The sequence below is a fragment of the Nocardioides sp. F233 genome (genome assembly GCF_057813895.1).
On the sequence record NZ_JBVASH010000001.1, the window covers coordinates 859466 to 916240 of the forward strand.

The window sequence follows — 56775 nt, forward strand, 5'->3', positions numbered from 1 at the left end:
ATCGTCTTCTGCGCGTCCTGCAGGCCGTGGCCGAGCGCCAGGGCGGCGGCCGAGATGGTCTGCATGCCGCGGAAGCCGCGGTTGATCCGGTGCGGGTTGCCCTTGCGGAAGATCCAGAGGATCGCGGTCATCACCACGAAGGCGGCGCAAAAGCCGAAGAGCGGCGAGATCACCATCGGGATGAGCACCTTCTGCACGATGGTGTCCCACTTGACGCTGACGCCGCCGGCGACGGCCGCACCCACGAGGCCGCCGATGAGGGCGTGCGAGGAGGACGACGGCAGGCCGAAGTACCAGGTGATCAGGTTCCAGATGATCGCGCCGAGAAGGCCGGCCATCACGATGACCAGGCCGTGGTGCACCCCGACCTGGAGGTTGCCGTTGGCGTCCTCGATCGTGATGACGTCGGCGACGGTCTTCGCGACCTCCTGCCCGAGCAGGGCACCGATGAAGTTCATCAGTGCAGCGAGGGTGAGCGCGATCCGCGGCGTGAGCGCGCGGGTCGAGACGGAGGTCGCGATCGCGTTCGCCGCGTCGTGGAAGCCGTTGGTGTAGTCGAACGCCAGGGCGATGACGACCACGGCGATGACGATCGCCAGGGTGAGGGTCATGGGAGGACCGGTCAGCCTTCCTTGACGGCGATCTGCTCCACCGTGTTCGCGACCCGCTCGAACGCGTCGATGGCGCCCTCGAGGGACTCGACGATGTCCTTCAGCTTGAGCACCTCGAGGGTCGGGTACTCGCCGGAGAAGAGCTTGGCCAGCGTGCGCCGGTGGTTGCGGTCACCGGTGTTCTCGAGCCGGTTGATCTCGATCCAGTAGTCGTCGAGCGACTGCATCGACTGCAGGCGCGGCATCGCGGCCGCAGTCAGCTCGGCGCAGCGCTGGAGGACCTCGACCTGCTCGGAGAGCTCGGCGGGCAGCGCGACCTGGACCTCGTAGAGGAGGATCAGGTCGACCGCCTCGTCCATCATGTCCATGACGTCGTCGAGGCCCGAGCCGAGCGCGTAGATGTCCTCGCGGTCGAACGGCGTCACGAAGGTGCTGTTGACCTTCTTGACGATCTCGTGGGTGGTCTCGTCGGCGGCGTGCTCGGCGGCACGCATCCGCTCGGCGACACCCGCCTTGTCCGACGAGTCGGACAGCATCTCGGCGAGAAGCTCGGCGCCGCCCACGAGGTGCTGGGCGGACTGGGTGAAGAGGTCGTAGAAGGAGGTATCGACCGGACGCAGACGCAGACCCACATGGACTCCCGTTGAGGCGGAGGCGAACGCGCTCATGCTAGGGGACCACGCGTGCGTGAACGCAACTGCGGGCGTCCGTGCCTGCTGTGGCGCGGCGCACTGCGCCGCGTTGTCGCAGGTCAGAGCGGGATTCAGTCGGGGATGCGCCGCTTTCGCTGCTGGTCGATCAGGGTCTCCTGCAGGTGCACGGTGCCGGCGTTGCGCTTCCACTCGCCGTCGGCGCCCAGCTCCCACGCCTGGGTGGTGGGGGCGAACGCGAGGTCCAGCAGGCGTCGTACCGCGTCGCGACTGGCCTCCGGCAGGCGTACCAGCACCTCGACCCGGCGGTCCAGGTTGCGGTGCATGAGGTCGGCCGATCCGATCCAGGTCGCCGGCTCGCCGCCGCCCTCGAACGAGAAGACACGGCTGTGCTCGAGGAAGCGGCCCAGCACCGAGCGGACCTTGACGTTCTCACTGAGGCCCGCGACGCCGGGACGCAGCGCGCAGATGCCACGCACGAGCAGCTCGACGGGGACGCCCTCGCAGGAGGCGAGGTAGAGCGCGTCGATGGTCTCCTCGTCGACGACCGAGTTGGCCTTCAGCCGGATGCCGGCGGGCCGGCCCGCCTTCGCGTGGTCGATCTCGCGGTAGATCTGGTCGACCAGGCCGGTGCGCACCGAGTCGGGCGCGACCAGCAGCTGCTCGTAGGTCGCCTTGCGGGACCAGCCGGAGAGGTTATTGAACAGGTGGGCGACGTCCTCGCCGATCGCCTCGTTGGTCGTCAGCAGGCCGAGGTCCTCGTACATCCGCGAGGTCTTCGGGTTGTAGTTGCCGGTGCCGATGTGGGTGTAGCGGCGGATGCCCTCGGGCTCGTCGCGCACCACCATGGCCAGCTTGCAGTGGGTCTTGAGGCCGACCAGGCCGTAGACGACGTGGCAGCCGGCCTGCTCGAGCTTGCGCGCCCAGCGGATGTTCGCCTGCTCGTCGAAGCGGGCCTTGATCTCCACCAGGACCAGCACCTGCTTGCCGGCCTCGGCAGCGTCGATGAGGGCGTCGATGATGGGGGAGTCGCCGGACGTGCGGTAGAGCGTCTGCTTGATCGCCAGCACGTGCGGGTCGGCCGCCGCCTGCTCGATGAAGCGCTGCACCGAGGTCGCGAACGAGTCGTACGGGTGGTGGAGGAGCACGTCGCGGCGACGCAGTGCCTTGAACACGTCGACCGGCGCGGCCGACTCGAACTCGGCGAGCCGGGTGTGGGTGCTCGGCACGAAGGAGGGGTACTTGAGGTCCTCGCGCGGCAGGTCGGCGATCGAGTGCAGGCCGCGCAGGTCCAGCGGCCCGGGCAGCCGGAACACCTCGTTCTCGCTGATGCCGAGCTCGGAGACGAGCAGCTCGAGCACGGACGGCGCGATCGACTCCTCGACCTCGAGGCGGACCGGCGGGCCGAACTTGCGGCGCAGCAGCTCCTTCTCGAGCGCGGCGAGCAGGTTCTCGGCGTCGTCCTCCTCGACCTCCAGGTCCTCGTTGCGGGTGACCCGGAAGGTGTGCGCCTCGAGCACCTCCATGCCAGGGAACAGGCGGCGCAGGTGGGCGCCGATCACGTCCTCCAGCGGCACGAACCGGGCGTTGCCGAGCGAGACGAAGCGGTCGAAGTTCGACGGCACCTTCACGCGGGCGAACAGCTCCTTGCCCGACTTCGGGTTGCGCAGCACGACTGCGAGGTTGAGCGAGAGGCCGGAGATGTAGGGGAAGGGGTGGGCCGGGTCGACGGCCAGCGGCGTCAGGACCGGGAAGATCCGCTCCTTGAAGAGCCGCTTGACCTCCTTCTGCTCCTCGCGGTCCAGGGCGGCCCAGCGGACCAGCTCGATGCCCTCGGTGCTCAGCGCCGGCACGACGGCGTCGTGGAAGACCCGCGCGTGGCGCTGGCTCAGCTCGGCCGAGCGGCGCCAGATCGCCTCCAGCACCTCCAGCGGCATCAGGCCGCTCGCCGCCCGCACCGCGAGGCCGGTCGCGATCCGGCGCTTGAGGCCGGCCACGCGCACCATGAAGAACTCGTCGAGGTTGCTGGTGAAGATCGCCAGGAACCGGGCTCGCTCCAGCAGCGGCAGCGTCTCGTCCTCGGCCAGCTCCAGCACCCGCTCGTTGAAGCGCAGCCAGGACAGCTCGCGGTCGACGAACCGGTTGTCGACCGACTCGATCGCCTCGACCAGCGCCGGGTCGGGGACGTAGCCGGGGTCCTCGGCCGCCATGGCGTCGGACACTGCGACCAGGGTTCCGGTCTCGGCGTCGGGCAGGATGGACGTCGGCTGCTGCTCGGTCGACATGTTCGCGAGTGTGGCACCTTCGGGTGAACGCGAGGTGACGGCGGACGGGACGCCGAGGGACGTCGTACCCGAAGTATGTTGTGCCGCGTGAGCATCCGAAGTGCGGTCGAGGCCCGGGCCCTGTCGACCCTGATGGGACTGCCCGTGCGGGCGCAGCGACTCGTGACCGGGCCGGCGCTCGTCCTCGACGGGCAGACGCTGGCGCCCGACGTACACGTGATGCTGACCCTGCAGCGACTGGCGCGCAAGGGCGACCTCGCCGGGGCCGGTGTCGTCGAGGGCCGCGCCGCGATGCGGGAGAACGCCGCCCTCGTCGGCGGCCGCCAGCCGATCGGCAGCGTTCGTGACCTCGCGGTGGCCGACCTGCCGGGGCGTCTCTACGAGCCGTCACGCCGGGTCGGGTCGGGGCTGCTGCTCTTCTTCCACGGCGGCGGCTTCCTGTACGGCGACCTCGCCTCCCACGACGCGCCCTGTCGCCTGCTGGCGGAGGAGTCGGGCGTGCGGGTGCTGGCGGTGGAGTACCGGGTCGGCCCCGAGGCGGCCTTCCCCGCTGCCTTCGACGACGCCGAGGCCGCGCTGCGCTGGGTGCACGAGAACGCCGCCGGGCTCGACGTCGACCCCGAGCGGATCGGCGTCTCCGGGGACTCCGCCGGTGGCAACCTGGCCGCCTGGACCGCGATCGCCGCCGCCCGGGCCGGCCTGCCGCTGGCCTTCCAGCTGCTCGTCTACCCGTGCACCGACGCGGACCGGTCGACCGAGAGCCTGCGGCTGTTCGGCGAGGGGCTCTACCTCACCGCCGAGTCGATCCGGTCGTTCAACGACATCTACCTGCCGCGTCCCGAGGACCAGGTCGACGAGCGGATGAACCTGCTCGACATCGACCTCCCCGCCGGCCTCGCGCCCGCGTTCGTCGCCACCGCCGGGTTCGACCCGCTGCGCGACGAGGGCGAGGAGTACGCGCGGCGGATGGTGGACGCCGGCGCCGAGGTCGAGCTGAAGCGGTACGTCGACCAGATCCACGGGTTCTTGAACGTCCTCGGCGTCGGACGCACGAGCCGGGCCGCCGTACGCGAGATCGCGGGACGGGTGCGCCTGGCCCTCAGCTGACCCGGCCCGAAATGGCTCCGATTTCGCGCTGACCCGGCTCGAAATGGCTCCGATTTCGCGCTGACCCGGCTCGAAATGGCCTCAGAATTGCGTCGACCCGGCAGAAAGTGGCTCGAGGACGAGCCACTTTCTGCCGGGTCGACGTGATTTCCGGGCCACTTTCGGCCGGGTCGGCGGACGGTCAGAGCTCGGGGCGGTGCTCGCGCAGCTGGCGCAGGAACTCCTCGCCGTCGACCATCGAGCCGTCGATGACGAACGGCTCCATCGCCTTGCGCGGGAAGCGGACCAGGAAGCCCGGCTCGCCCGGGCGGCCGACCACCTCGACCTGGGTCTCCGGCTTGCGGATGTCGAAGCGGTGGGTGGACTCGCCCTGCTCGACGTACACGACACCGCGGACGACGCTCACCTCGATCGGCACGACCCGGGTCCGGGCTGCGGCCCAGCCGAGGCCGATCGCGACGAGCACGATGACGACGCCGAAGGGCGTGACCAGCTTGCCGTTGAGCAGGGTCAGCAGCGCCACCATGCCGGCGACGATCGCCGTGGCGCCGAGCACCATCGAGAGCACCCGCGGGTCGCTGCCGTCGCCGGTCAGCCGGTCGCCGGGCTGCGGTCCGCCGTCGAACAGCGACAGCGAGTCACCCGCCTCCAGCGCGGCGACCTCGGCGCGTGAGCTCTCCAGGGCGGCCGTCAGCCGCGAGACCTCGTCCTGGCTGGCGGCCAGGCGGCGGGCCAGGTCGTCGCGCTCGAACTGGAGCGCGACCACCGGGTCGACGTCGTGATCGCTCACAGGTCCGGTTGCCACTGGCGCAGCGCTTCCAGGAAGGTGTGGGCGTCGACCATCCGGGCGTCGATGACCACCGGCGCCATGCTGCGGCGCAGGATGAGGACCCGCCAGGCTCGGGAGCCCGGCGTACCGGTCTGCTCGATCTTGGTGTTCGGGCTGGTCAGGTCGAACGTGCTGTTGGTGTCGCCCTGGGTGACCTTGAGGACGCCGGTCTCGTCGATGCTGACGCTGCGCGAGGAGTTGCTCGCCTTGAGCGCGTAGCCGAGCAGGATCGCCGCCACCACGGTGAGGGTCGCGCTGAACGCGATGTCGTCCCACAGGGTGCCCCTGATCGCCCGCATGCCGACCACGGCGGCCAGGCCGAGCGCGACCAGGATCGCGAGCGGGGCCAGGCTGTCGGTGCCGCGCTTGGCGTGGAACGGGACGTGCTTGGCGGCGGCCGGCTTGGTCACGGGGACCTCGACGGCCACGGGCTCAGGCTCGATGACCGGGTCCGGCTCGACGATGAGCTCGGGCTCGGGCTCCACGATGAGCTCGGGCTCGGGCTCCACGATGAGCTCCGGCTCGGGCTCCACGATGAGCTCCGGCTCGGGCTCCACGATGGGCTCGGGCTCCGGCTCGGGCTCCGGCTCGACGAGGAGCTCCGGCTCGGGCTCGGTGTCCTCGGCGGCCACGTCGAGGGTCTCGACGTCGTCGAGGAACTCCTCGGTCTCGTCGGTGTCGTCCGGGGTGCTCGCGGTCGCGCGCCACTGGTCCATCAGGGACGGGCCGCGCTCCGCGTGGCGGCCGAGGGCGCCGGTCACAGCGGGTGCCTCGGGCTGCGCGTCGATCACGTCCTCGGGCTCGTCGTCGGGCTCCGGCTCGTCGGCCGGGCCCTCCTCCTCGGCCAGACGGGCGCGGATCTGCGCCATCTGGGCGGCGAGGTCGCTGACGGGGGGTACGTCGGTCGCCGGCTCCGCGTCGACCAGGTCCGCCACGTCGGGCTCGGGCTCGGGTTCAGGCTCGACGAGCAGCTCCGGTTCGGGCTCGGGTTCCGGCTCGACGAGCAGCTCGGGCTCGGGCTCGACCACCAGCTCGGGCTCGGGCTCGACGACCGGCTCGCTCGCGGGAGCCTCGGGGACCTCCGCGACGAGGTTGGCCCGGATCTGGGCGACCTGCTGGGCGAGGGCGGCGGCGTCGGCGAGGGCGCGCTCGCGTTCCTGGGCGAGCTCGGCGGCGCGGGCCTCCGCCTCGGCGCGGGCACGCGCGTGCTCGAGGGCGCGCTCCTCGGCCTCGACCAGCTCGGAGCGCAGGCTCTCGACGGCGGTGGTGTGGGCCGTGGCGGACTGCTCGAGCTCGGCGAGGGCGGCGGCGGCGCGCTCCTCGGCCTCGGTCCGGGCCCGGGTGGCCTCGGTAGCGACCTCGGAGGCGAGGGCGAGGGCCTCGGTGGCGGCCTTCTTCTCCTCGGCGAGGGCGGCGGCCGAGGTGTGGGCGGCTGCGGCGGCGGCCTGGGCCTCGGCGGCGAGCTCCAGCTGCTGGCGGGCGGCCTGCTCGGCGAGAAGGCGGGCCTCGTGGGCCTCCTCGGCACGACGGGCCTGCTGGGTGGCGGACTCGTCGGCGGCCACGCGTGCGGCGGACTGCTCCTCGGCGCGTGCGGCGGCGTCGCCGGCGCGGCGCTCGGCGGCCTCGGCGGTCTCGAGGGCGAGGCGGGCCAGCTCGGCCTGCTCGAGAGCGGCCTCCTCGGCGAGGCGGCGGGAGGCCTGGGCCTCCTGGGCGAGGCGCGCGTGCTCGGCGGCAGCGTGCTCGGCGACCGCCCGCTCCTCGACGGCCTGGCGGGCGAGGGCGCCGTGCTCCTCGGCACTGGCGGCGGCCTGGTCGGCCAGGATCCGGGCCCGCTCCTCGGCGGCCTCGGCAGCGCGGTGGGCGTCCTGGGCGAGCGCGGCCTGCTGGCGTGCGGCGTCCTCGGCGAGGGCGCGAGCCTGGGCGATCTCGGCGGAGGTCCGCTCGGCGGCCTCCCGCTCCTCGAGCATCCGGCGGGCGAACTCGGCGTGCTCGGCGGCACTCACCGCCGCCGCCTCGGCCATCACCCGGGCGCGGGCCTCGGCGGCCTCGCGGGCTTCGTGCGCCTCGGCCGCGCGCCGGGCCTGCTCGACCGCGCGCAGCTCGGCCTCCTCGCGCTGCGCGGACGCGGCATTGGCCAGCCGGTCGGCCTCGGCGCGGGCGTCGTGGGCGAGCCGGGCGGCCTCCTCGGCGGCGAGCCGCTCGGCAGCCTGCTCGGCCGCGGCCAGCTCGGCGTCGCGCCGCAGGCGGGCAGCCAGCGCGGCGACCACCTCGGCGTTGTCGGGTACGGCGACCTCGGTCGCCTCCGCGCCGTCGGCGGTCTCGGCCGGGGCGACCAGCTCGGCCTCGATCTCGGCCCGCGCGTGGGCGAGGACCTCCTCCGGTCGACGCGGTACGTCGTCCGTCCGGTCGATGTTGGGGATCGGCTCCTCGAGCAGCGGCGGCTCGACGACCTCCTGCAGCGGGCGGGCCTGCGGCCGCGGCCCGGCTCCCGCGCCCTGGCGACGACGCAGGCGAGCCAGTCCCTTGGGCTGGGGGACCGGCGTCGGCTCCGCGAAGCCACCGTCGACGGCGGCCGCGATCACCCGCTGGCCGGCCTCCTCGTCGGTGAGGCGGCGATCGGGGATCGCCTGCTCGGCCACCGGCGCGGTCCCGACGACGGGCTCCGGCTCGGGCTCGATCTCGGGCTCGACCACGGGCTCGACCACTGCCTGGGGCTCGACCTCGGCGACCGGCTGCGGCTCGGGCTCCGGCTCCGGCTCCGCGGCGGCCTCGTCGATCCAGACGTCGGCGGTCAACGGGTCCACCGGCTCCGGCTCGGCGATGCCGTGCGCATCGCCGAACGGACGCTCCGTGGCGCGCGCGATGATCGCCGACCAGTCGCCGGCCCCGAGCTGCTCCTCCGGCTCAGCGGCAGCCTCGACCTCAGTCTCGACCTCAGTCTCGACCTCGGCCTCGGGCTCGGGCTCCTCGGTCGCGACGTCCTCGACGGCAGGCTCCTCGACCACCGTCTCGACCTCCGCCTCGACCTCCGTTTCCGGCGCAGGCTCCTCGACCGTCTCGGAGCGCATCCGCTCCAGCCGGTCGGTGAGCGTGCCGCGCAGGGACGGGTCGTCGGAGGCGGCGGTGGAGCCGGCCTCGAACTCGTGCGGCTCGATCTCGGTCAGCGGCCGCCCGAGGGAGCGGTCGATGACACTGGCCCAGTCGGTCGACGGACCCGGGCCGAAGCGGTCGCCGGCCGAGGCGTCGTCGCGGTCGTCGCGGTCAGCAGGCGTGTGCGGCTCGACCATCGAGTCCCAGTCGACGTCGTCGACGTCACCGGCATCGGGGAGCGCGCCGGTGCGGCTGCCGACGCGCGACGCGATGTCGTCGTACGGCGCCTTCTCGGCGACGACAGTCGGCTCGTCGACCTCGACCTCCGGCGGAACCGAGGTGTTGCTGCGGCGCAGCAGCTCCTGGACGTCGTCGGCGTCGAGCTCGCCGACGGCGGGGACGTCCTCGTCGTGGCGCCGCCAGAGCATGCCTCTGCGCCCCCGACCGCGCCCAGCGCGCGACTCGGCGAGCCGGGAGTCCTCGGGACCCGGCTCGCCATCGGTGACAGAGCTCATGGTGGGTAAATCTACTCATCAGTGTTGGGGTTACGGGGAATCTTCCGTCAGTCCGCCCGCTGGTACTGCACGTGCGTGTCGGCCGCGGTGTGCTGGAAGCCGAGATCCTCGTACAACCGCCGTGCGGGCGTGTTGTCCGACTCGACGTACAGCAGCACCTCGGCCACGCCGCGCGCCGCGAGGTGCTGGAGCCCGGCGATGGTGAGCACCCGGCCGAGGCCCCGGCCCTGCGCGGCGGGGGAGACGCCGACGACGTACACCTCGCCGAGCGACGCGTCGTGCTGCTTGGTCCAGTGGAAGCCCAGCAGTGCGCCGTCGTCGTCGACCGCGAGCAGCAGCCCCGCCGGGTCGAACCACGGCTCGGCCATCCGCTCCGCCAGCCCGTCGGCGTCGAGCGAGCCCTGCTCGGGGTGGTGCGCGAAGGCGGCGGCGTTGACCGCGAGGACCGCGTCGGCGTCCGAGGCGCCGAAGTCGCGGATCCGTACGCCGGCGGGCGGCTCCGCAGCCGGCAGCGGTACGGCGGCCGGCCGGCGCATCACCCACAGCTCGCGCGTGCGGGCGAACCCCCAGCGACGGGCGAGCGCAGCCGCGGCCGGGTGGTCGCCGTGCGACCAGGCGGTCAGCGGACCCGGTTCGGCGAGCGCCAGTGCACCCAGCGCACCGCCCACCCCCTGCCCCCGGGACGACGGATCCACCGCGATGTCGAGCGACCCCTCGTGCCGCAGCGCGAAGCCCTCGCCGGTCACCCACGCGCCCGTGCCGCTCAGCCCGTGGTGCTTGAGCCGGAGGGTCACCGCCTCGTCGACCGGGTCGGTCCCGTCGGACTCCCGGCTGGCGTCGCGCACCCGTCCGATCGCGTCGAGGGCCGGCACGTCGGTCAGCAGGGGGAGATCCGAGGTCACCTCTCCCACGCTATCCGGCGGCTCACGGGCCGTTTACATGTGACAGCGCGACGCGGTAGGACTGCCTCCATGAAGCTCAGCCACGCCGTGGGTGGGGCCGCCGTGGCGCTCGGGGCCCTCGCCGCTCGCGACCTTGTCCAGAAGAAGCATGCGCTGCAGCGCAACTTCCCCGTCATCGGGCACGCGCGGTACTGGCTGGAGACGATCGGGCCCGAGCTGCGGCAGTACATCGTGACCAGCAACGAAGAGGAGCGGCCGTTCAGCCGCGACCAGCGGACCTGGATCTACGCCTCCAGCAAGGAGGAGAACAGCTACTTCGGTTTCGGTACCGACGTCGACGTCGAGCACGTCCAGGGCCACGCCTACATCAAGCAGCGCACCTTCGCCGACAAGCTGCCGAGCGACCAGGACGCCAACTGGACGCTGCCGGCGGCGAAGGTCCTCGGCGGGCCGCGCGGGCGGGCGAAGGCGTTCCGGCCCGGCTCGGTCGTCAACGTGTCCGCGATGAGCTTCGGCTCGCTGTCCTCGAACGCGATCACCGCGATCAACAAGGGTGCCGCGGCCGCCGGGTGCCTGCACAACACGGGCGAGGGCGCGATCTCGCCGTACCACCGCAACGGGGCCGAGCTCGTCCTCCAGATCGGTACGGCGTACTTCGGCTGCCGTGACGAGAAGGGCGACTTCTCCCTGCCGCGGCTGAAGGAGATGGTCGCCTCGGCGCCGGTCCGGGCGCTGGAGATCAAGCTCAGCCAGGGCGCCAAGCCCGGCCTGGGTGGGCTGCTGCCGGCCGCGAAGGTGACCGCCGAGATCGCGCAGATCCGCGGCATCCCGGAGGGCAGGGACTGCTCGTCGCCCTCGCGGCACACCGCCTTCCACGACGTCGACTCGATGCTCGACTTCGTCGAGCTGCTGGCGGCCGAGACCGGCCTGCCGGTCGGCATCAAGTCCGCGGTCGGCGCGATGGACTTCTGGGAGGAGCTCGCGCGACTGATGTCGCCGCGCGACCGCGGCGTCGACTTCATCACGGTCGACGGCGGCGAGGGCGGCACCGGCGCGGCGCCGCTGATCTTCGCCGACTCGGTCGCGGTGCCGTACCGGATGGGCTTCTCGCGGGTCTACGGCACCTTCGCCGAGCTGGGCCTGACCGACGACATCGCGTTCATCGGCTCGGCGAAGCTCGGCCTGCCCGACAACGCGATCGTCGCGTTCGCGCTGGGCGCCGACATGATCAACGTCGCCCGCGAGGCGATGCTCTCGATCGGCTGCATCCAGGCGCAGAAGTGCCACACCGACCACTGCCCGACCGGCATCGCCACCCAGAACCCGTGGCTGGTCCACGGCCTCGACCCGGTGTCGAAGGCGGATCGGTGCGCGGTCTACCTGCGCACCCTGCGCAAGGAGCTGACCCGGGTCTCGGCGGCGGTCGGCGTACCGCACCCCTCGCTGATCACCTGCGCCGACGTCGACATCTTCAACGGCGACTACGACGCCCGCTCGCTGGCGTCGGTCTACGGCTACAAGGACGGCTGGGGTGAGCTCGGTCCCGAGCTGCGCGAGCACGTCATGCGGCTGATGCACACCGCCGACCACTTCGACGAGCAGGGACGGACGTCCTAGGCGTCCTGCTGGTCGTGCTCGGCGAGGGCAGCTGCGTCGGCCGACGCGGCGGCGTCCTTGGAGGGCAGCACGAACCGGTAGCCGACGTTGCGCACGGTGCCGATCAGGGTCTCGTTCTCGGGGCCGAGCTTGGCGCGCAGCCGCCGGACGTGGACGTCGACGGTCCGGGTACCGCCGAAGTAGTCGTAGCCCCAGACCTCCTGCAGCAGCTGCTGGCGGCTGAACACCCGGCCGGGGTGCTGGGCGAGGAACTTGAGGAGCTCGAACTCCTTGAAGGTCAGGTCGAGCGTGCGGCCACCGACCTTGGCGGTGTACGTCGCCTCGTCGACCACGACCTCGCCGGAGCGGATCAGGTGGGAGTCGGGGTCGGCGGCGTCGCGGGCCGCGGTGAGCCGGCCGATCGCCATCCGGATCCGGGCCTCGAGCTCGGCAGGCCCGCAGGTGTGCAGCACGACGTCGTCCATGCCCCAGTCGTGGTTGACGACGGCCAGGCCGCCCTCGGTGACGATCAGCAGGACGGGTACGTCGGTCCCGGTCGTGCGGATCAGCCGGCACAGGTCGCGGGCACCCGCGAGGTCCTGGCGGCCGTCGACGAGCAGCAGGTCCGCGTCGGGGGCGTCGAGCAGTGCACTGCCCTCGGACGGCAGGATCTTCACGTGGTGACCGAGCAGCGCGAGACCGGGCAACACCTCGGCAGAGGGTTGCAGGGCGCTGGTCAGCAGAAGGAGAGTGCTCATGCTGGCCTCCTCACCGGCATCTGCCTGTTTCGGGCGACACCGAGTCGAGACCGAAACGCAACGCTGGGCAACGGCCAGTTTTCTGGTGAGGGACGATACCGAAATACTTGGGCAACGGGGAAGGGTCGACGCAGTGAGTGAGACGCAGGTCATCCGGGTGCGGTACTGGGCAGCCGCCCGCGCGGCCGCCGGCATCGCGGAGGAGGAGGTGGCCGTCGCCGGCCCCGTGACCCTCGCCGAGCTCCGCGCCGAGGTGGTCGGGCGGCACCCGGGCACCCGGCTGCCCGAGGTCGTCGGCGTCTGCTCGGTGCTCGTCGGAGAGCGTCCGGTGTCCTCCACGGACCCGGCCGCGGTCGTCGTGCAGCCGGGGGAGACGGTCGAGTTCCTGCCTCCCTTCGCAGGCGGCTGATCGCTCGCGGATCGGCCACGCACGAGAAAGTCCGTCGCCTAGACTCCCTTCCGCCGTTGTCGGTACGACGACAGCGGACCCGACGAGGAGACCAGTGCCGAACCAGACCACCACGCGACCGCCCACGGCGGTCAGGGGCGACGGCAGCAACGGCGTGGTCCAGCGCCGTGTCGTGACCGCCTTCCTGGTGCTCCTGGCGGTGCTCCTCGCGGCGGCCTCGGCCCGTGGCCCGATCGCGGCCGCGATCGGGGTGGGCTTCGCGGGCTTCGTCGCCGCGCTCGCCGTGCTGGGGCGCGAGCGGATGGCGATGATCGCGATGATCGCGGCCTTCGCCACCGCCCCCATGTACAAGGGCCTGGCCCCGAGCGAGAACACGCCGGTCACGCCGACCGACCTGGTCTTCGGCCTCGCCGTGGTGCTGCTGCTGCCGACCATCACCGGCCGGCCGGTGCGGCTGCCGCTGGGCTACGTCATCGGCGTCCTCATCATCTTGACCGTCGGCATCCTGTCCACCGTCTTCTCGCCGTCACCGGTCATCAGTGCGCTGCAGTTCTTCCAGTGGCTGGTCGTCCTGGTGGGCCTGGTCGGGCTGCTGGCAATCTGGGCACCGGGCTGGCGCACCGTCGACGTACTGATCTGGAGCTACGTCGGCGGCCACACCCTCAGCGTCGCCTACTCGCCGATCGGCGGCTCGATCGCCGGGCGCAGCATCGGCCTGACCCACCACCCGAACGCCTTCGGCGAGGCGGGCGTGATGGCGTTCGCCGCCTGCATGTACCTGTGGCGGCGCAGCGAGCAGGTCTGGTACCGCGCGATCGTCGCGGCGTGCGCGGCGGCGGCGCTGCTCTCGGTCGTGACGAGCGGCAGCCGCGCGGCCGCGGCAGTGATCGCCGGCCTCGTCGTCATGGTCCCGTTCGTGGAGCGCTCCGCGGTCAAGGGCTTCGTGCTCGCCCTGCTCCTCGCGATCGGCATCGTCGCCCTGCCGCTGATCCTCCAGTCGTCGAGCGACGAGTCGGCGCTGAGCCGGCTCGCCGGCACCGGCGACGCGCTGGTCGCCGACCAGGCCCGGCTCAATGCGCAGAACTTCGGCATCGACATGTTCTTCGATCACCCGATCGTGGGCAACGGGTTCGCGCAGGCGATCTACGTCCACAACGTGGTGCTCGGCGTGGCCTCGAGCATCGGCCTGCTCGGCCTGCTCGGCTACCTGATGGTGCTGTTCGTGATGGCGCGGCCGATCATCGGCAACCACCCGAACCGCCGGCTGGCCTACCTCGCCTGGGCGTTCATCGCGATCACCCCGACGGTCCCCGCGCTCGAGGACCGCACGCTGTGGGTGCCGCTGGCGCCGGTGATCCTGCTGGCGATGAACATGCGCCACGAACGTGACGTCGGCTGGGACGTCGTCCCCGACGACGCCGCAGATGCTGACGACACCCCTGCTCCCCACCCCGCGACGACCGCCACGGAGACCTCTCGATGAGCAACGCCCCCGACCAGAGCCTGAAGAACCGCGTCCGGGAGCGAGCCAAGCTCGCCGTCCGGGGTGGCCTGCACCGCCTCGACCTCGACGTCAGCCGGGGGATCTTCACCCGCCAGGTCGCGCGCACCCTCGAGTCGCGCGGGATCGACACGGTCCTCGACGTCGGCGCCAACGTCGGCCAGTACGCCCTCGGCCTGCGCCGGTCCGGGTACGCCGGCCGGATCGTCAGCTGCGAGCCCCTCTCCGGTGCGTACGGCGAGCTGTCCCGTCGCGCCGCGAAGGACACGCACTGGCACACCGTCAACGCCGCCGTCGGGCGCGAGCCCGGCAAGACCGACATCAACGTCGCGGCGAACTCCTACTCCTCCTCGATCCTCGGCATGACCCAGGCCCACCTCGACGGGGCGCCCGACTCGGCGTACGTCGCGGTCGAGCGGGTCGAGGTCACCACCGTCGCGGCGCTGGTCGAGAAGTTCTCGGTCGACCCGGCGCGGACCCTGCTCAAGATCGACACGCAGGGTTACGAGGCCGAGGTGATGGCCGGCGCCGGCGACCTGCTCGGCGGCTTCGACGGGATGCAGCTCGAGGTCTCCTTCGTGGAGCTCTACGAGGGCCAGCAGCTCGCCGAGCAGACCATCGGCGTGCTCCGCGAGCACGGCTACCGCCTGCAGAGCCTCGAGACCGGCTTCTCGGACCCGACCGGACGCCTGCTGCAGTGCGACGTCCTCGTGGTCCGCGACCACTGACCCACCCCCGCTCCCTCCGAACCCCCCATCGACAGGAGACCACCCCCGTGGCACGTTCCCTCCAGGACGCCCTGGCCAGCTTCCGGATCAAGTCCAAGGTCGCGATCGCGAAGGTCGGGGTCGACAGTCGTCGCCTCGACACCCTGGTCAACCTCCCGAAGCTCGAGACCTGGCGGCGTGAGCACGTCCCGGCCGGCACCCCCGCCTTCGACGAGCGCACGGCGATGTACGACCACGTGCACGCCCAGCTGATCGGCGACGTCGCGATCGACTACCTCGAGTTCGGCGTCTTCCAGGGCGACTCGATCCGGCACTGGTCGAGCCTGAACAAGAACCCCGAGTCGCGCTTCTACGGCTTCGACTCCTTCGAGGGCCTTCCCGAGGACTGGAAGCGCTTCGACGGCCAGATGGTCAAGGCGCACTTCGACGTCGACGGCGTGCTGCCCGACATCGACGACGACCGGGTCGCGTTCGTGCCCGGCTGGTTCCAGCACACGGTCGACACCTTCCTGGAGAAGTTCGAGCCGCAGGGCCAGCTGGTCGTGCACGTCGACTCCGACCTCTACTCCTCCGCGCTCTACGTCCTCACCCGCCTCGACGCGCTGCTGGTGCCCGGCACGATCGTGGTGTTCGACGAGTTCTCCTCGGTCCTCAACGAGTTCCAGGCGCTCGACAACTACTGCTCGGCGTACATGCGGGAGTACGACGTGCTCGCCTCCGCCTGGCACTACTTCGGCCACCTGGCCATCAAGATGCGGTGAGCCGTGCCGCGCGAGGAACGAGCGCGGCACGACGGCGAACCGGGTTGAGCAAGCGTCGCGACCGAGGGACGAGGTCGCGACAGCAGGTCGAAACCCAGTCGATCACGAACAAGAAGACCCCGGCTCCATGTGTGGAGACCGGGGTCTTCTGGTTGCGGAATGGCTCGGGTTTCGACGCGCGCGGCTTCGCAGGCTCAGCCGCGGCGCTCGCTCAACCTTCGCTCACGACGCCGAGCCCACTCGTTCCTCGCGGGACCGGCTGTTCACTCAGGCGACGTCTGCCTCGGCGGTCGGGGCGACGTACCGCTGGTGCGCCAGGTCGGGGGCGTGCAGCCGGCGACGCGGCTCGGCCATCCGCATGGCCTTCTCGAAGGTCATCGGCTTGCGCAGGCCGAAGGTGATCAGCACCGTGTGGAGCAGGATCATGAAGTCCAGCCGGAGGCTGGGGGCGGTCGCCGAGCGCAGCGAGTACGCCGACTCGAGTGCCAGGCGCTGCTGGTCGTCGACGCCGTGGCGGCCGATCAGCTGGGGGAGGCCGGTGAGACCGGCCGGGGTCACCCAGCGGGAGTCGATGTCGCCGTGCTGCTCGCTCAGTGCGTCGCGGACGACGTCGGTGAGTGGCCGGGCGCCGACGATGCTCATCTCGCCGCGCAGCACGTGGACGAACTGCGGGATCTCGTTGAGCCCGAGTCGGTCCAGCACCCGCCCGATCGGCGTGTAGAGCGGCGAGTCAGCCGGCGTGTTCAGGAAACGGCCGGCCTCGACGGGCGCCGTCACCTTGTTGGCATTGGGCACCATGACCCGCAGCTTCATCATCTCGATGGCGGCGCCGGGTCCGACCCAGCGCCGCGACTTGTAGAAGATCGGTCGACCAGACAGCACCAGCACGGCGATCGCGGAGAGGGCCACGACAGGCACCCACACCACGGCAGCCAAGCAGATGACGACGACGTCGAACGCCCGCTTCTTCACCAGTGACCTCCACCAGAAAATGTGTCCCCGAATGCGGGTGAGGCGGTCCCGCGACCTCTCAACGACCGAGTGCTCGATGAGATACGTGTCTCATGACAACTTTGCGAGGGATTGCCGATCACCCGTCGGCGCACCGACCTGCGCAGCAAGCAAGCGCTCGAATTTCGTCGCGCAACCCGCCAGTGCGAACTCCTGCTCGGCCAGGTCCCGGGAGGCCTCGCCGAGCTCGCTGCGCAGCTCAGAGTCGGCGAGCACGCCGCTGACCCAGGTCGCGGCCTGGGCGAGCGAGCCGTCGGCCGGGGGCAGGACCAGGCCGCCGGCGCGGGTGACCAGCGACGAGGCGAGGTTCTCGCCCGGCATCAGGCCCAGCACCGGACGACCTGCGCACAGGTAGGACAGCGTCTTGGACGGCACCGAGAACGCGCCGGCCTCCTGCTCGAGGAGCACCACGAGCACGTCGCCGCTGCCGAGCACCTCGGGCAGCCGCTCGTAGGGCTGGAACGGCAGCAGCGTGACGGGTACGTCGAGCCGCCGCGCCTCGTCCTGCAGGACCTCGACCGCCGGGCCCTCGTTGACGACGACCAGCCGCACCTTCCTGCCCTCGTCGCGTACGGCGCGCGCGAGCCGGACCAGAAGGGCGGGGTTGTGCTTGAGGCCGAGGGTGCCGGAGTAGACGAGGGTCGCGACGTCGTCGAGCTCGTGCTCGATCGCCCAGTCGTTCTTGCGCTCGGTCGGCACGATCTCGTCGAGCGGGGCCCAGTTCGGGATGACGGTGACCTTGTCGGCCGTCCCCCACGCCTCGTGCACCGGCACGAAGGACGGCGCGATCACGACGATCGCGGCGGCCCGTCGCGAGCACCAGCGCTCGGCGACCTCGAACGCCCACGCCACGAACGCGAACCGCTTCGGCAGCTTGCTGCCGGTGAACGACTTCACCGCGACGGCGTACACGTCCTGGTGCCACAGCACCCACGGCCGCCGGAGCACGGCCATCACGAACGCGAAGATCACCAGGGTGGGGATCTGCACGTTGGACAGCATGACGATGTCCGGGTTCACCTTGCGGACGTGCTGCACCAGCTCGACACCGCGGCGGACCTCGCGCAGCAGGCGCTGCGCCATCCGCTGGTTGTCGACCTTCTTCGCGCCGCCGATCGCCTCGAAGGTGATCGACTCACCGGGGATCGCCTCGAGGCGACCCTTCCCGGAGACGTAGCCCTCGACGTACGAGTGCGTGACGTCGTGGCCGCGCCGGGCAAGCTCACGGCTGAGCTCGGCCTGGAAGGGGTGCCCGCTGTGGTCGTGGACGAGGATGCGCACCGTGCCGTTGCCGCTCAGCCGTGCGCGCGCTTGACCTGGTCGAAGACCCAGGCGTAGGTCTGCGCGAGGCCGTCGGCGAGGCTGATCGACGGCTCCCAGCCGAAGACCTCGTTGATCATCGTGTTGTCGGAGTTGCGGCCGCGCACGCCCTGCGGGGCGGAGAGGTCGTACTTCCGCTCGCACTTGATGCCGGCGATCTCCTCGACGATCGAGTAGAGCTGGTTGATCGAGACCAGCTCGGCGGAGCCCAGGTTGACCGGGTCCTCGAGGTCGCTGGCCAGGATCATCTGCGAGCCCTTGACGCAGTCGTCGATGTACATGAACGACCGGGTCTGCTCGCCGTCGCCCCAGATCTCGAGCTCGTGCTTGCCGGAGATGACCGCCTCGGCGATCTTGCGGCACACGGCGGCGGGGGCCTTCTCGCGGCCACCGGTCCAGGTGCCCTCGGGGCCGTAGACGTTGTGGTAGCGCGCCATCCGCGTGGTGAGGCCGAAGTCCTCACGGAAGTGGCGGGCCATCCGCTCGGTGAAGAGCTTCTCCCAGCCGTAGCCGTCCTCGGGCATGGCGGGGTAGGCGTCCGACTCCTTGAGCGCGGTGACGCCCGGGTCGGTCTGCTTGTCGGCGGCGTAGACACAGGCCGACGAGGAGTAGAAGTAGCGCTCGACGTCGTACTTCTGCGCGGCCTGGAGCATGTGGGTGCTGGTCAGCACCGTCAGCATGCACAGGGCCTTGTTGTTCTCGATGAAGCCCATGCCGCCCATGTCGGCAGCGAGCATGTAGACCTCGCGCGCACCCTTGGTCGCGGCCTCGGCCTGGTCGAGCAGCGACAGGTCGCCGACGGAGTTCTGCGCGTCGGGGTGGACCTGGTACCACTCGTCGATCGGCTTCACGTCGACCGAACGAACCGTCTTGCCCTGAGCGAGGAGGTCAGCGACGAGGTGACCTCCGATGAAACCGCCGCCACCGGCGACGAGAACATCAACTGGGCCCGAGTTCATGCGCACTCCTCATGTCGATTTGGATCCGCCCCCCAGCGTCGTGTGACCAACGAGGCGTTGCCGGGTGCGTCACGGCCTCTGTCCGCGAATCCGGGGACTGGTGCGAAGTCGGGACCAAGTACCTGATCGGTCCCCGCCCACTAGGGTGAGGGGCGTGCGTACCGCCCTCGTCACCGGCGTCGCGGGGCAGGACGGTGTCTACCTCGCGCGCTCCCTCCGCGCCGCCGGCACTGCCGTCGTCGGGACTGTCGCGCCCGGATTCGCCGCCACCGACCCGCGCCGGGTCTATCTCGCGGGCGTCGACCTGCGTGAGCTCGACATCCGCGACGGCGCGTCGCTCGAGGGGCTGGTCGCCGAGGTCGTGCCCGACGAGGTCTACAACCTCGCCGCGCTGAGCTCGGTCGGCCGCAGCTGGGAGGAGCCGGAGCTGACCGCAGCAACCAATGCTGCCCCGGTCGAGCGCTTGGTCGCCGCGCTGCTGAGGCTGCGCGCCGAGCGCGGGCACGACGCGCGGTTGTTCCAGGCCTCCTCCGCTGAGGTGCACGGCAGCGCCTCGGACAGCCCGTACGCCCGGGCCAAGGCCGCGGCCGACGAGGCGGTCCGCCGGGCGCGGGCCGACCACGACCTGTTCGCGGTCTGCGGCGTGCTCCACAACCACGAGAGCCCGCTGCGCTCGACACGCTTCGTCACCCGCAAGATCACGCTGAGCGCGGCCGAGATCGCGCTCGGCCGGCGCGACACGGTGAGCCTCGGCAACCTCGACGTGCGTCGCGACTGGGGCTTCGCCGGCGAGTACGTCGAGGCGATGCGGCTCCAGCTCGCCCACGACGAGCCCCTCGATCTGCCGCTGGGCACCGGGCGGGTCCACTCCCTCCAGGACCTGCTGGAGCAAGCGTTTGCTGCGGCGGGCCTCGGTGAGCCGGGCGACCGCGTCGTCCAGGACCCCGCACTGCTGCGGCCCTCCGACACCTCGGTCTTCGTCGCCGACCCCGAGCCGGCCGCGACCGCGCTCGGCTGGCGGGCACAGGTCGGCTTCGAGGCCCTGGTCGAGCACATGGTGGCCGTCGACCTCGAGCGACTGCGCAGCGGCGTGCCGGAGGCGGTCGACTACCTGCTGCCGGCGGGCATCCGGGCCTGAGGCCCGGCCGGGCTCAGCCCTTGCGGGCGCGCACGTCCAGCACGATCCGCGGCGCGAGTCGGCTGGCGACCGCCTTGTCGAGCAGCCACGACGCCGGACCGATGGTCCACTGCGGCGGGTTCATCGACGCGAAGTAGGCACGCGAGGTCAGCGTGTAGCGCAGCTTGGGCTCGGCGACGACGTCGACGAAACCGAGCCGGTTGAGCTGCGCCGTGATGCTGCGGCGGGTGTGCAGGATCCAGTGGTGCTGGGCGATCCGGCGGTCCGGGACCTTCGCCATGCGGCCGCGGGTGAGGTCCTTGACGCGCACGGCGGCCTCGTCGGCGGCGGTCCAGTGCGGCGTCTGCAGGAAGAGCACGCCACCCGGGCGCAACATGGTGCGGACCTCGGTCAGCAGCTGGTCGCCGTCGGGCACGTGGGCGAGCACGCACCACAGCGTGGCGGCGTCGACGTCCTCGACGTGGCCGAGGTCCTCGAGGATGCCGAGGTCGAGGTCGACGTCATACCGCTCCTTGGCGAGCTCGACCGCGCCCTTGGCGATCTCGTTGCCGGTCACGGCGAAGCCGCCCTCGTCACGCGCCATGCTGAGGAAGTGGCCGTCGCCCGCGCCGACGTCGTAGATCACCGGCGCACCGCCGCGGCCGGCGTCCTTCGGCAGGGCGTTGCGGATCCAGGTGATCGCGTCGCGCCACGCCTCGGGGCCGGCCTGCTCGCGCTTGATGTCGACCCAGTCGCTGTAGCCCTCGGCGGTCAGCTCGGTCTGGAGCTCGATCGCCTCCTGCCGCTCGGCCGCCTCGTGGTCGGCCCAGTAGTGGACCCCGCAGTCGCGGCACGCGGTGATCTGGCGTCCGGTGGCGCCGGAGGCCGGGCCGGTGCGGACGCGGGAACCGGCGCAGGCCGGGCAAACGGGCATCGAATCCTCCGAGGCTGGGGTGGGTCGGGGCAAGGGTAGGGCGTGTCTGTCGAATCCGCGGCGTAACGAGCGACGTTTCCGGCCGATCTGGCAAGGCGGCGGAGCGAAGTCGTGCTTGATTGCCCTTCGAGCGACGTCAACGTAGCCAGATCGAGTCGGAAACGTCGCGTAGTAGGCGTGGGTTCGACGGACACGCCCTTCGGGCTGCCGGCCCGTCGCGTGGGCCGTTCCGCCGGTCAGGAGAGACCGGTCCGGATGACCGCGGCGGTACGACGCCAGGTGAACGCCTCCGCGAACGCCCGGCCGGCCGCGAGCTGCTCGGGCGTGAGTGCGAGCGCGGTCTCGAACGCCGTGGCCAGGTCGGCCGGCGTGGTCGACGCGGCGGTGACGGCGTGCCCACCGGTCACCTCGGCGAGCGCCGGGTCGGTGGAGATCACGGCCGGGATGCCGAGCCGGATCGCCTCGGCAGCCGGCAGGCCGAAGCCCTCGAAGTCGGACGGGAACACCACGAGCCCGGCGCCGGCGAAGGTGCGGGCGAAGGCGTCGTCGTCGAGCCACGGCATCAGCTCGATCCGGTCGCCGACCCCGAGGCGTCGTACCTGCTCCTCGGCGGCGGCCCGGTCGCGGGCACCCATGCCGACCAGGCGCAGCCGCCAGCCGTCGGCCTCGGGGGAGTGCGCGGCGCAGAACTGCGCCCAACCGTCGATGACGGCGTTCGCGTTCTTGTTGCCGTAGTGGCCGAACGCGATGGCGTAGGGGTGCTCGGGGTCCGGCGCGTCGGGCTGCGGCCAGGCAAGTGCATGGTCGGACCCGAGCGCGGCGGTCTCGGCGCGGCCGGACAGCGACGGGTGCAGGTCGGCGAGGTCGTGCAGCGTGCGGTCGGAGATCGTGAAGATCCGGTCGGCCAGGCGCAGGCTCCACAGCCACGACACCTTGCGGGCGACCCGGGTCTTGCGGCTGAACTGCTCGGGGCGCAGTTCGAAGCGCAGGTCGTAGAGGATCACGCCGCGCGGACTGCGCGAGCCGAGCAGGCCGCTCGCGGGGACCGCCGCCAGGACGGCGTCCGCGCCCAGGCGGCGCGCGGCGCGTCGTACGGCCACCGAGCGCAGCCACAGACCGCCGAGCGGTCCACCCGGTTGGTCGAGGACCTCGGCGTGCGCGCCGTCGGGCAGCGGGAAGGTCTGGCCCTCGGGACCGAAGAGCACCGAGATCCGATCCTCCGGGAAGGCCTCGGCCCAGGCGCGGACGAGGTGCTCCATCACGATCGTCACGCTTCCGGTGCGAACGACTACGGAATCTACGACCAGATGCACGAGGCGCGACGATACTGTGCCCCCGTGACCAAGCGCGCACTCATCACCGGGATCACCGGCCAGGACGGCTCCTACCTCGCCGAGCTCCTTCTCGGGAAGGGCTACGAGGTGCACGGACTGGTCCGTCGGTCGTCGACCCTCAACCGCAGCCGGATCGACCACCTGCACGGCACCGCGGACCTCCACCTGCACTACGGCGACCTGACCGACGGCGTCAGCCTCAGCAACCAGCTCCGCGACATCGAGCCGCACGAGGTCTACAACCTCGGCGCACAGAGCCACGTCAAGGTGTCCTTCGAGCTGCCGGAGTACACCGCGTCGACCGACGCGGTCGGCACCCTGCGCCTGCTCGAGGCGATCCGGGCGGCCAAGCTGGACTGCCGGTTCTACCAGGCCTCCACGTCCGAGATGTTCGGCGCGACGCCGCCGCCGCAGAACGAGTCGACGGTCTTCTACCCGCGCTCGCCGTACGGCGCCGCGAAGCTCTACTCGCACTGGGTGACCGTCAACTACCGCGAGGCCTACGACCTGTTCGCCGTCTCCGGGATCCTGTTCAACCACGAGTCGCCGCGCCGCGGCGAGAGCTTCGTGACCCGCAAGATCACCCTCGGCGTGGCCTCGATCAAGCTCGGCATCACCGACCACCTCGACCTCGGCAACCTCGAGGCAGTCCGCGACTGGGGCTACGCGCCCGAGTACGTCGAGGGCATGTGGCGGATGCTGCAGCACGACGAGCCCCAGGACTACGTCCTCGCCACCGGCATCGGCACGACGGTCCGCGAGTTTTGCCAGTACGCCTTCGCGCGCGCCGGCCTGAACTGGGAGGACCACGTCCGCTACGACAAGAACTTCGAGCGCCCCACCGAGGTCGACGCCCTCATCGGCGACGCCTCGAAGGCGCACGACGTCCTCGGCTGGAAGGCCGGCACCGACGCCAAGGCGCTCGCCGAGCTGATGGTCGACTCGGACATCGAGCACCTCGGCCGGCTGGTCCGGCACAAGCGCGAGCTCGACTGACCCGGCCCGAACTGGCCCGAGAATCGCGCCGACCCGGCAGAAAGTAGCTCGGGAAAGACGCCGACCCGGCAGAAAGTGGCTTCTTCCGAGGCCACTTTCTGCCGGGTCGGTCTGTTTTGCGAGCCAGTTCGAGCCGGGTCGACGGGTTTTCGGAGCCAGTTCGAGCCGGGTCGGCGTCAGGCGGGCACCTTGCGGGCGAGCACCCGGTAGGCGTGGTAGCTGCGCAGCATCCGCGGCAGCACGACGTTGTCGACGAAGCGCGCGAGCGGGACGAACGGCGCCGCGACGACCTTGCCGACCAGGCGGCGGGCTCGGGCGAAGCGCGGCGGACGGCCGTCACGCCACGGGACCTCCTCGCCGGGCGCGATCCGGTTGAGGATCGTCGCCAGCACGATGAACGCCTCGAGCGGGATGTGCGCCTCGCGGTGCACGACCTCGACGACCTCGAAGCCGCGGTCTTCCAGCGCCTTCGTCAGGTTCGGCAGGGTGACCATGTGGAGGTGCTCGGGCTGGTTCCAGCCGGCCCACCAGGAGCCGAACAGCTTCGCCGAGCGGGCCTGCGGGTCGGGCTGCTCGATGAGCACCCAGCCGTCGTCAGCGAGCACGGTGGCGACCGCGTCGAGGTCGGCCAGCGGGTCGCGGGTGTGCTCCAGGTAGTGGAACATGCTCACCTGGTCGTACTGGCCCGCCAGCTGGGGCGCGAGCTCGGGGAGCTGGCCCTGGTACGCCGTCGCGATGCGTCCCGCCTCGTGCCCGGAGAGCACGCCGTCGGACATGTCGAGGCCGTCGAACACGGTCGCCGGGAACATCTCGGCCGCAGCGGCGGGGAAGTGCGCGGACGCCGTACCGACGTCGAGCCAGCGCTTCGGCTGGTCCGGGCGGTGGTCGCGCACCGTCGAGGCCCGCCGGCGGTAGATCTCGCCCATCGAGCCCAGGTTGGCCTCGGCGCGCTCGGCGTTGAGGCCGTCGTACGTGTCGCGGTAGTAGAACGTCAGGCCCTCGTTGCTCAGAGCGGGGTTCTGGAAGACGTGGCCGCAGCCGCGGCACTCGTCGATCCGGAACCGGCCCGGCTTGAACTGGCGCAGGTCGCGCGTCGTGGTGCGGTGCTTGAGGCGGTCGACGCCGCACCACGGGCAGGTGGTGCGGGTCTCGAGGAAGAACCGATCGACCCCCTGCTCCAGCTCGTGGGAGTAGTAGGCACGGGCCTCATCGAGGGCAGCCGTCGCGGTCGCATTGGGGGGAGAGCCCGACATGTGGCACATCCTAGGGCGATTCATGCCCTAGCATCCGGCGAGTGACCGGACTCGGAACCCTTGCTTCCACTGCCAAGCGACGCGTCGGATGGATCATCCGCGACCGCTTCCCGTTCCGGCCCGTCGTGCGCCACGTCCAGGGCGTCGAGCTCGTCCTGCCGTGGTCGCACCGGCTGCCGGACTACGCCGTCTGGCAGCCGACCTACGGGCAGAACCTCGTCGAGCTGGGCCGTCTGCTGGCCACCACCGGCCCGCTGACCGTCCTCGACGTCGGCGCCAACGTGGGCGACTCGGCGGTGCAGATCCTCAACGCCGCCGACGGCCAGGTGCTCTGCATCGAGGCCGACAAGGCGTACCTCGACTTCCTGCACCGCAACGTCGACCGCGATCCGCGGGTCACCGTCGTCGAGGCGCTGCTGACCGTCGACGGCGGCGACGGCGGTACGACGGCCGTCCGCTCCGGCGGCACCACCCGCTTCGTCGAGGGCGCCACCGGCGACGCGATGCCGACCGTCTCGCCCACCTCGCTGCGCACCGACCACCCGGCCTTCGACCAGTTGCGCCTGGTCAAGTCCGACACGGACGGGTACGACGTCGACCTGGTCCCCGCGGTCGCCGAGGCGTGGCAGGACGTCCACCCGGTGCTCTTCTTCGAGTACGACCCGTACCTCACCCGGCTCGCCGACCGCGACCCGGAGGCCGTCTGGGCCCGACTCGCCGACCTCGGCTACGAGCACGTCGCGGTCTGGGACAACGGCGGCTTCACCGTCGGCCGCACCACCACCGACAGGATCGCCCGGCAGGGCCGGGTCCTCGACGAGGTCCCCGGTGGCCGGGCGCGGTCGCGGATCTACTGGGACGTCGCGGTCGTGCACCGCGACGACGCCGACGGGCTGAAGGCGATCTCCGAGCTGGTCCCGGACGAGCTGGCCTGACGGTCCCCGCAGGTTGAGCCGGCGGCACCCGCTCCCGTCCACAGGGAGCGGAACCGTTTGTTCGGTGCACGCCGAGGCGAGGCACCGACAGCCATGCCGTGGACCTACATCGTTCGGTGCTCTGACGACTCCTACTACGTCGGGAGCACGTGGGACATCGATGCTCGCCTCTGGCAGCACAACCACAGCGATGAGCTCGGCGCCGCCTACACGCGCCAGCGACGGCCAGCCACGCTCGTCTGGAGCGGGTGGTTCGACCGCATCGAGGACGCCTACGTCTTCGAGAAGCGGGTCCAGGGGTGGAGCCGGAAGAAGCGGGAGGCGCTGATTCGCAACGACTTCGCCGCGCTCCCCGGGCTGTCACGTCGCGCGCCTCGCACCTCAACCACCGGCGGGCCTCAGGCCAGGAGCGCGGCGACCTCGCCGCGCACCACGGCGCGCCCTGCGGCGTTGGTGTGGCACCCGTCGTCGGTGAGCTCGTCGCGCATCAACCCGTCCGGACCGGCGAGGGCCTCGGTGAGGTCGAGCAGGCGCAGCGCCGGACGCGACGGCACGGCGCCGACGGCGACCGTGAGGGCCGAGCGGACGGCGCGGTGGGCAGCGAGGCGCTCCTCGGGGGAGCCGGCGACGGGGAAGGCTGCGTGGTCGTAGCTGTCCAGGCACGGCGGGACGGGTACGACGATCGTGCCGGCCGGGGTGGCGAGGCGGCCGACCAGGCCCTGCACGCGGTCGACGTACGTCGCGACGAAGCCGACGTCGCCGCCGGAGGCCAGGCGCGGGGCCAGGTGGCAGCGGATGTCGATCTCGCCGAACGAGAAGAACCACGCGGCGTCGCGGGCGCCGGGGACGCGGGCGATCAGGCGGGCGGTCCGCAGCAGGGTGGGCGGGAAGTCGTCGCGGGCGATGGAGTACATGACCCGTGGGCCGAGGTGCCAGGTCCAGCGGCGCTCGCCGGTGCGCAGGATGCCGGGCAGGGGGGAGTGCTCGGTGTTGAAGGTGACGGAGTGCGAGTCGCCGACCCACACCTCGTCGACCTGGCCGCGCAGGGCGGCGAGCAGCAGCCGGAACAGCGCGATCCAGCCGCGCAGCCGTGCCCGGCGGAGCCGGACGAACGCGCGGAGCCGAGCCAGGCTCACCGCGAGCGCACCGCGTCGGCGATCGCGTCGGCGACCTTGACCCGGCCCGGGTAGGCGAAGTGCTCGGTCGCGTTGAAGCTGTCCTCGAAGTCCTCGTCCTCGAGGTCGATGTCGAGCATCGGCCCGATCGAGGAGGAGCCGCGGGCGAGGGCGTCGTCCTGGAGCACCTTGTGGGAGCGGACGTGCTCCTCGAACTCGCCGGGGAAGTGCATCTCGCCGCGCTGCATGGGCGGGCGGGTCCACACGCCGACGGCGGGTACGCCGTACTCCTCGAGCCGGCGGGCCAGGGTGGTCAGCGCGCCGAGGCGCGGGTTGTCGGCGCGCAGCTGCTCGCCGTAGAAGTAGTCGAAGCGGAGCTTCTCGAGCTCGATCGGCCAGGGCGGCAGCCCGGTGCCGACCAGCTGCTCCCGGTACCAGCCGACGGTGCGCAGGCCGTTCCACCGGCTCTCGATCGGGTGGGCGAGGAAGACGTCGCGCTCCTCGTCGGTGGCGAACGTGCCCCCGCGGCCGACGAACCGGACCTTGCGATCGGCGCCGCGGACCTTCGCCATCGCCTCGAGCGAGCGGTGGTAGCCGGTGATCGGGTCGGCGACGATGTGGGTGGCGGTGGTGGTGCGCAGTGCGAGGGTGAACACGACCGCCTTCGGGCGGCGGTCCATCGCGGTCAGCAGGCGGGTCGCCTCGCCGTAGATGTTCGAGCCGAAGCCGGGGCCGGACATGGTCACCACGTTGCCGAGGCGTTGGCCGATCAGCTCGGGCAGCAGGGTGCGGTCGGTGTCGCGCAGCGACCAGCACAGCGTGGAGCTGTCGCCGAGGACGAGCACGTCGACGTCCTCGGTCTCGAGGCGGCGCCGGGCCTGCTCGACCTGACGCAGCGGCACGTTGGTGACGCGGCTGCGGAATCGGCGGATCTTGCTGAGCTGACGCTGCACCCGTACCGAGCCCTGTGCTCGGTGGAGTGCGGAACTGAGGGCCACGGTGGTCACGATGACACAACGGAACTGAGGGATTGTCGTTACCGGCACGACCGTGTCAGCTGCGTGCAATGATCTGCCCCGTGTCACACCACCTGAGGTGCGGATGACTGCCCAGGGGGGCTCCGCGAATCGTCGACTGAGTCTCGTCACGGTCGACCAGATCCTGTCGAGCCTGTCGAACATCGCGGCCCTGATCTGGGTCGCGCACGCCTTCGAGCCGATCGACTTCGGCCGGTTCAGCCTGGTCATCCTCGTCTACACCGTCGCCCAGGTGGTGTTCCGCAGCCTGATCTCGACGACCGCGATCGTGCACCCCGAGGACGCCGACACCCGCGCCGGCGACATCCTCGGCGCGACCATCGTGCTCGGCATCGGCGCGAGCATCCTGTGCTCCGCGGCCGGTCTCGCCCTGATCGCCGCCGACAGCGCGATGGGCGGGCCGATCCTCGTGTTCGGCCTGTCGCTGACCTTCCTCGTGCTGCACGACGTGGGCCGCTACCTCGCCATCGCGAAGCAGCAGCCGGCGGGCGCGGTCACGCTCGACTCGCTGTGGTTCGCGCTCCTCATCGTCGGCTTCGTCGGCACCAAGCAGCTCGGCCTCGACTCGCTCACCTGGCTGATCGCCGCGTGGACGGGTTCCGGTGTGATCGCGTCGCTGTGGGTGTTCGTGCAGTGCGGCGCCCCGACCGGCGGCGGTCTCGCCTGGCTGCGCTCGCGCTGGGACTTCTCCTGGCGCTCCATGGTCAGCGGCCTCTCCGCCAGCGGTACGGCGCTCGCGACCGCCTCGCTCATGACCCTGTTCAGCAGCCCGATCGCGGTGGCCGCCTTCCGCGCGGCGACCCTGCTGGGGGCGCCGAGCACGGCGGTCCAGATGGCCGTCGGTACGTCGGCCGCCGCCGACATCGCGCGCGAGCGCGATGACCCGAAGGCGGTCTGGCGCCACGTCCGGCGGGCGATCCTGATCGCCACCGTCATCGGCGTGCTCAACCTGGTCGTGCTTGTGTTCCTGCCGGACGTCGTCGGTCACGCCGTGCTGGGTGAGGCCTGGGACATCGTCGAGCCGCTGATGCTCGCGGTCAGCCTCAAGGTGCTGCTGATGGCGGCGCAGAGCGGACTGCGGGCCTCGCTCATCGGCACGCACCGGATCCAGGCCGCGATGGTGACCGACGTGGTCTCGATCATCCTGGTCGGCGTGTGCATGGTGATCGGCGCGGCCTGGGGCGATGCCGAGGGTGCGCTGTGGGCGATGGCCGTCGGCACCGGCGTCTCCACGGTGTGCTGGTGGATCGCGGTGATCTGGAAGGGCCGCGGCCCGCTCCCGGAGCTGCCTGCGAAGGCGGCGACGAGCGAGGACGACGACCGCGAGCCGGTGCCCGCGCGACCGGTCAGGGTCGCGCCGGGCAAGCACCGCGCCTGAAGGCCGGGCGGCCGGGGCTCAGCCCCGGACCATCTTCCCGCCCTTGGTGGCGGCGGCCAGCTCGGCCTCGTCGACGACCTTGACGCTGCGCGGCTGCCAGGCGCGGGGGAGGTCGGCGCATGCGCTGCGGACGGCGGACTTCACGGCGCTCTCGTCCGCGTCGTCCGCGAGCACGACCTCGACGGCGACGACCGCGCCGACCATCGGGTTGCTGCGGCCGTGGACCCGCGCCAGCCGGACACCGGGTACGGCGCCCACGCGTTCCTCGATCGGCAGCGGGTGCACCTTCACGCCACCGACGTTGATCACCTCCGAGGACCGGCCCCGGAACAGCACCCGGTCCTCGACGACCTCGACCACGTCGCCGGTCGAGACCCAGCCGTCGTGCTCCTCGGGCGCCCCCGCGGTGTCGCCGGCGTACCCGAGCATGCCGGTGCCGGCGCGTACCTGGAGCTCGCCGTCCTGCACCCGCAGCACGGCATCCGGGTTCTCCGGGCTCCACAGGCTCGACGTCGACAGGCCCGGTCGGCCGTCGCGGACCGACGCGATCGAACCGAACTCGGTCGACGCGTAGACCTGCGAGATCCGCGCGGTCGGGAACGCCGCCTCGATCTCGACGAGCAGGTCGGGGGAGCTGGCCTCGCCGCCGAGGGTGATCTGCTGCAGGGGCGGCAGCTCGACGCCGCTGCTGCGGGCCTCGGCGAGCAGGAAGCGCCAGTACGTCGGCGTCGCGCTCACGCAGGTCAGCTCGTCGCGCAGCAGTGCGGCCAGGCCGTCGCGCGGCTGGCGCGGGAACGGCGCGACCAGCGTGGCCCGGGCCGCCATCACGTGCAGCAGGACCTGGACACCGGCGAACTGCTGCGGTCCGTAGGCGAGCAGCCAGCGCTGTTCGGGCCGCGGCGTCGTGTCGGCGCCGCGTCGGGAGAGCACGGCCCAGTCGTGGCGGGCCGCCTTGGGCAGGCCCGTGGTGCCGGTCGTGCGGATCATCAACGGCTGCGGTCCGTCGTACGCCGGCAGCCCGGCCGGGTCGCCGTCGAGCTCGTCGGGACGCACGACGGTGAGCGTGGCGGGCAGGTCGGTGCGCCGGGTGACCACGACCTCGTGCCCCAGAGCGGCCGCTTGCTCGGCGAACTGGGTCGCGTCGAGGTCCGGCTGGTACTGGCACGGCTCGCTGCCGATCGCCGCTGCACCACCGAGCAGGCGCAGGATCCACGCGGCGTCGGGCTCGAGCACCGCGAACCGCTCGATGCCGCGCGCCCGCAGCCCGGCCGCGACGCGGCGGGCGCCGTCGTGCAGCTCGGCGTAGGTGAGCGTGACCTCGGGGGTCACGACGGCCACCTGCTCCGGCCGGTCGGCGGCGGCCTTCTCCAGCAACCCGATCATCGGTGTCGGCTCCTCTCGCGGCCCGTCGGGGGGAACAGGGCCGGGGCGAGTATGGCGCATGCGTCACCCGGAGCACGGTCGAAGCGTTGGCAGGGGGCAGGATCGTCCTGTGTCCCGAGAGGTTGGAGTGCGCGTGGGTGCCCATCGTCCGATGACGGTCGCGGAGAAGTACTACACCTTCCTCGACCTGGCCTGGCCGAGCACCGCGATGATCTCCGCCGACCTCGACCGGTGCTTCGAGCCCGACGAGGTGCACCGCGTCTGGCAGGAGTTCCGCGCCCGCCGGGTGCTGGCTCGCTCGGCCGCGACCGAGGACCTCACCATCGCCGACGTCGGCCTCGACCAGGACGTCTTCCGCAGCGACGTGCTCCCCACCGCCGCGTGGGACCGGGTCTTCGAGGAGGAGAGCGACACGCCCTGCGACCTCGGCGTCCCGCTGCGCTGCCACTACCTCACCAGCCCCGACGAGGGCCGGTCGCGGGTGATCTTCAACGGCCACCACGCGGTCATCGACGGCCGGATCGGCATCACCGAGCTGCAGTGGTTCGTCCGGCTGCTCGACGGCCAGGACGTCCCCGAGCAGCAGCTGCTCTCGGAGCCGGCCGTCCCGGCCCGGCCGCACGCCTGGCAGGACAGCCGGACGGCGATGATCGACCTGCTCCGCGAGCTCAAGACCCGCAATGCGTCGTACGGCGCACCGCAGCCGGCCGACTGGCCCGAGACCTCGGTCCCGCGCCGCTCCTGGCTGCGGCAGGTGGAGATCGGTCCCGAGACCTCGGCGCGGGTCGTCGCCGACGGCCGGGCGCACGGCGCCAACCCGTTCGCCAACGTGGTCTCCGCGCTGATGTCCAGCGCCGCGCGCGTGTTGTGCGACGGTGACGCGACCCTGCAGCTGGGGGCACCCGCCGACCTGGGCACCCCGCCGCGCAACCCCGACCAGGCACCGGCGATGGCGATCGCCGTGCTGTCGCGGCCGTTCCGGGTCGCGGTCGACGACCGGTGGTCGCTCGCGGGCGAGGTGAAGGCCGCCGTCGCCGAGGCGCTGGCCCGCGGCGAGGGCGACCTCTTCTTCCACCTTGCGCGGCTGGAGAACGTGACCGACCTCGCGACCGGACGCGACCGGATCGCTGCCGCGCTGAGTGCCGGCCCGCCGTCGGTGGTCATCAGCAACATCGGTGTGATCGATGCCGGCTCCGACCCGGAGTGGCTGCGCAACGTGCACGCCCAGCTGGGCGTCACGCCCAACCAGGTGGTGTTCCTGGCGCTGACCTCCTACCGGGGCCGGCTGACGCACACCTTCGCGACCGACGACAACCGGCTCGCGCCCGACCAGCGCGAGGCCCTCGTGCGGGAGTACCTCGCGCTGATCGGCGTGGACGAGGAGACCCTCAGGCGGTGAGGCCGCCGTCGATGACCAGCACCTGACCGGTGATCCAGTCGTTGGCCGGGTCGACCAGGAAGGACACCGCGCGGGCGATGTCCTCGGGGTCGCCGAGCCGGCCGGCCGGCGTACGACGGATGATCTGGTTGAGCTGCCCGTCGTCGAGACCGTGGCTCATCTCGGTCTTCAGGTAGCCCGAGGCGATGCTGTTGACCGTGATCTTGCGCGAGCCGACCTCGCGGGCGAGGCCGCGGGTGAAGCCGTCGAGCGCGGCCTTCGTGGCGCCGTAGACGCTCAGGCCGCGGTAGCCGGTGAGGCCGGTGATCGAGGAGATGTTGACGATCCGGCCGCCACCGTGGGCCAGCATGTTGCGGACCACCTGCTTGGTGAGGTGGATGGTGGCCTTCAGGTTGAGGTCGATCACCGTGTCGGAGTCCTCGTCGCTGAACAGCGCGAGGATGCCGTCGCGGGCGACGCCGGCGTTGTTGACGAGGACGTCGACCGACTTCCACTCCGCCATGACGTCCTTGAAGAAGGACGTGCACTGCTCGCGGTCGGCCATGTCGGCCTTGCGGAACAGGAACCGGTCGGCGTACGCCGGGTCCGACTGCCACGCGCGGACCGCGTCGGTCTCGCTGCGTGCGCAGGTGGCGACCCGGTCACCGCCGTCGAGGAAGTGCTGGACGATGCCCTCGCCGAGACCTCGACTGCCGCCGGTGATGATGACCGTGCGGGGTGTGGTCATGCGGACGCAGCGGTCGCGTCGGCGTAGAACGCCACGATGTCCGCGACGGTCTCCGGCAGCTGGCCGGCGCCGAACGGGTCGGTGCCGAACTCGTCCTCGAGGATCGCGGACAGCTCGGCGGTCTCCAGGGAGTCCAGCCCGAGGCCCTCGTCGCCGTGCAGCGTGGCGCCGAGCGCGACGGTCTTGTCCTCACGGTCGGAGCGCTCCAGCAGCTCGGCGACGATCGTGACGATCCGGGGTTCGATCTCGTTCATTGCGACCTCTACTCAGATGGGGGGTTCGCAGGGGCAACGACGCCACGGGGTCCTTGGTAACGGGCGCGGTCGTAGACGTGCCGCGGAATGTCGATCGGCGCGAGCCGGCGAGCGGGTACGCCGCCGTGCAGGTGGGCGCCCTTCGCCTCCTGCCCGGTCCAGGTGGTCGAGCCGGCCGCGATCAGTGCGCCCTCGCCGACGACGGTGCCGGGCAGCATCGTGCAGGACGTCGCGACGACGGCGCGGTCGCCGATGGTGACCGGGTCGAGGATGACGCCGCCGTTGGTCGGGTCGAAGGCGTGCGAGAGCAGCGTGGAGCGGATGCCGGTGACCCAGGTGTTGTCGCCGAGGATGATCCCGCCGCCGCAGTCGAGGTAGTGCTGGCTGATGATGTGCGAGTCGTCGCCCATCCGCAGGGTGCGCAGGTCGTCGGTCTGCGTGGCGCCGGGCTCGTAGCCGGAGTCGCCGACGACCTGGTTGAACAGCATGATCCGGCAACCGGTGCCGAGCTTCACCAGCCGCAGGTCGCGGAACATGTTGAAGTGGTGGATCAGCGCCCCTTCGCCCAGCTCGAACCGGTCGACGCGGCGCACCAGGTTGATCCCGACGACAGCAGTGTCCGGGACGACGTGGCCCAGCCGGCGCAGCAGCCGGTTCTTGAGCTTGCTCGGGGGCAGCAGGAAGACAAGGGTCGTCAGGGCCTGGCGCACGCGGCGCAGCCTACACACGCCGCCGGTTGGGCGGAGCCGATCATGGAGAGCGCGGACAACCCCTATTGTCTGCCGCGTGCTTCTCACCCCCCTGGCCCACGGCCGGCTCTCGATGCAGTGCGATCTCTGCGTCCCGCCCGTGCTGACCATCGCGACCCCGGCCTGGTTGCGGCGTACCGGCTGGACCCTCGCCGCCGACGGGAACGCGCTCGACGCGTGCCCGAACTGCACGGTCCGGGTCGCCCCCCGCCACCGGGTACGACGCGGCGACGCGACTCCGCAGCAGCCCGACCCCGCGCGGCTGCCGAACGTGGTCGTGGTGGGTGCGACGAAGGCGGGCACCACGAGCATGCACGCCTATCTCGCGGTGCACCCCGAGATCGCGGCGTCGGAGGAGAAGGAGATGCGCTTCTTCACCGACCCCGACTGCCGCGACTGGGTCGGCGCCTACCAGGAACGGTTCGCGCCCGGGACCCGGTACCGGCTGGAGTCGACGCCGTTCTACAGCAAGGCGCCCTGCTACCCGGGCGTCGTCGAGCGGATGGCCGCACTGGTGCCGGACGCCCGGATCATCTACCTGGTGCGCGACCCGATCGACCGGATCATCGCCGAGCACGTCGAGATGGTCGCCTGGAACTCCGCCGAGCGTCCGCTCGACGACGAGCTCGCCGACCCGGCTGAGCCGACCAGCCCGCTGGTCGCGTCCAGCCGCTACGCGACCCAGCTCGAGCCCTACCTCGAGGCCTTCGGGAAGGACCGGGTGCTCGTCGTCGATCTCGCCGACCTCGGCGCCGACGTCGACGGCACCATGGGCCGGGTCTTCGCCTTCCTCGGTCTCGAGAGCCCCGCGCTGTCGGCCGACGACTGGGGGCGCCACAACACCGCCGAGGAGAAGCGGGCGCTGCCGCCGTGGCTGATGGCGATCCGCCGCGGCCCGCTGGTGCGCGCGGTCCGCCGGCTGCCGGCCGCACGTCGGCTGGCGCACCTGGCGTGGCGTCGTACGGGGGAGAAGATCGAACGGCCGCAGCTCAGCCCCGCCACCGAGGCGGCGTTGCGGGCCGAGCTGCGGCCGGAGGTCGATCGTCTGCGCGAGCTGACCGGGCAGTCGTTCGCGACCTGGTCGCTCTGACGGCCCGGCCGGCCCGGCCGGGTCAGGCCAACTTGCGGAACAGGTAGAACCGGTCGTGCAGGTCGATGAGCTCGCGGAGCTCGTCGGACTGGTGGATCGGCCGGTCGTCGACCAGCTCGTAGCCGCGGTCCAGGACGTCCTGGCGGAACGGCTTCATCGAGCCGTCGAGCTCGGTGCTGCGCAGCTCGTCGGGCGTGTTCGGGACGATGAGCAGCCACGGGATGTCGCGCTCGGCGATCCGGTCCAGCCACCAGCACACCGCCTCGTGCGAGGCCTCCGAGAAGCTGTGGATGTTGACCGCGACGTCGTAGCGCTCGGCCAGCTTCTCGTGCTCGTGCAGCGGGACCACGCGCACGGTGTCGGGCAGGCCGCGGAACTTCGTGTAGTACTCGCACAGGAAGGTCGAGGTCGCGACGGCGTCGACGCAGTCGTAGGCGGCGAGGCCGGGGAACGCGGTCGACATCCGGTGCGCGAGACGGCCGTAGCCGGCGCCGATGTCGAGCACGCGCAGCCCGTCGATGGAGGCCAGGCCCATCTGGTCGTTGAGGTAGTTGATCTCGTTGATGCTGTCGAGCAGGTCGCGGCTGACCGACGGGCGCTTGCCGAACTCGAAGGTGAACGCGCCGAACAGGCCGTCCTCCTCGAGCTTCTCGAACAGGCCGAGCGAGTCGCGCTCCTTGACGTCGAGCATCGCGAGGTACATCCGGATCCGCGCGGCGTGGCCGAGCTGGCGGAACTGCCACACGTAGGCGTTGTCGCCGCGGAACCAGGCGAGGGAGAGGTTCTTCTTCAAGAAGCCCTGGCGCCACTGGGTGTGGACCGCGGAGGGCAGGTCGAGGGAGTCGTACGTCGCCTGCAGGTCGACCAGGCGCGGGTTGTCGCCGCGCAGCTCGGCCTCGGCACCGGCGGGCAGCGCGACGTCGTCGTTGTGGGTCACCGCGGTGTAGCGGCGACCCTCCTCGTCGATCCGGCTGACCATGAAACCGGCGCGCGCAGCGCCTGACTTGACCCGGCGACGGAGCCAGCTGGCGACCAGCTCGGGGTTGGCGCGGCGGGCCTTGGCGACGAGCTCGTCAGCAGAAATCTGGGGCACGGTGGGCAACTGTAACCGCATCAGTTGCGGGTCGTTCTGCATCTGGTGGAATGAGTTTCCACTGATGGCCAACCGCAGAATCCGCACCCCCCGAGGATCCGCTTGCTGACCACCCCCGTGACGCTGATCGCGTTCAACCGACCCGAGGTGACCTCGGGGACGCTGGCCGCGATCCGGGCTGCGCAGCCTGCGCAGCTGTTCCTCGTCGCCGACGGCCCGCGTCCGGGCAACGCCGACGACGTGGAGCGGTGCGCCGCCGTGCGCGCCGTGCTCGAGGACATCGACTGGCCGTGCGAGGTGCGCCGCCGGTACGCCGAGGAGAACCTCGGTCTCGAGGCCAACGTCGAGCTCGGCCTGGACTGGGTCTTCTCGCAGGTCGACGCGTCGATCGTGCTCGAGGACGACTGCCAGGCGGGTCCCACCTTCTTCCGGTACGCCGCCGACCTGCTCGAGCACCACCGCGCCGACGAGCGGGTCTGGCAGGTGTCGGGCAGCGGGCTCGGCGTGCCGCGGCGACTGTTCGGCGACGACAGCTACGCGTTCACCGCCTGGGCGAGCGTCTGGGGCTGGGCGACCTGGGCCGACCGCTGGCAGCGGCACCGGTCGGTGTTCCCGCGCGACCACGTGTCCGGGGACGCGCCGGTCCGAACCGTGCCGGCCGTCCAGCAGCCGGGACTGCTCGTGACCCGCTCGGGCCAGCAGCACTTCGCTGACGCCGCGGCGTCCGACGACACCGTGACCCACGGCTGGGACAAGCACTGGTGGCTGACGATGATGACCTTCGGTGGCCTGGCGATCTCGCCGGCCGTCAACCTGGTCGAGAACGTCGGCTGGGGGGCCGACGCGACCCACGGCGTCGCGCCCGGCAAGCGCGACAACGCTGCCGAGGAGATCACCTTCCCGCTGCACCACCCGGACCGGATCGCGCTGAACCCCGAGGTCGAGCGCGAGCTGGAGCTGGTGCTCAACCGGGTCGGGGGACGGGCGGCCACGATCGCGCGCCAGGTGCTCCGCTCGCCGCGGCTGCGCCACGCCGCCCGCACCGCCGTCAACAGCCGGGCCGCCACCGCTGCCCACCGCTTCGTCAGCCAGCTCGGAGAGAAGAGCCGTCGTGCCTGAGTCGTCCGCCGCCCTGCTCGGGACCCCGGTCGTCATTGTCGCGTTCAACCGGCCGGCCGTCGTACGCCGCACGGTGGAGGCGGTGATCGCGGCCGGACCCGCCGACGTCTTCCTCGTCGTCGACGGCCCGCGCGCCACGCACCCGGAGGACGCCGCGCGGTGCGCGGAGGTCCGCGAGCTGCTCACCTCGGCGCCGTGGCCGGGGCGGGTCCACACCCGGTTCGCCGAGCGCAACATCGGGCTCGAGGCCAACGTCGAGCTCGGCCTGGACTGGGTGTTCTCGCAGGTCGACCGGGCGATCGTGCTCGAGGACGACTGCATCCCGCACCCCACCTTCTTCGATTTCTGCGTCGAGCTGCTCGACCGGTACGCCGACGAGCCGCGGGTGTGGCAGGTCGCCGGCGACAACAAGGGCATCCCGCGGGGAATGTTCGGCTCCGAGAGCTACGCGTTCACGACGTGGGCGAGCGTGTGGGGCTGGGCGACCTGGGTCGACCGGTGGCACGCCCACCGGGAGGTCTTCCCCCGCGACCACGCCGGCGCCGAGGACCGGGTCGGCCACACGCCGCGGACCGCCGACGCCGTCCGCCCGGTCGAGGTGCTGCCGCACCCGGACTCCCTCGCGACGGAGGCTGCACTGCGGCACTTCACGCAGGTGGCGGGGGACCGCGACGGCGACTCCCGTGGCTGGGACCACCACTGGTGGGTGACGATCATGTCGCGGCGCGGCCTGTCGATCACGCCGTCGCTCAACCTCGTGGAGAACGACGGGTTCGGCCCCGACGCCACCCACACCCACACGGCGCGCGACCCGATGCCGGCGCAGGCGATGCCGTTCCCCCTGGTCCATCCGCCGGCCGTGGCGCTCAACGAGCAGGCCGAGGCCGAGCTCGAGCTGGTCCTGCTGCAGATCGACGGCCGCCTCTCGCGGGCGGTCAAGCGGATCATCAAGCCGCTGTGGATGCGGGTCATCATCGGCCGGATCGTGCGCTTCCGCCCCGTGTGGGCCGTGGTCCGACGGCTGGTGGCGCGATGAACCACCCCACAGAGTTCTGCACCTCCCCCGCTTCGCTCCTCCGGCACACAACTCTGCGGGGACCCCGATGAGCCTCCCGACCTGGCTACGCCCGTGGTGGCCGCTGTTCAAGCGCCTGCACCTGCTGGTGACCCGGCTGCTCGGGCACCTGTTCCGCGTGGTCTCGCCGCTGCTCGGAGCCCGCGGCGTCCCGCGGCGGGCGACGGCGTCCGCGACCGAGACCGCGCGGGAGCCCGGCGTCACCCTGCACCCGGGGAGCCCCGAGGAGAACTGGGTCCGTCCGGCCACGCTCGGCGAGCCCGCGGGGCACTGGCTGTTCGAGGCGATCCACGCCGCCACCGTCCCGACTCCGAAGGTCCCGGCCACCACCGTGCCGGCGACCTTCACCCTCGAGATCGCCGGCGGCCGGCTGAGCGGCGACTACGCCGCCGCCACCACGCCGACCAAGGTCCTCGACCACGAGACCAGCACCTACTTCGGCGTCTTCGACTGGCGCGAGCACCCGATCTTCCTGCGCCCGACGCTCGGCCCGACCGAGCACGTCGACGGCACGGTGCTCAGCCTGACTGCCCGCGGCACGTCCGAGAACTACTACCACTTCCTCTACGACGCCCTCGGCCGTCTGGCCGTGCTCGAGGAGACGATGGGAGAGCAGGCGCTCAAGGAGGCCGACGCGGTCGTCGTACCGCACAGGACGCGGTACCAGAAGCAGCTGCTCGAGCTCGCCGGCGTCACCACCCGGCTGATCCAGCCCGAGCGCGGCCGCACGGTCTCCGCCGACCGGCTGCTCGTGCCGAGCAACCCCAACTGGGCGCTGCAGGCCCCGCCCGCCACCGTCCGGTGGCTGCGCGACCGGCTGCCCGCATCGGGCGCGACCGACACCCCGCGCCGGCTCTACGTCACCCGCGGCACGACCCCCCGCACCCGGCGGTACGTCGAGGAGGCGGCCCTGTGGCCCGAGCTGGAGCGGCGCGGCTTCACCCGCATCGATCCCGGCCAGCACGGCGTCCAGGAGCAGATCGACCTGTTCCACGGCGCCGACGTCGTCGTCTCGCCGCACGGCGCGGCCCTGACCAACCTCACGTTCTCCCGTCCGGGAGTCCGGGTGCTCGAGATGTTCGCGTCGACGTACGTGCACCTCGGGCTGTGGGCGATCTGCCAGGCCGTCGGAGCCGACTACCGCTACCTCGTCGCCGAGCCCGCTGCCGGGCCGAACGGCCCGAACCAGGGCGTCCTCGACGACGTCACCATCCCCCCAGCGCGAGTGCTGGCGTCCGTGGACGCCCTGCTCGCGGACCTCTAGGAAATAAGGTGTGGCCGTGAACGACGGTAACAACGCAGATTCGACGTTCCGCCCGGGCGAGACGCTCTCCCGGCTCTACCCGGAGGTCCGCGCCGGCGGGTACACCCGCCACGACGGGTTCATCGAGTTCTACACGCGCGTCAACGCGCTGCTCGACCCCGACAGCCGGGTGCTCGACTTCGGCGCCGGCCGCGGCCTGTGGGCGATCGAGCCGTTCCCGGAGCTGCACCGCAAGCTGCGCGGCTTCCACGAGCGGGTCGCCGAGGTGCACGGCGTCGACGTCGACCCGGTCGTCCTCGACAACCCGACCCTGAAGTCCGCGCAGGTGATCGAGCCCGGGGCCACGATCCCCTTCGGCGACGCCGAGTTCGACCTCGTCGTCGCCGACCACGTCCTCGAGCACATCGCCGAGGAGGACGCCGTCCAGGTCTCCTCCGAGCTGCTGCGCGTGCTCAAGCCCGGCGGCTGGCTCGCCGCCCGCACCCCCAACAAGTGGGGGATCATCGGCGTCGGCGCCCGCACCGTCCCCAACGACCTGCACACCCGCGTGCTCAAGCGGCTCCAGCCGGACCGCAAGGCGGAGGACGTCTTCCCGGTCTGCTACAGCATGAACACCCGGCGGTCGCTGTCCGCGCTCTTCCCGCCGCCCAACGAGCTGGTCGTCTACGGTCACGCGTCGGAGCCGACGTACTTCGGCTCGAACGCCCCCGCCTGGCGGGTCGCGCAGCTGGTCGACCGGCTCACGCCGCCCGCGCTCGCGCCGACGCTGATGGTGTTCGTGCGCAAGGGCTGAACACCGCCTGAACGAACGAACGAGCCGCCGGGGACCAGGTCCCCGGCGGCTCGTTCGGTTCGTGCGGTGGTGGGCGTCAGGCCCGGCGGCGTCCGGAGCCGGATCCCGCCTTGGCCTCGGACTTGCCCGAGCGACCAGACGGGCTGGTCTCCTCGTAGTAGTAGTAGTAATACGAGCCGATGGCGCGCTTGGCGACCATGTTGACCACGACGCCGTAGAGGCGGGCGCCGACCTGGTTGAGGCGGTTGATGGCCTCGTTGACCTGGTCCTTGGTGGTCTTCGCGTGCCGTACGACGATGATCACGCCGTCCGCGAGCTTGGCCAGCACCGACGCGTCGGCGACGGGGAGCAGCGGCGGGGCGTCGATGATCACCATGTCGTACGACGACCGCAGGCGGCGGATCAGGTCGTGGGTGATCTTCGACTGCAGGATCTCGGTCGGGTTCGGCGGCTTGGCGCCGGAGGCGAGCACGTGCAGGCCGCTGGCCTCGTGAACCTGGATCGCGTCGTGGATCTCGGTCTTGCCGACGAGGGCCGTGGTGAGGCCGATCGCCGGGTCGAGGCCGAGGGTGCTGGCGACGCGCGGCCGGCGGAGGTCGGCGTCGATGATCAGCGTGTTGCGGCCGGTCTGGGCGAGGGCGACCGCGAGGTTGGTCGAGGTCATCGTCTTGCCCTCGCCGGGCACGGCGCTGCTGATCACCAGGCAGCGCGGCTGGTGGTCCAGGTCGATGAACTGGAGGTTCGTGCGCAGCAGGCGGAACGCCTCGGTGCGGGCCGCGAAGCCACCGAGGTCGGTGAGCAGCGGCGCCGAACGGATGTCGCCGTCGAAGCCGATGCTGGCGAGCACGGGCGACTCGGTGAGCTCGGCGACGTGGTCGGCCGTGCGGATGGTGCGGTCCAGGATCTCCCGGGCCACCGCGAGACCGATGCCGAGCAGGATGCCGATGAGGACGGCGACGACGAGGTTGAGGACCACGTTCGGGCTGACCTGGGTGGCGACCGATGCCTTGTCGGTGACCTGGGCGCGGATCTGGGAGTCCTCGGGGCTGCCGGAGCTGGTCCCGCCGCCGAGGGTCTCGCCGGGCGTCTCCAGGCCGGCGACGTACGTCGTGAACTTCTCGGTCGCGTAGTCGGCGATGGTCCGCGCGTCCTGCGGGTTCTCGTCCTTGTAGCTGATCTGGATGAGCGAGGTGCTCTCCACGACCTCCGCGTCGAACCGGGAAGCGAGCTCCTCGGCGGACATCTTCAGGTTGAGGTCCTTCTTGACCAGCTCCGCGAGCCCGGTGCTCTTCACGACGGTCGCGTACGACGCCGCACGGTTCGACGCGAACAGCAGGGCTGCATAGGCGTCGGTCGTGTCACGCACGTCGACGGTGAGGAAGATCTGCGTCTTCGACTCGTACATCGGCGTCCGCGTGAACGTGATCGCCGAGCTGACCCCGAGCGCGAGCAGGATGATCGCAACGATGCTCATCCAACGGCGCCCCAGCACCGTCAGAAATTGCTTGAAGTCCAAGTCCCGTCCCTTGCTTGTGACATGCGTCCCGACCCGGCCGATTGCCGATCCTAGGTCCCCGCCCCCGTACCCAACGTCCGGGGCGGTCGATGGTCACTGTGCCATGCTCACCAATTGCGCGCTGCTAGTCTCGCGGGCATGTCGCCCGAGATCCGGCGTCGGCGCCGGTCTCGCGGCTTCCGGCGGCTGCAGCGGCAGGTGCGCCGGTTCCGTCAGGACCATCCCCGCTGGACCATCGCGATCGGCGTCGGTGCCGTGGTGGCGATCGTCGTCGGCTGGTCGCTGTGGGTGGTGCTCGGAGCGACCCGGGACCTCCGGCAGGTCGACGAGCAGGCCCGCCTGATGCGCGATGCGCTGGTGCAGGGCGACGCCGCAGGGGCGCGGTCGGCGCTCGACGCCTACCAGGAGGCCGCCGACTCCGCCGACGACACGACGCACGGCGTGACCTGGTCGGTGTTCGGCGCGATCCCGCTGCTCGGCGACGACGCGGACGGGGTGGCGACGGTCGCCTCGGTGCTGGCCGACCTGGGCCGCGACGGCCTGACGCCGGTCGCCGACGCGGCCGACCAGGTGACCGCCGCCAGCTTCAAGCCGGTCGAGCACACCTTCCCCCTCGACACGATCGCCTCCCTCGAGAAGCCCGCCGCCCGCAGCGAGAAGGCGTTCGACGCCGCCAGCAGTCGGTTGGGCGAGGTCGACTCCGCCGACTTCGTCGGCCCGATCCGGACGGCGTTCGACAGCCTGCGCACGCTCGTCGACGACGCGCGGGGGACCCTGCAGTCGACGTACCGCGCCTCCCGGCTGATGCCCCGGATGCTGGGCCAGGACGGTCCCCGCAACTACCTGATGGTGTTCCAGAACAACGCCGAGTCGCGCAGCAGCGGCGGCCTCCCGGGCTCGCTGTCCCTCATCCATGCGCGCGACGGCAAGGTCGAGATCGTGAAGCAGGTCGACACGGCCGAGCTCGGCGCGACGCCCGGCGCCCCGGTCCTCCCGCTCAGCGCGGAGGAGGAGAAGCTGTTCGGCGAGATCCTCGGCACGACCGGTGTCGACGCCACCCTCACGCCCGACTTCCCGCGTGCGTCCGACCTGATCCGGGCCCGCTGGCAGCAGGTCGAGGGGCAGCGCCTCGACGGGGTCCTCTACGTCGACCCGGTGGTGGTGTCGTACCTGCTTCTCGTCGTCGGCCAGGTGCCCGTGGCCGGGTACCCACCCGTGAGCGCCGCGAACGTCGTCAGCCGGGTCGAGAACGAGATCTACGCCCTCACCCCGGGCACCGCCGCGCAGAGCGACTACCAGGAGGCGGTCGCGAAGGCGGTCTTCGACGTCTTCTCCGACGGCCACGGCGACTCGGTCGACGTGATCCGCGCGCTCGTGAAAGGCGTCGAGGAGGGCCGGGTGCGGATGCACTTCTTCGACGACGACGCCCAGGCCGAGATCACCGGCACGCGGATCGCGGGGGAGTTCGTCGACCGCACCGACGGCCCGCCGGTCGTCGGGATCTACGTCAACGACGCCGGCCCGACCAAGATGCAGTACTACCTGCGGCAGAAGGCCGAGCTCTTCTCCCGCTCCTGCTCGGGGGGGCGCCAGGAGCTCGGCGCCACCATCACGTTCACCAACGCGACGCCGGCGCTGGCCGACGAGCTGCCGGACGCGATCACCGGCGAGTTCTTCCCCGGCAACCGCACCGACCCCGGCCAGCAGCTGCTCGTCGTCTACGTCAGCGCGCCGGTCGGCGGCAGCGTCGACGAGGTGCGCATCGACGGGCAGTCCGCGGGAGACCCGACCGTGTCGACGTACGCCGGTCGCCAGGTCGCGACGGTCGGCGTGCTCCTCGACCCGGGCCAGACCCAGAAGGTCGACGTCGTGCTGCGCACGGGCAAGGGGCAGACCGGCGACGCGCGCCTCGAGATGTCGCCGGGGGCGGCACCGGGCAGCTCGAACGCGACGGCGCCCTCCGCCTGTCACACCCGCTGACTGCCACGCCCCGCCGAGAACTTGGTGAGGGGTTTCCGCTTCTCTTTACCTTCGGGACACCGCAGGGCCATCGTTCAACGCCGTTGACGTCACCGGGGTCGGTGACCATGACTGCCCGTGCCCTCCCTCGACGACCGCCTGGTCGACCTCGTCGGCGCGCCCGGCTTCGTGCCCGTGGCGTTCCTGCTCGCCTTCGCGGCCGGTGCCGCACACGCCTTCGGCCCCGGCCACGGCAAGAGCCTGGCGGCGGCGTACCTCGTCGGCGCGGACGGCAAGGTCCGCGACGCTGCCTGGCTCGGCGCCTCGGTCGCCGTCATGCACACCGTGTCGGTGCTCGTCGTCGCCGTCGCCTGGACCTTCCTGTCGCTCTCGGACCTGCTCTCGCTGCAGGAGCTGACCAGTGGGCTGCAGCTGGCGGCGGGGCTGATGGTCGTCGGCGTCGGGATCTGGTTGTTCCGGCGCCACCTGCGCGGCGGCAGTCACGGGCACGGCCACGGACATGGGCACGGACATGGCCATGGCCACGGCCACGGGCATGGCCACGGCCACGGTGAGGGCCCGAGTCGCCCCGGCCTGGTCCTGCTCGGCATGTCCGGCGGCCTGACGCCGTCGCCGGCGGCCTTCCTGGTCCTGGTGACCGGCATCTTCACCGGCCGCTCCGGGTTCGCCCTGCTGCTCGTCATCACCTTCGGCCTGGGCCTGGCCACGGTGCTGTTCGGGGTCGGACTGCTCGCCCTGGCCGGGCGCAGCGTCGTGATCCGCGCCGCGGAGTCGCGGGCCCTGGTCACGACTGCGACCCGGGTCGCGCCGATGCTCGCCGCGGCGAGCATCACGGTGATCGGCTGCGTGGTCACCACGGCCGCCGTCGGCCAGCTGGTGGCTGCGACATGAGCCCGGCCGCGCACCCGTTCGGCGACCCGCAGACCGTCGAGGTCGCTCCCGACGCCACCGACCCCGCCCTGGTCCACGTGACCTGGAAGGTCGGCGCCGCCGACGACCTCACCCTGCTCGGCATCCACCTCGGCGTGCTGCCGGAGGACCGGGTGATGCTCGACGGCGCCATCGAGTACGACGACGGCGACGCCGCGCTCGTCCAGCAGGCGCCGGAAGTGCACAGCTACCTGCTCGAGCACGTCGAGGTGGCCAGCGGAGGCCAGGACTGCCCCGGCAGCGTCGAGGCGTCCGGCGACCTGATCGCCGACGGTGCCGACCTCGTGTTCACCTGCCCGCAGCCGGCGGCGACCGCCACCGTCACGGTGAGCACGCTGACCGACCTGCACCCGGCGTACCGCACCCTCGCGACCGGGCCCCACGGCCAGCACCAGGTGTACGGCGCCGACGCGCCCACCCACGACTGGTCCCTCGGCGCCACGACCGGCAGCGACCCGATCAGCACGACCAGCAGCACCGGCAGCAGCGCTGCCCTCCAGATCGGCGGTGTTCTCGGCGCCGTGCTCCTCGTCGCCGTCGCCGGGACCCTCGTGTCCCGGCGCCGACGACGGGCAACCCCCACCCCCAACCCCTGAGGAGACCCGTCGTGCCCGCACGACCCATGCGCAGGCTCCGGTTGCTCGCGACCTCCGTGGTCGCCGTGACCGCCGCCTCGGGCGGCCTGCTGGCCGCCCCGAGCCAGGCTGCGCCTCCCGCAGCCCCGACGCTGTTGCCGGAGGCCGCGGCGACCGCCGAACCAGCACCGACCCCCGACGTCCTCGACGTCGCCTTCCCGGGCGGCGTACCCACGGACGCCGCCCAGTCGCTCGCCCCGATCACCTACGGCACCCCGACCTTCGGCAGCGACGCCAAGCAGGGCCCGGTCATGACGGTCGACGGCGTCGACGACGCGATCGGCTTCCCGTTCGAGGACCAGTGGAGCAAGCTCACGACCGGTGTCAGCGTCGAGTGCGTGTTCCGCATCGACACCGCGATGCCGGTGACCGGTGAGAAGGACCTGTGCTCCGACAAGGAGGCCGGCGGCATCTCGATGTACGTCAACGGCCCCAACCTCGGCTTCATGGCCCACATCGGCGGCGGCTACAAGAGCGCCCTGACGCCGATCGAGGGCAACCGCTGGTACCACGCTGTCGCGACCTGGGACGGCAGCCAGGTCAGGCTGTACGTCAACGGCCAGCTCGCCCAGACCACCGCCGCCACCGGTGCGCTGACCTTCCCGGCGGCCACGTCGCGGCGCTTCATCGTCGGTGCCGACGCCGGCCCCACCGGCATCGGGCAGCCCGCCCCGCCGAGCACCTTCGCCGCCTCCGGCATCTTCTCCCGCGCGGTCACCGCGGACGAGGTGAAGGCCCTCGCGGCGCAGTGGGACACCGCCGTACCCACGCCGCAGGCCGACGTCCTCGACGTCGACTTCGCCGACGGCACCGCCAAGGACCGGGTCCGCGACCTCGCGGTCAAGACCTTCGGCACGCCGACGATCGGGCACGACAACGCGCTGGACCGCGACGTCGTGACCCTGACCGGTGACGACGCCTACGGCTACGCGCTCACCCCGCACTGGGGCCAGATCAGCTCGGCGGTCAGCATCGAGTGCACGTTCCGCTACGACGGCCCGCTGCCGGCCAGCACCGAGGCGTCGGTCTGCTCCGGCAAGGAGGCCGGCGGGTACTCGATCTACGTCAACGAGGACAAGGTCGGCCTGATGGCCCACATCGGCGGTGGCTACAAGACCGCCCGTGCGGTGATCAGCCCCGGCCGCTGGTACCACGTCGTCGGCGTGTGGACCGGCACCGAGATCAAGCTGTACGTCGACGGCGTGCTCGCCGCGACCACGCCGGCCACCGGTGCGCTGACCCTGCCCAACGCCACCGCCCGGGCCTGGACCGTCGGCGGCGACTCCGGCACCAACGCCGGCGCGCAGTTCTACACCACCGGCAAGATCGCCAACGCCCGCATCTACGGCCGGGCGCTGAACGACACCGAGATCAAGGCGCTCGACATCGCCGCCTTCGGCGAGCACCCGGACGCCGGTGTCCGCCTCACCGGCTCGGTGCCCGCGGCCGGCGCCCACCTCTCCTCGCCCGTCGAGCTCGACCTCGACATCGCGCACGAGGACAACGCCACCGGCTGGACGTACCAGCTCGACGGCAAGCCCGTCGCCGAGGGCGATCACGTCGGCGCCGGCCTGCAGGCCGGTCCGCACAAGCTCACTGCCACCGCGGTCGACGTGTTCGGCAAGCCGGTCTCCTTCGAGATCCCCTTCGCGTCCGACACCATCCCCACCGGCGGCGGCACCGGCTCCGGTGAGGGCAAGGGCGTCGTCCAGCTCTCCGCGATCGCGACCAGCCCCGACAGCAGCGACGTCACGACGACCTTCCGCAGGGCCACCGCGACCGTCGCCGACGGTGGCGTCCAGGGCGTCGTGACGAAGGTCCCGACCACCCTCGAGTTCGACCACGAGCAGGAGCAGCCGATCACCGGCCGTCTCGTGCCCGACGACGGCGACGCGAAGTCCAGCGCCACGAGCGGCGACCTGCCGTTCCAGCGCTTCGACGTCGAGGTCGGTCCGGCCGTCGCCGGCCAGCAGGTCGTGTGGAAGGGCGTCGTCGACCCCGAGCGGTCGGTCACGCTGCGGGCCTGGAACACCCAGACCACCGCATGGGTGCAGCTCGCCACCGCGCGCGGCGTACGCGACGGCGACACCGTCCTCAACGCCGTGCTGCGCCCGGCGTTCGTCGACGACGGCACCGTGCACCTGCTGGTGCTCGGCACCGACCCGTTCGCCGACGACCTCGCCCCGCGCGACGGCACGGCCGCGGCGTCGAAGGACAGGTTCGAGGACCCGGCCGACTACGACTTCTCGCTCGCGCACTTCACCGACACGCAGTACCTCGCCGAGGGTGCGGCCGGTGGCACGTACGACGACTGGGACGGCGTCGCCGAGCCGGCCGACGTGATGAAGGCCGAGGAGCAGGCGATCTGGGCCAAGGCCTACCGCGCCACGACCGACTGGATCGCCCAGCAGGCCGGGCCGCGCAAGATCGCCTGGGCCGGGCACACCGGTGACGTCATCGAGAACGACTACAACAACCCGCTCGCGACCAACGGTTCCGGCCAGCTGCTCTACCCGGGCCTGGACGAGCAGGTCACCCGCGAGTTCGAGTTCACCTCCGGTGCCCAGGCCACGCTCGACAGCTCGGGCATCCCCAACCAGGTGATCGCGGGCAACCACGACAACCAGCTCGGCAACGAGACGGGTCCGACCTCGCGGTTCAACCGCTACTACGGGCCGAACCGCTACTACACGGCCGCGCAGACCTGGCCGAGCGGTGCGTCGTACCACGCCTGGGACGAGACGACCGACAGCCAGGGCGCCGTCAGCGCGCCGGGCCAGGACAACCAGAACAACTACGTCCTGTTCTCCGCCGGTGGCCTCGACTTCGTCGCGGTCGGGCTGTCGTACGGCGTCACGCAGGCCGAGGCGGACTGGGCCAGCTCGGTGTTCGAGCGCTACCCCGACCGCAACGGCATCCTGCTCACCCACGCCTACCTCGCGCCGTCGACGGCCAAGGACGGCCGTGGGGCGAGCTTCTCGGGTGACGGCTCGAAGCTGTACGACGAGGTGGTCAGCGCCAACCCGAACGTCTTCCTGATCCTCGCCGGCCACGAGCACGGCGTCGGGACCAACCTGAAGACGGGTGTCGGCGCGACGGTGCAGCACAACGTCGTCGAGCTGCTGGCGGACTACCAGTTCTACAAGGTGTCCGCGGGTGAGCTGTGGCCCGAGAAGGTCGACGGGGCCGGCAACATCGACCTCGACGGCGACGGTGCCACCGACCACAAGGCCGGGGACCTGCTGCAGTTCGGTGCCAGCTGGCTGCGGCTGCTGCAGTTCGACGTCGACCGGTCCGAGGTCAGCATCGACACCTACTCGCCGCACTTCAAGAACTTCGGTGCGACCGAGTACGACGACCGCAAGCGCTACAACAGCGCCGAGGACAACCTGACCCTCCCGGTCGACCTGTCCAGCCGGAGCACGACCTTCTCGACCGACGGGTTGACGGTGGTCACCCCGACCGACCAGGCGATCGGCGTACAGACGGCGAGGTCGGGCTGGCCGGCCACCGTCACGTGGGCGGGCCTGGCCGAGGGCGAGGTCTACGCGTGGACGGCCGAGAGCCGCACCGCTTCCGGGCAGCAGATCGGCTCGATCCGCCAGTTCGGCACGGTGTTCCGGGCGACGGCTGTCGGTACGGACGTGAAGCCGCCGACCATCTCGGTGCCGGAGGACACGACGGTCAAGCTCGGGGAGACCTTCGACAAGCTCGCCGGCGTGACCGCGACCGACGAGGCCGACGGCGACCTGACCGCCGAGGTCGACGTGGTCGGTGAGGTCGACACCGACACCGCCGGCAGCTACGCGCTGACCTACGTGGTGGGGGACAGGAACGGGAACCAGGCGATCGCCACCCGCGTCGTGCGCGTGGTCGAGGTCGCCGACACCCGCGCCGCCACGGCGATCACCGTGGGCAACGCGTCGGTGACCTTCGGCCAGCAGACCACGCTGACCGCGAAGGTCACCCCCGCCACGGCCACCGGCCTGGTCCGCTTCCTCAACGGGGAGGAGGTGCTGTGCGAGGCGACGGCCGCCAACGGCACGGCGTCGTGCACGGTTGCGACCCTGCCGCCGCCGGGCGACTACGTGGTCGTGGCGTCGTACGTCGGCGACCGGGCGCACCAGGAGTCGCAGCGCTCGTTCGTGCTGAAGGTCGCGGACGGTGCAGCGGCGGCCAAGGCCGACCCGAGGCTCAAGGCGAAGGTCGCCAAGGCGTCCCTCGTGCGCGGGGCGAAGGTCGTGCTCAAGGCGAAGGTCGCCCCGGGCGCCACCGGCCAGGTGGTGTTCCGCAGCGGCGGACGCACCCTGTGCGTGGCGACCATCGAGGACGGCGTCGCGACCTGCAAGGTACGGCTCGGGCCGGGTGCCTGGAAGGTGCGGGCGACGTACGCCGGAAGTGCGGGGTACGCGGCCGACAAGGCGGTGCTGAGCTTCCGCAAGCGCTGAGCGCACGCACCTCCTGACGACCGCCGTCCGGCGGGGCCTGTGGGTCCCGTCGGGCGGCGGTCTCATTATATGGATGTGCGTCTCAGTATTCGGGAAGCGGAGTTCGTGGATCCGGGAAAGCCGCCTAGGCTCTTCCCCATGTCGACGACCCTGCTGCTGACCAAGCGGCGCGCGGTGGACAACTGCCGCGTCAGCTCGGCGCTGTGTCGACCCTGCTGACGGGTCTCTGAGTCTCCCGGTTCTCTGCCGGCTCACCCGTCGCTTCTCGTGGCGCTGTCGCGCGCCCAGGCGTCGTCCTGTGCGTTCGTCGTGCTGCCACACCAGCACCGTCCGTCGTACCGCACCATCGCAACCACCACGCGAACACCAGTAAGGAATCAGCATGAGCCGCGAGAATTCGCTCGTCTCCACCCAGTGGGTCGAGGACAACCTCGGCACCGACAAGGTCGTCGTCATCGAGGTCGACGAGGACACCACGGCCTACGACAAGGGTCACATCAAGGGCGCCATCAAGCTCGACTGGACCACCGACCTCCAGGACCAGGTCCGTCGCGACTTCGTCAACAAGGAGCAGTTCGAGGCGCTCCTGTCCTCGCGTGGCGTCGCCAACGACGACACCGTGATCCTCTACGGCGGCAACAACAACTGGTTCGCGGCCTACGCCTACTGGTACTTCAAGCTGTACGGCCACCAGGACGTCAAGCTCATGGACGGCGGCCGCAAGAAGTGGGAGCTCGACAGCCGCGAGCTGACCGACGAGCTGCCGACCCGCGCCGCGACGTCGTACACCGCCCAGGAGCAGGACCGCTCCATCCGCGCCTTCCGTGACGACGCCGTCGCCGCCATCGGCGTGCAGAACCTGGTCGACGTGCGCAGCCCCGACGAGTACGCCGGTCGCCTCCTCGCCCCGGCCCACCTCCCGCAGGAGCAGTCGCAGCGCGCCGGCCACATCCCGACGTCGGTCAACGTCCCGTGGAGCAAGAACGCCAACGACGACGGCACCTTCAAGTCCGACGAGGACCTGCAGGCGCTGTACGCCGAGGTCGGCTTCGACGAGACCAAGGACACCATCGCGCTGTGCCGCATCGGTGAGCGCTCCTCGCTGACCTGGTTCGTGCTGCAGGAGCTGCTCGGCAAGAAGAACGTCAAGAACTACGACGGCTCGTGGACCGAGTACGGCTCCCTCGTCGGCGTTCCGATCGCGCTCGGCGACGAGCCCGGTGACGCCTGATGTGCGGCGCGAAGATCGGCGGCCTGTCGCTTGACGGCGTCAACGTCGCCAAGGAGGCCGTGATCCAGGGCCAGGTCGTGCGCGGCACGGGCGACGACGCCACCCCGGTGGCGAGCGCCTACGTGCGGCTGCTCGACAAGTCCGGTGAGTTCACCGCGGAGGTCCCGACCTCCGCGACCGGCCACTTCCGGTTCTTCGCCGGCGACGGCCAGTGGACCCTCCGCACCCTGGCCCCCAAGGCCGACCCGGTCGACCGCGTCGTGCAGGCGCAGACCGGCTCGGTCGCCGAGGTCCTCATCTCCATCTGAGGGCGTTCGATCGTCGAGTAGCCCGCGAGGGACGAGCGGGCGTATCGAGACGCGGCGGCGGCTCCCGGAATCCGGGGGCCGCCGTCGCCGTTGAAGGAGAATTGTGAACCCCGGACTCGCGTTGCTCCTGGTCGCCGTCGTCGTGGCGGTGGGCTTCGGGCTGTACCGCCGCCGTACCGACGGCACCTTCGCCTCCGCCGCGGTCGAGACGACCGCCTGGTCGAGCGTCGCCGCCTCCGTGCCCGACGCGGAGCTGGGGGAGCGGGCCACCCTGCTCCAGTTCTCCAGCGCCTTCTGCGCTCCCTGCCGCACGACCCGTGTGGTGCTCGCCGACGTCGCCGGCAAGGTCGACGGCGTCGCCCACGTCGAGATCGACGCCGAGGAGCACCTCGACCTGGTCCGCGCGCTCGACGTGCGTCGTACCCCGACCACGCTGGTGCTCGACCACCGTGGTCACGAGCTCACCCGCGCCGCCGGCGCCCCGCGCCGCGAGCAGGTGCTCGCCGCTCTCCCGACGCTCCAGGGATCCTGATGACCACCACTGCTCCCGTCACCGCCGGCATCGACCCGCGCGGCCCGCGCTTCACCGCGGCGATCACGCTGGTGGTCTTCGCCGTGGCCCTGCTGCTCTCCGACGCCGCGCCGAGCGTGGCCGCCGTGCTCACCGGCATCCAGGCCGTGTTCTTCGCGATCGGCGCCGGCCTCGGCGTGCATCGGACGCCGACGGGTGTGCTCTTCCGGCGCCTGGTCCGTCCGCGGCTCGCCGCCCCCGACCACCTCGAGGACCCCGCCCCGCCCCGCTTCGCCCAGGCCGTCGGGCTGGTGTTCGCCGTCGTCGCCACCCTCGGCTTCGCCACCGGCGCGGTGCTCCTCGGCCAGGTCTTCGCCGCGTTCGCCTTCGTCGCCGCCTTCCTCAACGCCGTCTTCGCGTTCTGCCTGGGCTGCGAGATGTACCTGCTCGGGCTGCGCCTGACCCGTCGCTCGGCCTGACCTAGCGGTCAGGGAGTCTCGAGCAGCACGGTGAACGGGCCGTCGTTGACCGAGCTGACCTTCATGTCCGCCCCGAACACGCCCTTCTGGACAGGGGTTCCGGCGGCGACCAGCGCATCGCACACCGCCTCGTAGAGCGGCTCGCTGACCGGGCCGGGGGCGGCGGCGATCCAGGTGGGACGGCGGCCCTTGCGGGCGTCGCCGTACAGCGTGAACTGGGAGACCACGAGCACGGATCCGCCGGTCTCACCCACCGACTGCTCGTCGGACAGGATGCGCAGGTCGCGGATCTTGCGGGCCATCCAGGCGACCTCGGCGTCGCCGTCGGAGTGCGTGACGCCGAGGTAGACCAGGAGGCCCGGCCCGTCGATGGAACCGACGACCGCGCCGTCGACGACGACGGAGGCGGAGCTGACCCGCTGGAGCACGGCGCGCACGACGTACCTCCTCAGACCAGGTCGGCGAGCAGGCCGGCGATCATGACCTGCTCCTCGGCGTACGGGTGCCAGGCGAGCCCGGGCCGCCCTGCGGCGGGGGCCGAGCCGGCGATCCACGGATCGTCGGCGCAGATGTCGTGGCCGCGGCTCGGCGTCGCGGTGTCGAGGTACGTCGCCCCGCGCTCGTCGGCCACCGACGCCATCGTCGCGTTGAGGCTGTCGACGACGTGCTGGACCAGGGGTACGTCGGCCGCCGCGATGCCGAGGTCGCTGCAGGTGCCCTCGGTCGGGAAGACCGTGGGGTAGCCCACCAGCACGACCTTCGCCTTCGGCGCCTTCGACAGGACCGCGTCGACGACCCCGCCGATCCGGTCCGACATCTGGTCGAGGGCCGCCTGGATGTCGTTGGTGCCCGCGGCCCGGTCGGCCTCGGTGCACGGCGCGCCGTCGGGGTCGCTCATGCCGAGCTGCACGCACTTGATGAACACCCGGACCGAGAGGCCGAGGTCGTTGAGGCCGAGCCCGATCGTCACCAGGTCCGTGGAGGACGTCACGGCGTCGAGCTGCGGCGCGATGGAGCGGTTGCGGATCTTCTGCTCGCCCTCGACGGCGTCGGTGGGGGCGGCCGAGCAGCTGACGTCGGTGAGGTCGAGCTCGGCCTTCTTCGCCAGCAGGTGCGGGTAGTTGTTGCGCGAGCGCACGCAGCCGTTGCGCCCGTCGGCACGCCCGATCAGGGGGCCGGCGGTGTAGGAGTCGCCGAGCGCGACGTACTCGCGCTTCGAGCCGGCGGACTTCTCACAGGCGCTGAGCGTGACCGCCAGGGCGGCCGCCAGGAGCAGGGCGGAGGCGCGACGCATGGGAGAACCCTCTCAGTAGACGAGGGCCTGGACGCCCTCACCCAGGATTTCCTCGACGAACACCGGTGCTCCCGCGATGCGTACGCCGGCCAGCAGGTCCGCCTCCGACAGTGAGCGCCGTGCCGCACACTGCGCGCACACGGTCACCGAGCCCACGGCGAGCACCGCTTCGATCAGGTCGGGCAGGGGCGTCGCGAGCGGCAGGTCGAGCTCGGCGGCGCGGCCCGGGACGGCCAGCCAGGCGGCTTCCCCGGTGAGCCACAGCGAGACCGGGACACCCGAGACGGCGGCCGCGGCGGCCACCGTGAAGGCCTGGTTGCAGCGCTCCGGGTCGTCGGCTCCGCAGGTGACCTTGACGACGAGGCTGCGCGACATGGGTCAGAGCCTACGCAGCGCCTAGAATCGCCTGTCGTGGCCTTCGAACTTCCCGACAACCTGCACCCCAACTGCGGACCGATCGCGTGGATGCTCGGCACGTGGCGTGGCAACGGCCACGGCGACTACCCGACGATCGACTCGTTCCAGTTCGGCCAGGAGCTGATCTTCACCCACGACGGGCGCCCGTTCTTCCACTACATGGCGCGGGCCTGGATCATCGACGAGAACAACGAGAAGGTCCGCGACGCCGCGATCGAGACCGGCTTCATCCGGGCCGTCGGCGAGGGCCGCTTCGAGATCCTGCTGACCCACAACACGGGCATCGCGGAGATCTGGGAGGGCGAGGCCGACAACGGCAAGTTCGAGTGGACGACCGATGCGGTGGCGCGGACCGAGACGGCCAAGGAGTACGTCGCCGGCAAGCGTCTCTACGGCAACGTCGAGGGCGACCTGCTCTACGCGTTCGACATGGCCGCGATGGGCCAGCCGCTCCAGCCGCACCTGTGGGCGAGGCTCAAGCGTGCCTGAGGAGGCCGACTGGCGCGCAGCCCTCCGCGAGAAGGGCTACCGCCTCACGCCCCAGCGCGAGCTGATCCTCGGCGCGGTCGACGCACTCGGCCACGCCACCCCCGACGAGGTGCTGGCCCACGTCCAGCAGACGGTGAGCACGATCAACGCCTCCACCGTCTACCGCACGCTCGAGGTGCTCGAGGAGCTGGGCCTGATCCGGCACGCGCACCTCACGGACCGCGCGCCGACGTACCACTCGACGCGCGGGCACGTGCACTTCCACCTCGTGTGCCGCGGCTGCGGCGACGTGATCTCCGTGGACGAGGCCGAGGCGGCGCCCTTCGTCGCCGCCCTCGCCGCCCGGGGATTCGTCGCGGACCTCGGCCACCTGACCGTCCACGGGCGCTGCGCCCGTTGCGAAGGAGCGACCCCGTGACCACCGTGCTGACCTACGGCACCTTCGACCTGTTCCACATCGGCCACCTGCGGCTGATCGAGCGCCTCGCCGGGATGGGCGACCGCCTGGTCGTGGGCGTCTCGACCGACGAGTTCAACGCGGGCAAGGGCAAGAAGTCGGTCGTGTCGTACGACGACCGTGCCGCCATCGTCGGTGCCATCAAGGGCGTCGACCTGGTGGTGCCGGAGCGTTCGTGGGACCAGAAGCGTGCCGACATCGTCGAGCACGGTGTCGACCTGTTCGTGATGGGCGACGACTGGGCCGGGAAGTTCGACGACCTCTCCGACGTTTGCGAGGTGAGGTACCTGCCGCGCACCTCGGGTGTGTCGAGCACCGAGATCAAGGAGATGCTCCGCACGCTCGACCCGGCGCACATCGAGGAGATGCAGGCAGCCCTCGGCACCCTCACCCGCCTCCTCGAGCACTACCGGGACCTCACATGACCTACGCCAGCCCCCTCCTCGACCTCCCCGGCGCCGTCGCCGGCGAGGGCATCGACGCCGGAGTCGCCGCCCACTACGGCAGCCTGTACGGCGAGCAGCGGGCCCTCGCGGCCGGCGAGGGCTTCGTCGACCTCTCCCACCGCGACGTCCTGCGCGTCGCCGGGCCGGACCGGCTGAGCTGGCTGCACTCGATCACCACGCAGTACTTCGAGGGCCTGCCGGCCGGGCAGTGGATCTCCGGGCTCGTCCTCTCGCCCCAGGGCCACGTCGAGCACGCCTTCACCGGCGTCGACGACGGCGAGGCGTTCACGGCCCACACCGAGCCCGGCCGTGCGGCCGCGCTGATCGCGTTCCTCGAGCGGATGAAGTTCATGATGCGCGTCGAGATCACCGATGTGACCGGCGACCTCGCCGTCGCGTGGCGCCCGGTCGGCGCGGGCCGCTACGACCTCGTCCCGCGCGACCAGCTGGCGTCGTACGCCGCCGCGGCGGGTCCGGCCGCCGGCTCGTGGGCCTTCGAGGCACTGCGCATCGAGCGCGGCGAGCCGCGCTTCGGCATCGACACCGACGAACGCACCATCCCCAACGAGGTCGGCTGGATCGCCGAGGTGCCGTGGAACGCCGTCCACCTCGACAAGGGCTGCTACCGCGGTCAGGAGACGGTCGCCCGGGTCCACAACCTCGGCAAGCCACCCCGCCGGCTGACCCTGCTCCACCTCGACGGCTCCGAGAACCGGCTCCCCGCCCCCGGCACCGAGGTGCTGCCCGAGGCCGGCGGCCGCGCGGCCGGCGTCGTCGGCTCCTCGGCCCGCCACCACGAGCTCGGCCCGATCGCGCTCGCGCTGCTCAAGCGCAACACCGACGTCGCCGCGCAGCTCGTCGTCGACGGGCTCCCCGCCGCCCAGGAGGTCGTCGTCGACCCCGAGGTCGGCCTGCACTTCCGCCCCCAGCGCTGACCCGGCACCAACTGGCTCTGAAATCGGGCCGACCCGGCAGAAACTGGCTCCGAAATCACGTCGACCCGGCAGAAGTTCTGCCGGGTCGACGTGTATTTCGGGCCTAGTTTCTGCCGGGTCAGCGGAAATCCGGAGCCAGTTTCTGCCGGGTCGGCGGAAATCCGGAGCCAGTTGGCGCCGGGTCAGCCGTTGATCATGCCGGCGCCGACGGTCACGCCGGTCGCCTCGTCGATCAGGATGAACGAGCCGGTGGTGCGGTTCTTCGAGTACGGGTCGCACAGCAGCGGCACCGTGGTGCGCAGCGTGACGCGGCCGATCTCGTTGACGCCGAGCTCGTTGGTCGCCTGGTCGCGGTGCAGCGTGTTGACGTCGAGGCGGTACTGGATGTCCTTGACCAGCGCGCGGCCCGTGCGGGTCGTGTGCTTGAGCGCCAGCTTCTGCCGCGGCTGCAGCGGGGTGGTGGTCATCCAGCAGATCATCGCGTCGATGTCCTGGCTCGGGACGGGGGCGTTCTTGACCCGCGCGATCATGTCGCCGCGCGAGACGTCGACGTCGTCCTCGAGGTGGACCGTCACGCTCATCGGCGGGAAGGCCTCGGTGATCTCCTTGTCGAACAGGTCGA

Annotated in this window: 54 protein-coding genes and 1 pseudogene (2 of these 55 only partly in view); 30 read left to right on the forward strand and 25 right to left on the reverse strand. The window is 71.5% G+C overall.

Annotated elements, in window-relative coordinates; translation table 11 throughout:
• The 3 genes from ACZYRU_RS04090 to ACZYRU_RS04100 form a co-directional block, all read right to left on the reverse strand.
• Positions 1-611: the 5' portion of an inorganic phosphate transporter gene (locus ACZYRU_RS04090; RefSeq protein ID WP_488955799.1), read on the reverse strand. The gene continues 418 nt to the left of window position 1, outside the view; the window shows 611 of its 1029 coding nt (coding positions 1-611); the start codon lies at positions 609-611; its stop codon lies off the left edge, out of view.
• Positions 612-622: 11 nt separating this feature from the next.
• Positions 623-1243, reverse strand: coding sequence for a DUF47 domain-containing protein (locus ACZYRU_RS04095; RefSeq protein ID WP_488955800.1), 621 nt, complete (start codon positions 1241-1243; stop codon positions 623-625).
• A gap of 131 nt (positions 1244-1374) precedes the next feature.
• Positions 1375-3471, reverse strand: a complete 2097-nt coding sequence (locus tag ACZYRU_RS04100) for an RNA degradosome polyphosphate kinase (protein ID WP_488956245.1) — start codon at positions 3469-3471, stop codon at positions 1375-1377.
• A 162-nt stretch (positions 3472-3633) separates the two neighbouring features.
• Between ACZYRU_RS04100 and ACZYRU_RS04105 the strand changes: the two genes are divergently transcribed.
• Entirely contained in the window at positions 3634-4653 is a 1020-nt protein-coding gene (locus tag ACZYRU_RS04105; protein ID WP_488955801.1) for an alpha/beta hydrolase, read from the forward strand.
• A 181-nt stretch (positions 4654-4834) separates the two neighbouring features.
• Here ACZYRU_RS04105 and ACZYRU_RS04110 read toward each other — a convergent pair whose 3' ends face one another.
• The 3 genes from ACZYRU_RS04110 to mshD are packed head-to-tail and all read right to left on the reverse strand — an operon-like array spanning position 4835 to position 9989.
• Positions 4835-5443 (reverse strand): hypothetical protein, encoded by a 609-nt coding sequence (locus tag ACZYRU_RS04110; protein ID WP_488955802.1) that lies wholly within the window; start codon positions 5441-5443, stop codon positions 4835-4837.
• Positions 5440-9087 carry a coiled-coil domain-containing protein gene (locus ACZYRU_RS04115; RefSeq protein WP_488955803.1) on the reverse strand — a complete coding sequence of 1216 codons (3648 nt, stop codon included), beginning with the start codon at positions 9085-9087 and terminating at the stop codon, positions 5440-5442. Before ACZYRU_RS04115 ends, ACZYRU_RS04110 begins: the two co-directional genes overlap by 4 nt.
• A 47-nt stretch (positions 9088-9134) precedes the next feature.
• Positions 9135-9989: a mycothiol synthase gene (gene mshD, locus ACZYRU_RS04120; RefSeq protein ID WP_488955804.1), complete on the reverse strand. Its 855-nt coding sequence runs from the start codon at positions 9987-9989 to the stop codon at positions 9135-9137.
• A 69-nt stretch (positions 9990-10058) separates the two neighbouring features.
• On the opposite strand from mshD, the gene ACZYRU_RS04125 reads away from it, so the two are divergent.
• Complete coding sequence (locus ACZYRU_RS04125; RefSeq protein WP_488955805.1) at positions 10059-11606, forward strand: glutamate synthase-related protein; 1548 nt, start codon at positions 10059-10061, stop codon at positions 11604-11606.
• Here the strand turns inward: ACZYRU_RS04125 and ACZYRU_RS04130 are convergent.
• Entirely contained in the window at positions 11603-12343 is a 741-nt protein-coding gene (locus ACZYRU_RS04130) for a winged helix-turn-helix transcriptional regulator (protein WP_488955806.1), read from the reverse strand. The genes ACZYRU_RS04125 and ACZYRU_RS04130 overlap by 4 nt on opposite strands.
• Before the next feature lie 133 nt (positions 12344-12476).
• Between ACZYRU_RS04130 and ACZYRU_RS04135 the strand changes: the two genes are divergently transcribed.
• The 4 genes from ACZYRU_RS04135 (at position 12477) to ACZYRU_RS04150 (ending at position 15742) form a co-directional block, all read left to right on the forward strand.
• On the forward strand, positions 12477-12752 hold the full coding sequence (locus tag ACZYRU_RS04135) for a MoaD/ThiS family protein (protein ID WP_488955807.1): 276 nt from the start codon (positions 12477-12479) through the stop codon (positions 12750-12752).
• A 94-nt stretch (positions 12753-12846) separates the two neighbouring features.
• A complete protein-coding gene (locus tag ACZYRU_RS04140) occupies positions 12847-14235 on the forward strand; it encodes an O-antigen ligase family protein (protein WP_488955808.1) in 1389 nt (462 codons plus the stop codon).
• Positions 14232-14981 carry an FkbM family methyltransferase gene (locus ACZYRU_RS04145; RefSeq protein ID WP_488955809.1) on the forward strand — a complete coding sequence of 250 codons (750 nt, stop codon included), beginning with the start codon at positions 14232-14234 and terminating at the stop codon, positions 14979-14981. The genes ACZYRU_RS04140 and ACZYRU_RS04145 overlap by 4 nt, the downstream gene beginning before the upstream one ends.
• A gap of 47 nt (positions 14982-15028) precedes the next feature.
• The gene (locus ACZYRU_RS04150; RefSeq protein ID WP_488955810.1) at positions 15029-15742 is read left to right on the forward strand and encodes a TylF/MycF/NovP-related O-methyltransferase; all 714 of its coding nucleotides are present in this window, start codon (positions 15029-15031) and stop codon (positions 15740-15742) included.
• Between the two features lie 267 nt (positions 15743-16009).
• On the opposite strand, the gene ACZYRU_RS04155 is transcribed toward ACZYRU_RS04150, so the two are convergent.
• The 3 genes from ACZYRU_RS04155 to ACZYRU_RS04165 all read right to left on the reverse strand — a co-directional run bounded on the left by ACZYRU_RS04155 (position 16010) and on the right by ACZYRU_RS04165 (position 19032).
• On the reverse strand, positions 16010-16714 hold the full coding sequence (locus tag ACZYRU_RS04155) for a sugar transferase (protein ID WP_488955811.1): 705 nt from the start codon (positions 16712-16714) through the stop codon (positions 16010-16012).
• A 90-nt stretch (positions 16715-16804) separates the two neighbouring features.
• Positions 16805-18034 (reverse strand): glycosyltransferase family 4 protein, encoded by a 1230-nt coding sequence (locus ACZYRU_RS04160; protein ID WP_488955812.1) that lies wholly within the window; start codon positions 18032-18034, stop codon positions 16805-16807.
• A gap of 14 nt (positions 18035-18048) precedes the next feature.
• Entirely contained in the window at positions 18049-19032 is a 984-nt protein-coding gene (locus ACZYRU_RS04165) for an NAD-dependent epimerase/dehydratase family protein (protein WP_488955813.1), read from the reverse strand.
• A gap of 154 nt (positions 19033-19186) precedes the next feature.
• Here ACZYRU_RS04165 and ACZYRU_RS04170 point away from each other — a divergent pair, with 154 nt between their 5' ends.
• Complete coding sequence (locus tag ACZYRU_RS04170; protein ID WP_488955814.1) at positions 19187-20170, forward strand: GDP-mannose 4,6-dehydratase; 984 nt, start codon at positions 19187-19189, stop codon at positions 20168-20170.
• A 13-nt stretch (positions 20171-20183) separates the two neighbouring features.
• On the opposite strand, the gene ACZYRU_RS04175 is transcribed toward ACZYRU_RS04170, so the two are convergent.
• Both ACZYRU_RS04175 and ACZYRU_RS04180 read right to left on the reverse strand, forming a co-directional pair.
• Positions 20184-21083, reverse strand: a complete 900-nt coding sequence (locus ACZYRU_RS04175; protein ID WP_488955815.1) for a class I SAM-dependent methyltransferase — start codon at positions 21081-21083, stop codon at positions 20184-20186.
• A 236-nt stretch (positions 21084-21319) separates the two neighbouring features.
• The gene (locus tag ACZYRU_RS04180) at positions 21320-22354 is read right to left on the reverse strand and encodes a glycosyltransferase (protein ID WP_488955816.1); all 1035 of its coding nucleotides are present in this window, start codon (positions 22352-22354) and stop codon (positions 21320-21322) included.
• 66 nt (positions 22355-22420) lie between these two features.
• On the opposite strand from ACZYRU_RS04180, the gene gmd reads away from it, so the two are divergent.
• Entirely contained in the window at positions 22421-23413 is a 993-nt protein-coding gene (gene gmd / locus ACZYRU_RS04185; RefSeq protein WP_488955817.1) for a GDP-mannose 4,6-dehydratase, read from the forward strand.
• Positions 23414-23589: 176 nt separating this feature from the next.
• Here the strand turns inward: gmd and ACZYRU_RS04190 are convergent, their stop codons facing one another.
• A complete protein-coding gene (locus tag ACZYRU_RS04190; RefSeq protein WP_488955818.1) occupies positions 23590-24666 on the reverse strand; it encodes a class I SAM-dependent methyltransferase in 1077 nt (358 codons plus the stop codon).
• Between the two features lie 41 nt (positions 24667-24707).
• On the opposite strand from ACZYRU_RS04190, the gene ACZYRU_RS04195 reads away from it, so the two are divergent.
• Together ACZYRU_RS04195 and ACZYRU_RS04200 are read left to right on the forward strand one after the other, a co-directional pair.
• Positions 24708-25601 (forward strand): FkbM family methyltransferase, encoded by an 894-nt coding sequence (locus ACZYRU_RS04195; RefSeq protein ID WP_488955819.1) that lies wholly within the window; start codon positions 24708-24710, stop codon positions 25599-25601.
• Between the two features lie 93 nt (positions 25602-25694).
• Positions 25695-25904, forward strand: a pseudogene (locus tag ACZYRU_RS04200) (GIY-YIG nuclease family protein); the annotation flags it as partial.
• 95 nt (positions 25905-25999) lie between these two features.
• Here the strand turns inward: ACZYRU_RS04200 and ACZYRU_RS04205 are convergent.
• Together ACZYRU_RS04205 and ACZYRU_RS04210 are read right to left on the reverse strand one after the other, a co-directional pair.
• Positions 26000-26737 carry an SGNH/GDSL hydrolase family protein gene (locus ACZYRU_RS04205; RefSeq protein ID WP_488955820.1) on the reverse strand — a complete coding sequence of 246 codons (738 nt, stop codon included), beginning with the start codon at positions 26735-26737 and terminating at the stop codon, positions 26000-26002.
• Positions 26734-27669: a hypothetical protein gene (locus ACZYRU_RS04210; protein ID WP_488955821.1), complete on the reverse strand. Its 936-nt coding sequence runs from the start codon at positions 27667-27669 to the stop codon at positions 26734-26736. Before ACZYRU_RS04210 ends, ACZYRU_RS04205 begins: the two co-directional genes overlap by 4 nt.
• Positions 27670-27817: 148 nt before the next feature.
• On the opposite strand from ACZYRU_RS04210, the gene ACZYRU_RS04215 reads away from it, so the two are divergent.
• Positions 27818-29131 (forward strand): MATE family efflux transporter, encoded by a 1314-nt coding sequence (locus ACZYRU_RS04215; RefSeq protein WP_488955822.1) that lies wholly within the window; start codon positions 27818-27820, stop codon positions 29129-29131.
• A gap of 18 nt (positions 29132-29149) precedes the next feature.
• Here the strand turns inward: ACZYRU_RS04215 and ACZYRU_RS04220 are convergent, their stop codons facing one another.
• On the reverse strand, positions 29150-30514 hold the full coding sequence (locus ACZYRU_RS04220) for a class I adenylate-forming enzyme family protein (protein ID WP_488955823.1): 1365 nt from the start codon (positions 30512-30514) through the stop codon (positions 29150-29152).
• A gap of 133 nt (positions 30515-30647) precedes the next feature.
• On the opposite strand from ACZYRU_RS04220, the gene ACZYRU_RS04225 reads away from it, so the two are divergent.
• Positions 30648-31913, forward strand: a complete 1266-nt coding sequence (locus tag ACZYRU_RS04225; RefSeq protein ID WP_488955824.1) for a phthiocerol/phthiodiolone dimycocerosyl transferase family protein — start codon at positions 30648-30650, stop codon at positions 31911-31913.
• Here the strand turns inward: ACZYRU_RS04225 and ACZYRU_RS04230 are convergent.
• The 3 genes from ACZYRU_RS04230 to ACZYRU_RS04240 are packed head-to-tail and all read right to left on the reverse strand — an operon-like array spanning position 31903 to position 33604.
• Positions 31903-32640, reverse strand: coding sequence for an SDR family NAD(P)-dependent oxidoreductase (locus ACZYRU_RS04230; protein WP_488955825.1), 738 nt, complete (start codon positions 32638-32640; stop codon positions 31903-31905). The genes ACZYRU_RS04225 and ACZYRU_RS04230 overlap by 11 nt on opposite strands.
• Complete coding sequence (locus ACZYRU_RS04235; protein WP_488955826.1) at positions 32637-32894, reverse strand: phosphopantetheine-binding protein; 258 nt, start codon at positions 32892-32894, stop codon at positions 32637-32639. Before ACZYRU_RS04235 ends, ACZYRU_RS04230 begins: the two co-directional genes overlap by 4 nt.
• Positions 32895-32902: 8 nt before the next feature.
• The gene (locus ACZYRU_RS04240) at positions 32903-33604 is read right to left on the reverse strand and encodes an acyltransferase (RefSeq protein ID WP_488955827.1); all 702 of its coding nucleotides are present in this window, start codon (positions 33602-33604) and stop codon (positions 32903-32905) included.
• Between the two features lie 76 nt (positions 33605-33680).
• On the opposite strand from ACZYRU_RS04240, the gene ACZYRU_RS04245 reads away from it, so the two are divergent.
• Complete coding sequence (locus tag ACZYRU_RS04245) at positions 33681-34733, forward strand: sulfotransferase family protein (protein ID WP_488955828.1); 1053 nt, start codon at positions 33681-33683, stop codon at positions 34731-34733.
• 22 nt (positions 34734-34755) lie between these two features.
• Here ACZYRU_RS04245 and ACZYRU_RS04250 read toward each other — a convergent pair whose 3' ends face one another.
• On the reverse strand, positions 34756-35826 hold the full coding sequence (locus tag ACZYRU_RS04250) for a class I SAM-dependent methyltransferase (RefSeq protein ID WP_488955829.1): 1071 nt from the start codon (positions 35824-35826) through the stop codon (positions 34756-34758).
• A gap of 102 nt (positions 35827-35928) precedes the next feature.
• On the opposite strand from ACZYRU_RS04250, the gene ACZYRU_RS04255 reads away from it, so the two are divergent.
• From ACZYRU_RS04255 to ACZYRU_RS04270, 4 genes are all read left to right on the forward strand, one after another.
• Entirely contained in the window at positions 35929-36945 is a 1017-nt protein-coding gene (locus ACZYRU_RS04255) for a hypothetical protein (protein WP_488955830.1), read from the forward strand.
• Positions 36938-37981, forward strand: coding sequence for a glycosyltransferase (locus tag ACZYRU_RS04260; RefSeq protein WP_488955831.1), 1044 nt, complete (start codon positions 36938-36940; stop codon positions 37979-37981). Before ACZYRU_RS04255 ends, ACZYRU_RS04260 begins: the two co-directional genes overlap by 8 nt.
• A gap of 67 nt (positions 37982-38048) precedes the next feature.
• Entirely contained in the window at positions 38049-39284 is a 1236-nt protein-coding gene (locus tag ACZYRU_RS04265; RefSeq protein ID WP_488955832.1) for a glycosyltransferase family 61 protein, read from the forward strand.
• Positions 39285-39300: 16 nt separating this feature from the next.
• On the forward strand, positions 39301-40077 hold the full coding sequence (locus ACZYRU_RS04270) for a class I SAM-dependent methyltransferase (RefSeq protein ID WP_488955833.1): 777 nt from the start codon (positions 39301-39303) through the stop codon (positions 40075-40077).
• 76 nt (positions 40078-40153) lie between these two features.
• Here ACZYRU_RS04270 and ACZYRU_RS04275 read toward each other — a convergent pair whose 3' ends face one another.
• Positions 40154-41593, reverse strand: coding sequence for a tyrosine-protein kinase domain-containing protein (locus tag ACZYRU_RS04275; protein ID WP_488955834.1), 1440 nt, complete (start codon positions 41591-41593; stop codon positions 40154-40156).
• A gap of 138 nt (positions 41594-41731) precedes the next feature.
• Between ACZYRU_RS04275 and ACZYRU_RS04280 the strand changes: the two genes are divergently transcribed.
• From ACZYRU_RS04280 to ACZYRU_RS04320, 9 genes are all read left to right on the forward strand, one after another.
• On the forward strand, positions 41732-43573 hold the full coding sequence (locus tag ACZYRU_RS04280; protein ID WP_488955835.1) for a DUF4012 domain-containing protein: 1842 nt from the start codon (positions 41732-41734) through the stop codon (positions 43571-43573).
• A 117-nt stretch (positions 43574-43690) separates the two neighbouring features.
• Positions 43691-44464: a HoxN/HupN/NixA family nickel/cobalt transporter gene (locus tag ACZYRU_RS04285; RefSeq protein WP_488955836.1), complete on the forward strand. Its 774-nt coding sequence runs from the start codon at positions 43691-43693 to the stop codon at positions 44462-44464.
• Positions 44461-45099 carry a hypothetical protein gene (locus ACZYRU_RS04290; protein WP_488955837.1) on the forward strand — a complete coding sequence of 213 codons (639 nt, stop codon included), beginning with the start codon at positions 44461-44463 and terminating at the stop codon, positions 45097-45099. The genes ACZYRU_RS04285 and ACZYRU_RS04290 overlap by 4 nt, the downstream gene beginning before the upstream one ends.
• Positions 45100-45110: 11 nt before the next feature.
• The gene (locus ACZYRU_RS04295; protein ID WP_488955838.1) at positions 45111-49586 is read left to right on the forward strand and encodes a LamG-like jellyroll fold domain-containing protein; all 4476 of its coding nucleotides are present in this window, start codon (positions 45111-45113) and stop codon (positions 49584-49586) included.
• Between the two features lie 138 nt (positions 49587-49724).
• A complete protein-coding gene (locus tag ACZYRU_RS04300; RefSeq protein WP_372449664.1) occupies positions 49725-49805 on the forward strand; it encodes a putative leader peptide in 81 nt (26 codons plus the stop codon).
• Between the two features lie 163 nt (positions 49806-49968).
• A complete protein-coding gene (locus ACZYRU_RS04305) occupies positions 49969-50817 on the forward strand; it encodes a sulfurtransferase (RefSeq protein WP_488955839.1) in 849 nt (282 codons plus the stop codon).
• Positions 50817-51125, forward strand: a complete 309-nt coding sequence (locus ACZYRU_RS04310) for a DUF1416 domain-containing protein (RefSeq protein WP_488955840.1) — start codon at positions 50817-50819, stop codon at positions 51123-51125. Before ACZYRU_RS04305 ends, ACZYRU_RS04310 begins: the two co-directional genes overlap by 1 nt.
• 103 nt (positions 51126-51228) lie before the next feature.
• Entirely contained in the window at positions 51229-51657 is a 429-nt protein-coding gene (locus ACZYRU_RS04315) for a TlpA family protein disulfide reductase (protein ID WP_488955841.1), read from the forward strand.
• Entirely contained in the window at positions 51657-52115 is a 459-nt protein-coding gene (locus tag ACZYRU_RS04320) for a DUF4395 domain-containing protein (RefSeq protein ID WP_488955842.1), read from the forward strand. The genes ACZYRU_RS04315 and ACZYRU_RS04320 overlap by 1 nt, the downstream gene beginning before the upstream one ends.
• A gap of 8 nt (positions 52116-52123) precedes the next feature.
• On the opposite strand, the gene dtd is transcribed toward ACZYRU_RS04320, so the two are convergent.
• Genes dtd through ACZYRU_RS04335 form a run of 3 tightly spaced genes read right to left on the reverse strand, consistent with a single transcriptional unit; the run spans position 52124 to position 53784 of the window.
• Positions 52124-52552 carry a D-aminoacyl-tRNA deacylase gene (gene dtd, locus ACZYRU_RS04325; protein ID WP_488955843.1) on the reverse strand — a complete coding sequence of 143 codons (429 nt, stop codon included), beginning with the start codon at positions 52550-52552 and terminating at the stop codon, positions 52124-52126.
• An 11-nt stretch (positions 52553-52563) separates the two neighbouring features.
• Complete coding sequence (locus tag ACZYRU_RS04330) at positions 52564-53409, reverse strand: SGNH/GDSL hydrolase family protein (protein WP_488955844.1); 846 nt, start codon at positions 53407-53409, stop codon at positions 52564-52566.
• Positions 53410-53421: 12 nt separating this feature from the next.
• Positions 53422-53784, reverse strand: coding sequence for a DsrE family protein (locus ACZYRU_RS04335; protein ID WP_488955845.1), 363 nt, complete (start codon positions 53782-53784; stop codon positions 53422-53424).
• A gap of 36 nt (positions 53785-53820) precedes the next feature.
• On the opposite strand from ACZYRU_RS04335, the gene ACZYRU_RS04340 reads away from it, so the two are divergent.
• Genes ACZYRU_RS04340 through ygfZ form a run of 4 tightly spaced genes read left to right on the forward strand, consistent with a single transcriptional unit; the run spans position 53821 to position 56153 of the window.
• On the forward strand, positions 53821-54315 hold the full coding sequence (locus tag ACZYRU_RS04340) for a heme-binding beta-barrel domain-containing protein (protein WP_488955846.1): 495 nt from the start codon (positions 53821-53823) through the stop codon (positions 54313-54315).
• On the forward strand, positions 54308-54733 hold the full coding sequence (locus ACZYRU_RS04345; protein ID WP_488955847.1) for a Fur family transcriptional regulator: 426 nt from the start codon (positions 54308-54310) through the stop codon (positions 54731-54733). Before ACZYRU_RS04340 ends, ACZYRU_RS04345 begins: the two co-directional genes overlap by 8 nt.
• Positions 54730-55197 carry an adenylyltransferase/cytidyltransferase family protein gene (locus ACZYRU_RS04350; protein WP_488955848.1) on the forward strand — a complete coding sequence of 156 codons (468 nt, stop codon included), beginning with the start codon at positions 54730-54732 and terminating at the stop codon, positions 55195-55197. Before ACZYRU_RS04345 ends, ACZYRU_RS04350 begins: the two co-directional genes overlap by 4 nt.
• The gene (gene ygfZ / locus ACZYRU_RS04355; RefSeq protein WP_488955849.1) at positions 55194-56153 is read left to right on the forward strand and encodes a CAF17-like 4Fe-4S cluster assembly/insertion protein YgfZ; all 960 of its coding nucleotides are present in this window, start codon (positions 55194-55196) and stop codon (positions 56151-56153) included. The genes ACZYRU_RS04350 and ygfZ overlap by 4 nt, the downstream gene beginning before the upstream one ends.
• A 182-nt stretch (positions 56154-56335) precedes the next feature.
• Here ygfZ and ACZYRU_RS04360 read toward each other — a convergent pair whose 3' ends face one another.
• Positions 56336-56775, reverse strand: partial view of a sulfate adenylyltransferase subunit 1 gene (locus tag ACZYRU_RS04360; RefSeq protein ID WP_488955850.1) — the final stretch only. 820 nt of this gene lie beyond the right edge of the window; only the last 440 of its 1260 coding nucleotides appear in the window; its start codon lies beyond the right edge, outside the window; its stop codon occupies positions 56336-56338.

Coding starts and splice junctions, on each gene's coding strand:
- ACZYRU_RS04100 (WP_488956245.1), bottom strand. CDS start 3,471: ATGGCGGCCGAGGACCCCGGCTACGTCCCCGACCCGGCGCTGGTCGAG.
- ACZYRU_RS04115 (WP_488955803.1), bottom strand. CDS start 9,087: ATGAGCTCTGTCACCGATGGCGAGCCGGGTCCCGAGGACTCCCGGCTC.
- ACZYRU_RS04125 (WP_488955805.1), top strand. CDS start 10,059: ATGAAGCTCAGCCACGCCGTGGGTGGGGCCGCCGTGGCGCTCGGGGCC.
- ACZYRU_RS04130 (WP_488955806.1), bottom strand. CDS start 12,343: ATGAGCACTCTCCTTCTGCTGACCAGCGCCCTGCAACCCTCTGCCGAG.
- ACZYRU_RS04145 (WP_488955809.1), top strand. CDS start 14,232: ATGAGCAACGCCCCCGACCAGAGCCTGAAGAACCGCGTCCGGGAGCGA.
- ACZYRU_RS04165 (WP_488955813.1), bottom strand. CDS start 19,032: ATGAACTCGGGCCCAGTTGATGTTCTCGTCGCCGGTGGCGGCGGTTTC.
- ACZYRU_RS04175 (WP_488955815.1), bottom strand. CDS start 21,083: ATGCCCGTTTGCCCGGCCTGCGCCGGTTCCCGCGTCCGCACCGGCCCG.
- ACZYRU_RS04190 (WP_488955818.1), bottom strand. CDS start 24,666: ATGTCGGGCTCTCCCCCCAATGCGACCGCGACGGCTGCCCTCGATGAG.
- ACZYRU_RS04215 (WP_488955822.1), top strand. CDS start 27,818: ATGACTGCCCAGGGGGGCTCCGCGAATCGTCGACTGAGTCTCGTCACG.
- ACZYRU_RS04220 (WP_488955823.1), bottom strand. CDS start 30,514: ATGATCGGGTTGCTGGAGAAGGCCGCCGCCGACCGGCCGGAGCAGGTG.
- ACZYRU_RS04230 (WP_488955825.1), bottom strand. CDS start 32,640: ATGACCACACCCCGCACGGTCATCATCACCGGCGGCAGTCGAGGTCTC.
- ACZYRU_RS04235 (WP_488955826.1), bottom strand. CDS start 32,894: ATGAACGAGATCGAACCCCGGATCGTCACGATCGTCGCCGAGCTGCTG.
- ACZYRU_RS04265 (WP_488955832.1), top strand. CDS start 38,049: ATGAGCCTCCCGACCTGGCTACGCCCGTGGTGGCCGCTGTTCAAGCGC.
- ACZYRU_RS04280 (WP_488955835.1), top strand. CDS start 41,732: ATGTCGCCCGAGATCCGGCGTCGGCGCCGGTCTCGCGGCTTCCGGCGG.
- ACZYRU_RS04290 (WP_488955837.1), top strand. CDS start 44,461: ATGAGCCCGGCCGCGCACCCGTTCGGCGACCCGCAGACCGTCGAGGTC.
- ACZYRU_RS04300 (WP_372449664.1), top strand. CDS start 49,725: ATGTCGACGACCCTGCTGCTGACCAAGCGGCGCGCGGTGGACAACTGC.
- ACZYRU_RS04305 (WP_488955839.1), top strand. CDS start 49,969: ATGAGCCGCGAGAATTCGCTCGTCTCCACCCAGTGGGTCGAGGACAAC.
- ACZYRU_RS04310 (WP_488955840.1), top strand. CDS start 50,817: ATGTGCGGCGCGAAGATCGGCGGCCTGTCGCTTGACGGCGTCAACGTC.
- ACZYRU_RS04320 (WP_488955842.1), top strand. CDS start 51,657: ATGACCACCACTGCTCCCGTCACCGCCGGCATCGACCCGCGCGGCCCG.
- ACZYRU_RS04330 (WP_488955844.1), bottom strand. CDS start 53,409: ATGCGTCGCGCCTCCGCCCTGCTCCTGGCGGCCGCCCTGGCGGTCACG.
- ACZYRU_RS04335 (WP_488955845.1), bottom strand. CDS start 53,784: ATGTCGCGCAGCCTCGTCGTCAAGGTCACCTGCGGAGCCGACGACCCG.
- ygfZ (WP_488955849.1), top strand. CDS start 55,194: ATGACCTACGCCAGCCCCCTCCTCGACCTCCCCGGCGCCGTCGCCGGC.